The organism is Steroidobacter flavus (assembly GCF_042651805.1).
GTDB classification, from domain to species: domain Bacteria; phylum Pseudomonadota; class Gammaproteobacteria; order Steroidobacterales; family Steroidobacteraceae; genus Steroidobacter; species Steroidobacter flavus.
This window is the reverse complement of sequence record NZ_JBHSDU010000015.1, coordinates 1646683-1704353: the sequence shown is the minus strand read 5'-3', so window position 1 is coordinate 1704353 and position 57671 is coordinate 1646683. Positions and strand designations below refer to the sequence as shown.

Sequence of the window (57671 nt, the reverse complement as noted above, 5' to 3'; positions counted from 1 at the left end):
TCGACCCAGACATTCGTGACCGTGGACTCCATGCCGATCGCGTCGCCACCGTTGGAAACGGGAGATCCGCTCTTCTTGACGTTCATGATGTGCAGGTTCTGGATGATGATGTTCGAGGTGTTGCGCAGATGAACGCCGATCTGATCCAGCACGCCGCGATTGGCGACGCCGATCAGGCTGACATTGCTGACGCCCTTGAACTGAATTTCCGTGGCAGTGGTATCGCAGCTGCCAGTGGCTTTGGTGGTATTGGCATGAGTAATCGTTCCGTCGACGCGGATGATCAACGGCGTGCTAACGCTGGCTCGGGCACACAGCGCTGCGTTGATTTCAGCGCCGGTGTGTGCGGTCACGACCGCGCCGCCAGTGCCGCCCGTCGTGGCTCTACCAAATCCGACTGGCGTTCCACTGCTGCCGCCGCCACCGCCCGATCCACTCACCGTGATGGAAAAGAGCTGAGTCGAGGTCGCTCCACAACTGTTGGTGTAGGTCGCGGTCGCTGAACAGGAAGCCGTCGGAGTAACTGTCTGCTGACGCGCTGTCCCGGACGTGCCGCAGCCGCTCCATGACCAGCTACCGCCCGACGACGGTGTCGGCGCGAATACCACCTGTGCGCCGGAGCTGATGGTTGCGCTCGCGGTTTGAGCTCCGTTGATAAAGGGCGTGATCGCCGTAGGATTGCAGGTGCCGCCGCCGCCAGTCGGGCCGTACGAGCAATATCGCGGAGTGCCGACGTTGATCGTTGGAAACAATGACGCGGAGCAGGTGAGCGGCCCGGTCAGCGTCGCGTACACGAATGTGCCTGCCTTGCCGTACGCCACCGAGCGCGTGCCGCTGAACGTGCACGTCTCTCCCTCCTTGGCGCATTTCGTATAACCCGTGGGATAGTCGGTGGCCGCGTGCGTGCTGATTGCAAATACAAACAACGCCGTGGCGAATAGCGCCCTGACAATCATGAGCATCCCCCTGCTGGTCTGTTGTGTTCCGTCACATCGTCCGGCGGCAAAACTAGGGGCGAGGTGACACCGGTGTCAAGCGGGGAATCAGCCCAGCAGGCGGAGAAATGCGTACGCGCCCGCGCTACTCAAATGATGCGGGGCAGGTGAAGGGGCGTTTGTTTGTTCGCGTCCTCTGGCACGCGATTCTTTGGTTATTTGGGATGCTCCTCATACGAACTATCTTCGTGAGCCCGGTCGGGCTCATAGTGATTGCGCAAGTCTTTCCGCAAGGAAGCGATGCAGGCCCGGAATTGCCGTCATCGAAACCCGCACATTCCTTGTCTGATGGAGAGAGCCATGGCCACGTACATCTCACTGCTTCGATACACCCAGCAGGGCATGGAGAAGATCAAGGAAAGCCCGGCCCGACTCGACGCCGCTCGCAAGGCCTTCGAGCAACTCGGCGCCAACCTCAAAGCCTTCTACCTGGTCACCGGCCGATACGATGCGGTCGTGATCGCGGAAGCTGCCGACGCTACGGCGATTGCGAAAGCCTCCCTGGCCTTGGGAGCTCGCGGCAACGTCAGGACCGAGATGCTGCTCGCCTTTACGGAGGAGGAGTTTCGAAAGATTGTGGGCGGGCTGCCGTAGGCGGGCCGCGCTCTATCGCAACTTCCGGATGCGCAGTCAGGATTTGAATAGCCGCGTGTACTGATATTCGTGGCGAGCGCTCGCCAGGCCCTGCGTGATGACGCAGGCGCCGATGTCTTCATCTTCGATGGCGAGCGCTTGCGTCCCGATGTTCTCCAGCACCGGCACCAGAGCATGTAACAAGCGCTGTCCGGCGCTTTGCCCGAGCGGTACGAGCTTGACGGCGGCGAGAACCTGATTCTCCGCCCAAGCCCATGAGTACGCCTGCATCGCTTCGCTTTCCGTGATATTCCAACCGGCGCAGGCGACAGCGAACATGCGAGCGTAGCCGGGCGGCTCATTCAGGCTCGAATCCATGACGCCGAGTTCTCGAAGGATGCGCGCAAGTGCGGATCCCATGTGCCGGTCCTCCGCGCGCAGCTCTTCTGTTTCTCGCGCGGCTAGGAGAAAGCGATCCCAGCGTTGCAGGGAGTCGTCATCGCCAGCGCTGGCGGCACGGTGCAAACGAAGGAGGATGGGCAAGTCGAGCGTGCCGATGCCATGCCGTGCAACGCCTGCGATCCACGTGAGCGAGCCGGCTTCGTCCTGTACCCAGCCCGCGTCGACGGCATATTCCAAGCCTTGCGAGAAATGAAAGGCCCCGATGGGCAATGCCGGGCTGGCCAGATGCAGAATGCGCAGCAGGTTTGTCCTAGCCGTGAGCATGCGGAGCGATGGCGGAGTGCGAATGGCCACCGTAGGCGCCAGCCTCCGGTTCGAACGGCGCCTCTTCGATCGTGACGATCAGGCCGAGACCGCGCGCCATCTCATCGAGCACGTGATCGTGCTGATAGCGAACCCAGCCGTCGCCAATTTGCAAGGCGACGTGCCGATTGCCCAGATGGTAGCTCGCTCGACACAAGGCCAAGGGATCGGGCGCCGCCACCGTGGACACGGGCTCGGGCTCCGCGACGACTTCGACGACTCGCCCATCGTCCGCAAGTAACAAATCGCCACCGCGAAGGATCGAGCCGCGCTCCAGGATCAATCCCACTTCTTCGCCGTTCGCCAGCACTGTTCGCAAGCGGCTCTTATTCCGCAGTTGGAAGGGCAGCACCAGCTTTACGTCGGCGACAGCATCGGAGTGGGGCAGCTTGCGGGTGATATTCAGCACAGGTGTCGTCGACTCAGAAAAGAAAATATCGCTGCGCCAGTGGCAGCACCGTGGCGGGCTCGCAGGTCAGCAACTGACCGTCGGCGCGAACCTCATACGTTTGCGAATCCACGTCGATCTGCGGCTGGTAGTCGTTGAGTATCAGGTCGCGCTTGCGGACGGTGCGGGTGCCGTGGACGGCGACCAGTCGTTTGTCGAGTTTCAGGCGCTCGGCCATGCCATTGTCCAGCGCGGCTTCCGATACAAAGCTCACAGAGGTGGCCGTGCGCGCCCGACCGAGCGCTCCAAACATCGCGCGGTAGTGCACCGGCTGCGGTGTGGGAATCGATGCATTCGGATCGCCCATGGGCGCCGCGACGATCATGCCGCCCTTGATGATCATCGCGGGCTTCGCGCCGAAGAACGCAGGCCGCCACAGGACGATGTCAGCAAGCTTGCCCGCTTCGATGGAGCCGACCTCGTGCGCGACACCATGAGTCAGCGCCGGATTGATGGTGTATTTCGCCAGGTAGCGACGCACACGGAAGTTGTCGTTGCGCGCCGTGTCCGGTGAGAGCGCGCCACGCTGTACTTTCATCTTGTGCGCAGTCTGCCAGGTGCGAGTAATCACCTCACCCACGCGGCCCATCGCTTGCGAGTCGGAGGAGATCATCGAGAAGGCGCCGAGATCGTGAAGGATGTCTTCAGCCGCAATGGTCTCGCGGCGAATTCGCGATTCGGCGAACGCGATATCCTCGGCGATGCCGGGATCCAGGTGATGACACACCATCAGCATATCCAGATGCTCGTCGATGGTGTTCACCGTGTACGGGCGCGTCGGATTGGTGGAGGAGGGCAGCACGTTGGCTTCGCCGCACGCCTTGATGATGTCGGGCGCATGTCCGCCGCCGGCGCCCTCGGTGTGATACGTGTGGATCGCGCGCCCTTTGAATGCGGCGAGCGTGTCCTCGACGAAACCGGATTCGTTCAGCGTGTCGGTGTGAATCGCGACCTGAACGTCATGGCGATCCGCCACCTCGAGACAATTGTCGATGGCGGCCGGCGTCGTTCCCCAGTCTTCGTGCAGCTTCAGTCCCATCACGCCCGCTTCGATTTGTTCCTCGAGCGGTCGGGGCAGGCTCGCATTGCCCTTGCCGAGCAAGCCGAAGTTGATCGGCAAGGATTCGACCGCCTGATACATGCGCTCGATGTACCAGCGGCCGGACGTGCAGGTGGTCGCGTTGGTGCCGGTCGCGGGCCCGGTGCCACCGCCGATCATCGTGGTGACGCCGGACATCATGGCATCCTCGACCTGCTGCGGACAGATGAAGTGGATGTGCGAATCGATGGCACCGGGCGTGGCGATGAGCCCTTCGCCGGCGATCACTTCCGTGCCGGCGCCGATCACGATGTCGACGCCCGGTTGCACGTCCGGATTGCCGCCCTTGCCGATGCGGACGATGCGGCCCTCCTTGATGCCGATGTCGGCTTTGACGATGCCCCAGTGATCGATGATCAAGGCATTGGTGATGATGGTGTCGACCACTTCGGCGGCGTTGCGCTGGCTTTGTCCCATGCCATCGCGAATGACCTTGCCGCCGCCGAATTTCACTTCCTCGCCATAGACCGTGTGATCGCGCTCGACTTCAACGATCAATTCGGTATCGCCCAGACGCACGCGGTCCCCGGTCGTGGGGCCATACATCTCGGCATAAGCGGTGCGACCGATGGAGGTCATAGCTTCCCCATCACTTTCTGATTGAACCCATACACCACGCGCTCACCGTCGTACGCCACCAGCTCGACTTCGCGTTCCTGGCCGGGCTCGAAGCGGACCGCGGTCCCGGAGGCGATGTTCAGGCGATAGCCCCGCGTCGCCGCGCGATCGAAGCGCAAGGCTGCGTTGGTCTCGAAGAAGTGATAGTGCGAGCCGACCTGGATCGGCCGGTCGCCGGTGTTGGCCACTTTGATGCTGACCGTGGCACGACCGCGATTGAGCTCGAGCTCGCCCGCTGCTGGAAACAATTCGCCGGGGATCATGCGTCCTCGCATCGAGTCAGGGGATGGGCTGATGAACGGTCACGAGCTTGGTGCCGTCCGGAAACGTCGCCTCGACCTGCACGTCGGGAATCATTTCGGGAATGCCGGGCATTACATCGTCACGGGTCAGGAGGGTCGCGCCGTGGCTCATGAGCTCCGCGACGGTCTTACCGTCACGCGCGCCTTCCATGATCGCCGCCGAAATCAGCGCGATAGCCTCCGGATAATTCAGCTTCACACCACGGGCCTTGCGGCGCTCGGCAAGCAGCGCGGCGGTGAAGATCAGCAGTTTGTCTTTCTCTCTCGGCGTCAGTTCCATTCCATCTCTCCGCGGAGCATTCAAGTCGCCCAGATTCGCGGCGATACGGCCGCACGATTCAGCAACAGCGGGCGCAATGTCTGCCAATACTCGATGAATGCATGCTTGATCGGCTCTGCCTGCGCGGCGAGTGCTCGGCACACGAGAACATCATCTACGAGCGTCACGCCGAGCTCGACGCCCGGTGGTTGTAAGGTCCGCACCGCCTCGATCATCGCGCGAGTGGCGGGATAGGCGAGCAGCGTTCCAACGGCCTGTTGGCCGTTCAATCCCGACGGGTTGTTGTCGTTGCCTGCGAGGCGCAGCCTGTCGATCAGCAACGGTTTGCCGTTCACCCACAACTCCAGATGCAGATGCAGCTCGCCTCGATCGAAAGGTTGATTGCGTGCCGGGAGCCCCAGGCAGGCGATGTCCCAACCGATGAGCTTCGCGTGCGATTCGAGCTCGATGCGAGTGCTACTGCGCACTCTGGATTGGGGATAGTAAATGCTCTCCTGCGGCAGCCACTCCAGCGTCGATTGCTTCGCCCGCAATGTTTGCTTCTGCCGAGCCGTGCGGCCGTCGCTGCGATAGAACTTTGCCGCCGCGGGCGTCGTCAGCACAACGTGCGTCGAATCGCGTGCGTCGACTTCCAGCTCCAGCTCATCTCCGCCAACGACTCCGCCGGGAGGATGGACGATGTAGGCGTGACAAACGTCTCCTTCCGGATAGAAAGGTCTTTGCACCAGCAGAGGACCACGATGCTGTCGTTCGACCAGGCAGGTTCGCTCCGCCGGCCGAGCGAATGTCAGCCGTAACTGCGCGTGCCATCCCGGCGTGGCCAGCGTGTCCTGCTCGGCGCTCATACGGTCAAGTGCTGCCGCACGAGAGCGTCAGTCAGCTGCGGAATGCTTCCGCCTGCGACGATCCGACCTTTGTCGAGAATGCGAAACTCACTGGCCACGCGGCGAGCGAACGGCAGTTTCTGCTCCACCAGCAGTACGGTGAGGTTGATCTCGCGGTTGAGACGCAGAATGATGTCGCCGATCTCGTGAACGATGTTCGGCTGAATGCCTTCAGTCGGCTCGTCCAGAATCAGCAGGCGCGGCTCGAGCACCAAGGCACGGCCAATCGCGAGTTGCTGCTGCTGGCCGCCGGACAAATCGCCGCCGCGTCTGCGTAACATTTTCTTCAACACAGGAAACAGCTCGAAGATCTGCTCGGGAATATCGCGGCGTTTGTTACGACGCGCCGACAGGCCGATGCGCAAGTTCTCCTCGACGGTGAGTTGGGAGAAGATCTCGCGCCCTTGCGGGACGTAGCCGATACCGAGCCCGGCGCGACGGTCGGCTGCGAGCGGGCTGAGATTCTGGCCGTCGTACATCAGCTCACCACTGGCCGGCAGCAGTCCCATGATGCAGCGAAGGAGGGTGGTCTTGCCCATGCCGTTCCGGCCCATCAGGCACGTGCACGAGCCTGTGGGGATGCCCATGTCCACGTCCCAAAGAATGTGGCTGCCGCCGTAGAACTGATTGAGACGACGGATTTCCAATAACGTTTGCATCTCGAGTCATTCGCCCAGATAGACTTCCACGACGCGCGGCTCGTTCTGGACTTCATCGATCGTGCCCTCTGCCAGAACGTGACCTTCGTGGAGCACGGTGACTTTGCGGGCGATGGAGCGCACGAAATCCATATCGTGCTCGACCACCATCACTGAATGTTTGCCCGCCAGCGACAGCAGCAGCTCAGCGGTGCGCTCCACTTCCTGCGGTGTCATGCCGGCGACGGGCTCATCGATGAGCAGCAACTGCGGCTCTTGGGCCAGTAGCATGCCGATTTCGAGCCACTGCTTCTGGCCGTGAGAGAGCATGCCGGCGCGCATGTCGCGACGATCCTGCAAGCGGATCGCTTCGAGCGCCGCTTCGATACGCTCGTGCTGCCGGGGACTGAGCGGGGAGGTCAGCGTCGCCCAGATCCTCTTGTTGCCGGCCACGGCCAACGCCAGGTTCTCCATGACGGTGTGGTGCTCGAACACAGTGGGCTTCTGAAACTTGCGCCCGATGCCGGCTTCGGCGATCTGCGGCTCCGTCAATGTCAGCAGATCGGTGTTCTGACCGAACCACACCGAGCCGGCATCGGGGCGCGTCTTGCCGGTGATGACATCCATCATGGTGGTCTTGCCGGCGCCATTGGGCCCGATGATGCAACGAAGCTCGCCCGCATCGATGTAGAGGGTCAGTGCGTTGAGCGCTTTGAAGCCATCGAAACTGACGCTGATGTCTTCCAGGTACAGGATCGTGCCGTGTGAACTGTCGCCCGGTGCGGGACGAGCGCTGCGGGCGCCGGCACCAAATACTTTCTGCCAACCGTTGCGGATTGCGGTGCTGGCGTTCATGCGGTCACCGTCCGCCGATCGGCGAGCCCCACCACGCCACGCGGCAGGAACAATGTGACGATCACGAACATCGCGCCCAGTGCATACAGCCAGAGCTCCGGGATGGCGGCGGTGAAATAAGTCTTCGCATAGTTGACGATCAGGGCACCGGCCACCGCGCCATACAACGTCCCGCGGCCGCCGACGGCCACCCAGATCACGATCTCGATCGAATTGATGGGCTGGAATTCGCTCGGATTGATGATGCCGACTTGCGGCACATAGAGCGCACCGGCGACGCCGGCGAGGACCGCGGAGAAGGCGAACACCCACAATTTGTACGACTCGACTCGATAGCCGATGAATCGCGTTCGACTCTCGGCGTCGCGAATCGCCTGCACGACTCGCCCGGCACGTGACGATGCGATGAAGCGGCACGATAGATAGCCGAGCCCGAGCGCAAGTGCCGAGGCTACAAACAAGCCGACTCGGGTTCCGGACGCGTTGATATCGGCGCCTAGAATCTCCTTGAAATCCGTCAGGCCGTTGTTGCCGCCGAAGCCCATGTCGTTGCGGAAGAAGGCGAGCATCAGTGCATACGTCAGTGCCTGCGTGATGATGGACAGATACACGCCAGTGACCCGCGATCGAAACGCCAGCCAGCCGAACGCGAGCGCGAGCAGCCCCGGCACGACGATGACCATGGCGGCGGCGAACCAGAACATATCGAAGCCATGCCAGAACCAGGGCAGCTCCTTCCAGTTCAGAAACACCATGAAGTCCGGTAGCACCGGATCGCCGTAGACACCGCGCGTGCCGATCTGCCGCATGAGGTACATGCCCATGGCATAGCCCCCCAGAGCGAAGAACGCGGCGTGACCGAGGCTCAATATGCCGCAGTAGCCCCACACCAGGTCGACTGCAATGGCGAGCAGGGCATAGGTCATGTACTTGCCGAGCAGCGTCATCGTGTAGCTGGACAAGTGCAGCGCCGAGCCTTCTGGAAAGGCCAGATGGAGGATGGGCACGGCCACGCCGACGGTGAGCAGCAGCGCTAAAAATATTTGTGTGCCTCGATCGCCGACGACGCGCATGTTCATCCTTCAGCCGCCCGGCCTTTTTGTGGGAACAGGCCACGCGGACGGCGCTGAATGAACAGGATCAGCGCGATGAGGACCAGGATCTTTGCCAGCACCGCGCCCGCGTAAGGCTCGAGCATCTGATTCAGCACGCCGAGCGACATGCCGCCGATGAGCGTTCCCCACAGATTGCTGACGCCGCCGAACACGACGACCATGAAGGAATCGATGATGTAGCTCTGGCCGAGATTGGGGCCGACATTGGTGAGCTGGCTCAATGCCACGCCCGCGATACCGGCGATGCCCGAGCCGAGCCCGAAGGTGAGTGCGTCCACCCATTCGGTGCGCACGCCCATGGATTTCGCCATCGCCCGGTTCTGCGCCACCGCGCGGACCTTCAGGCCCAGCGAGGTCTTGTTGAGCACCAGTTGCAGAATCGCGAACACGATCAGCATGAACAGCACGACATAGAGCCGGTTGTATGTAATCGACAGGGCTTCATTGATCTGCAGCGAGCCCGCCATCCACTCCGGTGTTTCCACTGGGCGATTATTCGCAGTGAAGATGTCGCGCACGAGCTGCTGTAACACCAGGCTCACGCCGAAGGTTGCCAGCAATGTTTCCAGCGGGCGACCATAGAGAAAGCGAACGATGCCGCGCTCGATCAGCACACCGACGCCGCCGGCCACGATGAACGCTAGCGGAATCGCGACCAGCACCGATGCGCCGATGTGCTGTGGCATCAGTAGCTGCACGACGTAGGTCGTGTACGCGCCGAGCATCATCAGTTCGCCATGGGCCATGTTGATGACGCCCATGACACCGAAGGTGATGGCGAGCCCGATGGCCGACAGCACCAGCACCGATCCCAGGCTCATGCCGAAGAACAAAGTTTCGAGTGTGCCGTACCAGCTGCGCCAGCGCTCGACGCTGGCGAGTGCGACTCGAGCGGCGTTGCGCACTTTCTCATCCGGTTCCGCATAACTGCCGTCGTCGCCGGGCGTGACGATTGCGGTGAGCCGGTTGAACACTTCAGGGTTCAGGCTGCCTTTGAGCTGTTCGAGGGCGGTCAGCCGGATCGCTGCGTTCTCGTTGTCTAGATCCGCGATCGCAAGGCCCGTGCGGATCGCTTGTCGAACGGTATCGTCAGGCTCCTTGCTTTCGCGCGCACGCAGGATGGAGACGCTATCCGCATCCAGGGACCGCAACATCTCGCTCACCGCGGCCAGCCGTATCCTCGCGTCGGGATCGGCGAGGTCGAAACTGGCCAGTGCGCTCTTCAATGTCTTGCGCAACTGATTGTTGGTCGTGATCTTGGAATATTCCGACGCGTCCGCTGCTCCAGCAGGGGATAGCGTGACTGGATCCTGCAGCTGGAGCGTCGAATCCTGAGCCGTGCCGATAAAAACGCGCTGGTCGGACTTGCGGTAATACAGATTCCCTTCAAGAAGCGCGTTCAGCGCGGCTCGCGTGTTGGGATGACGGACTGCGATCAGCTCGCCTATCGCACGTTCCTTGTCCTTGAAGCTGGCTGTCGCGAGCGCGCCGAGCGCTTGCTCGAACGTCGGCGCCTCCGCAGCGCTGGCAGGTTGCCAGAGCATTCCTATCAATATGAGGAATGCGAGCCACGATCCCGGGCTTGCGCCCGGGATCGTGAGTATCGTGCGACTCGAGATTGCCACTGCCGACTCGTTACTCGTAGTTCTGTCCTGCGCACTTCTTGGTCTTGGTGTTGTAGTTGCCGCACTTGAGCGTGACCCAGTCGGCCTGGATGTCCTTGCTGCCCGGCAAGTAGTCCGACCAGGCATCGCCTGGCACCAGCCCTTCGGTGCGCCACACGGTGTCGAACTGGCCGTCGGCACGCACTTCGCCGATCAGCACCGGCTTGGTGAGGTGATGATTGGGCAACATCTTGGCGACGCCGCCGGTCAGGTTCGGCACTTCGATGCCGACCATCGTGTCGATGACCTTGTTCACGTCGGTGCTCTTGGCTTTCTCGACCGCCTTGACCCACATGTTGAAGCCGATCACGTGCGCTTCCATCGGATCGTTGGTGACGCGCTTGTTGTTCTTGATGAAGGCGCGCCACTTCTTGATGAACTCGGCGTTGGCCGGCGTATCGACGCTCATGAAGTAGTTCCAGGCCGCGAGGTGCCCGACCAGCGGCTTGGTGTCGATGCCCGAGAGCTCCTCCTCGCCAACCGAGAAGGCCACCACCGGAATGTCCTCGGCGGAGATTTTCTGATTGCCGAGCTCCTTATAGAAAGGCACGTTGGCATCGCCGTTGATGGTGGAGACCACGCCGGTCTTTTTCCCCGCTGAGCCGAATTTTTTGATGTCCGCGACGATGCGTTGCCAGTCGGAATGACCGAAGGGCGTGTAGTTGATCATGATGTCCTCGGACTTCACGCCCTTGGCCTTCAGGTACGCTTCGAGGATCTTGTTGGTGGTGCGCGGATAAACGTAGTCGGTGCCGGCCAGCACCCAGCGCTTCACGCCGACGTCGTTCATCAAATAGTCGACCGCGGGAATGGCTTGTTGATTCGGAGCGGCGCCGGTGTAGAACACATTCTTCGAGGATTCCTCGCCCTCGTACTGCACCGGATAGAACAGCAGGCCGTTGTTCTTTTCGAACACCGGCAGCACGGATTTGCGAGAGACGGACGTCCAGCAGCCGAACACGACCGAGACCTTGTCCTTCACCAGCAACTGCTCGGCCTTCTCGGCGAACAGCGGCCAGTTGGAAGCGGGGTCCACCACGACGGCTTCGAGCTTCTTGCCCAGCACGCCGCCTTTCTTGTTCTGCTCCTCGATGAGCATGAGCACGGTGTCTTTGAGCGTGGTTTCGGAAATCGCCATCGTGCCCGAGAGCGAATGAAGCACGCCGACCTTGATGGTATCGGCGGCGTGCGCGACGCTGGCCGCCATGAGAGCCACGGCAGCGGCGATCCTCACCAATCCGCCTTGTTTGGGTTTATTCATGAATGTTTCTCCGAAGGGGTTAGATCTGGACCTGCAAGCCGACGCCGATCTGGGTGTTGTCACGGCCCAGGTTGGGATCGAGGCTGGAGTCGATGTAGAAGAGGGTGACGCGCGCGTTGAAGTCCTTGATGAGATAAGTGAGGTTCAACTCCGTGGTGGTCTGATCCACGTCGCCCGTAACGCCGTAGTCGTAGGTCGACTCGCCGTACTTGGCCAGCACCTGGAACTTGCCGATGCCCACGGTCTGCGGGAACAAATAGGCGCCGAGCAGGTAGTAGCCGTCGCTCGAGTCATAGGGAACGGGGCCGGCGAAATTGATGAGCGGGCTGGGATAGCCACCCAAGCCGTCGTACTTCGCGTATTCCGCCTCGACCGTGACGACGCCGCTGTTGCCGAGCTTCTTTTCCAGCAGGAAGTCCACTGAATATGCGTTGTCGCCCGCGGCGGTTTGCGCGGCGACGCCGATCGCGAGCAGATCCTTCTCGCCGTAGTACGTGCCGTTCAGGTAATAGCCGCTTTCCGGATCCCAGAAATCCAGTTGCACGCGGCCGGCATACAGCACATCCGAGCTGCCCTTGCTGAGACCTTGCACGTCGAAGGCGCCCGCCGAGACCTTGGCGATGCCGAATTGACCCCAGTACATCACGCCGTCGTCGCGGCCTTCGGTCTCGAACGGATAACCGTCCTGCACGCCGTCGCGATACACGCCCCAGTGATTGGCGTAGTAGGGGCCATAGAGATTGGCGCGATCGCTCGGTGGCAGGAAGCGGCCCGCCCAGATGTTGAATTGATCGGAGAACGAGAACTGCGCGACGGCATCGATGACGCGCATCGATTCCGGCGTCGCGCCGCCGGTGTTGTAGTCGGTGTTGAACATCAAGCTGATGTTCTCGGTCACCTTGCCGCTGATGTAGATGCGAGCGCTGTTCAGCTCGAAATCGCTGACTTCCTCGCCGACATCCGGATCGGTGTAAGTAAAGCTCGATCGCACACCGGCGCCGACGGAGACAGGCGGAAGATTCACTTCGGCCGCGAGCACGTTGCACACGGGCGCCGCCAGCAGCGCGGCGCCGATGGCGGGAAGATGGATCGATGTTGGTCGCATGGACGGTTCCCTGATTCGTTGATTGATTGTCTGGCCAGATCGTGGGTCGTCGACTTCCCTGGCGACCAACGCTATGCGCGCTGGCCCGGCACGGGTACGCGTCATTTGACGTAGAGACAGCCGGCGAGGGCCAGGCATGATCCATCCCTGTGCATACCGGCCCGCGCGTTGCACTTCGATGTGGCATCACGCCGGCCAGGGCGCGTCCGAGTCGCGCCCCGTTTCGGAACGTGGCTGGCATATCGTTTGCTTCTACTCGCGGGGGAATCGATTTCAGAACAGCAAACAATGGCTGCACGACAACGGATCGTTCGCGAGCGCCGTCAGTACAACCAGTGGGTGGCGAGTCAGACGCTCGAAGACTATGCGCTGCGCTATACGGCGGATCGCGCGCGTAAGTCCTCGTTCCGCGTCGGCAATACCGCGTTCGGCCCGATTGCGTTTCTCGCGTGCGAGGCAATCGGCGGCGCGCTCACCATCGCCTACGGCTTTCCCAACACGGCCTGGGCGGTCGTGGCGTTCTGCGTGCTGATGTTTCTCATCGGCTTGCCGATCTGTTCGTACGCGGCCCGCTACGGCGTGGACATCGATCTGCTGACGCGCGGCGCAGGCTTCGGTTACATGGGATCGACGATCACGTCGGTGATCTACGCGTCGTTCACGTTCCTGCTGTTCGCCATCGAAGCGAGCATCATGTCGCTGGCGTTGCAGATGCTGTTCGGTATTCCGCTCGCAATCGGGCATCTGATCAGTGCGCTGATCGTGATTCCCATCGCCACCTACGGCTTCAGCCTCATCAGCAAGATGCAGCTCGTGACGCAGCCGGTGTGGCTGGTCCTGCAATTCCTGCCCATCGCTTACATCGCGTGGCAAAGCCCTGACGAGGTTGCCGCCTGGACAGGTTATTCGGGGACGCACGGCGCCGCCGACGGCTCGGTCGATCTGCTGTTGTTCGGTATGGCGCTTTCGATGCTGTTGTCCCTGCTGCCGCAGATCGGAGAGCAGGTGGACTATCTGCGATTTCTTCCGAACCGGGATCGTCGCAATCGGGTTGCCTGGTGGACCGCATTGATCGCATCCGGGCCGGGCTGGGTTTTCATGGGGGGCTTCAAGTTGCTCGCGGGCTCATTGCTTGCGTTCCTGGCTATCCGCCACGGCGTAGCGACGGCTCAGGCCGATGAGCCCACGGGCATGTACTTCCTGGCATTTCGCGAAACGTTCCAGTCGCCGACGGTCGCACTGGTGCTGACGGGCGTGTTCGTCATCGTCTGTCAGCTGAAGATCAACGTCACCAACGCCTACGCGGGCTCGATTGCCTGGTCGAATTTCTTCTCGCGCCTGACTCACAGTCATCCGGGTCGCGTCGTCTGGCTGGTGTTCAATGTGCTGTTGGCCTTGCTCCTGATGGAAACAGGCATCTTCAATGCCATCGAGAGCATCCTGGTCATCTACGCCAATTTCGCGGCCGGCTGGATCGGCGCGTTGACCGCGGATCTGGTCATCAACAAGCCGCTGGGTTACAGCCCGCCGTACATCGAGTTCAAGCGAGCACATCTTTACGACATCAATCCCGTTGGCGTCGGGGCACTGCTGTTGTCGATCGTCATCTCGAGCTGCGCGTTTTTCGGCATGTTCGGCCAGCTTCCGCAGATTCTCTCGCCGCTGGTCGCCCTGGTGGTCGCCTTCGTCGCCGCGCCGCTGATCGCGTGGGCCACCCAGGGGCGTTACTACCTCGCTCGCCAGCCCGAAGGGTTGCCGGACGAGGAGGAGATCCGCTGCACGATCTGCGAGAACGTGTTCGGACGCAATGACATCGCGATGTGTCCCGCATACTCCGGGCCGATCTGCTCGCTGTGTTGTACGTTGGAGGCGCGTTGTCACGACCTGTGCAAGACCAACAGTCGCTTCACCGAACAACTGTACGGCTTCTTCGCGAGCACTCTGCCCAAGCGCGTCGTGCTGGCGCTGAACACTCGTGCCGGGCATTTCTTCGGATTGTTGCTGATCTTCAATCTGGCCATCGGGCTGCTGCTCTCGCTCATCTATCATCAGTACAGCGGCGCAACCCTGGCGGACCGCGAAGCGATCGGCACGACGCTGTGGCTGGTGTTTGTCAGTTTGTTCGTGCTGACCGGAGTGGCTGCATCGCTCATCGTGCTGGCGCATGAAAGCCGGCGCAGCGCCGAGGCCGAGTCCGAGCGGCAGACCGCGATGCTGATGGATGAAATCGAGGCGCATAAGCGCACCGACGCCGCGCTTCAGAAGGCGAAGGAAGTCGCCGAAGCGGCCAACGTCGCCAAGACTCGATACATCGTCGGGATCAGTCACGAGATCCGCTCGCCGCTGAACGCGATCTTCGGCTATGCGCAGCTGCTGGAGCGCGGTACGGCGGGACCCACCGACAACGCCGCCCGTGTGATCCGTCGCAGCGCCGAACATCTCACCAACTTGATCGACGGCTTGCTCGATATCTCTCGAATCGAGAACGGCATGTTGCGGTTGAATCGCGACAAGGTGCAGCTGGTGGAGTTTCTGGACCAGATCGTCGATATGTTCCGGCTGCAGGCGGCCAATCGCGGCATCGAGTTTCGTTACCAACGGCCGCCGCATTTGCCGGCGCACGTCTACACCGATCAGAAGCGACTGCGACAGATCCTGATCAACCTGCTGTCCAATGCCATCAAATTCACCGAGCGGGGACACGCGAGCCTGGTAGTCCGCTATCGAAACCAGGTTGCGGAGTTCGAGATCTCCGATACCGGCGTGGGCATCGCGGAGGCGGATCTCGAGCGGGTATTTCGACCTTTCGAGCGGGGCGAGACGCCGGCGGTGCGCGCCATTCCCGGCGTCGGCTTGGGACTCACGATCACCAAGCTGCTGGCACAGATCATGGGCGGTGAGTTGCTGGCTCGCAGCTCGTTAGGAGAGGGAACGACGTTCACCGTGCGATTGCTGTTGTCCGAGGCAATGCATGCGGTTCACCAGTCCACGGTGCCCGGACACATCACCGGTCATACCGGAGCGCCTTTGAAGCTGCTGCTCGTTGATGACGATCCAGCGCATGTCGACATGGTTCAGCGACTGCTGCAGCCGTTGCAGTTCGATATCGTTACCGCATCCAATGGCAGAGCGGGTCTGGCGCTGGCCACCGAACAGCGGCCCGCATTGGCCATGATCGATATTTCCATGCCGGACCTGTCTGGTTGGGAGCTCGCCAGGCAGCTTCGCGAAGAGCCCGCGTTGCGATCGATGAAGATCGTCATGGTGTCGGCCAACGCGCACGAGTTCAGCCCGGGCGGCGTCGACTACGCGCACGATGGCTTTGTGATGAAGCCCGTCGACATGCGCCTGCTGCTCGACTGCATCGGTGGACTGCTCGGCGTGCAATGGACTTATGAGCCCGATGCTGACGTGGACGAGGAGAGCGGCGCGGCCTGCGAGCTGTCGCTCCAATCGCGACATCACATCAACGATCTTTATCAACTCGGCCGGATCGGACACGTTCGCGGTATCCAGGCCAAGCTGCGCCAGATCGAGGCGGACGATCCCGCGAGCAAACCGTTTACCGCGCGCTTGCAGGCGCTGGTGGCCAATTTCGACCTCAAGCGCTACATGAGCGTGCTGGAAACCATGCGCAATGATGACCTCTGATTCGAGCATGCGACGCGATACCGTGCTGGTGGTGGACGATACCCCGGAGACGCTGGGCTTTCTCACCGACACGCTCGATCAAGCGGGGTTTACCGTGCTGATTGCAATCGACGGCGACAGTGCGTTGGAGCTGGTGGACCAGGTCACGCCGGATCTGGTGCTGATGGACGCCGTGATGCCAGGGATGGGAGGGTTCGAAGCCTGTCGACGGCTCAAGCGCGAGAAGTTACTTTCGCATCTGCCGGTCATCTTCATGACGGGCCTGAGCGATACGGAGCACGTCGTCGAAGGTCTCGCGGCGGGCGGCGTCGACTACGTGACCAAACCTATCGTTGTGGATGAGTTGTTGGCGCGGATCCGAGTGCATCTTGCCAATGCGAGGATTGCGCAAGGTACGCATGCGGCGTTGGATGCAACGGGCCGGTTCTTGCTGGCGACCGATCTTGGCGGGCGTCTCTTGTGGTCGACGCCCAAAGCCAGGGAACTGCTCGCTGAATTGTTTCCTGCTCAGAACGAACAGGCCGCCAGTCTGCCCGCGGAGCTGGTCGAACAGCTCATGCGGTTGCGGCGGGAAGGGCCGAACGCGTCCGGCAGCGCCACCATGGCGATCGGACCGCGTCGTCTGGAAATTTCGGTGCTGAGTCGTATCGGTCCCGATGAATTGTTGTTCCGGTTGGCGGAAGCAGGCACGCGGGGCGATGAACAGCTGCTGCAACGGGCGCTGTCGCTCACGACACGCGAGGCGGAAGTCTTGTTATGGATCAGCCGGGGCAAGTCGAATCGCGAGATCGGAGAAATCCTGGGCATCAGCCCACGAACGGTGAACAAACACCTGGAGCAGGTGTTCGTCAAACTGGGCGTGGAGAATCGTGCCGCCGCGGCCGCGCGGGCGGTTCGCACTTTGGGGCGATGAATCTTATCCGGCCAACATGCCTTCGCGCTCGATGAATGCAATCACCTGATCCAGGCCGTCGCCCGTTTTCAGATTCGTGAATACGAAGGGGCGCTCGCCACGCATCTTGCGTGCGTCCCGATCCATGACTTCGAGCGATGCGCCGACGTGAGGCGCCAGATCGGTCTTGTTGATGATCAGCAAGTCCGACCGCATGATGCCCGGTCCGCCCTTGCGCGGAATCTTGTCCCCGGCGGCCACGTCGATGACATATAACGTGAGATCCGACAGTTCCGGGCTGAAGGTGGCGGCGAGATTGTCGCCGCCGCTCTCCACGATGATCATGTCCAGCCCCTCGAACTGCCGCATGAGGCTATCGATAGCGGCAAGGTTCATCGATGCGTCTTCGCGGATGGCCGTGTGGGGGCAACCTCCGGTTTCCACGCCGCGGATACGCTCGGCCGACAGCGCCTGACTGCGAATCAGAAACTCTGCGTCCTCGCGCGTGTAGATATCGTTGGTGACGACGGCAATGTTGAAGCGCTCGCGCATGCGCTTGCAAAGGCTGTCGACGAGCGCCGTCTTACCCGAACCGACCGGACCGCCGATTCCCAGCCTCAGTACTTCAGCATTGGCCATGTTTCCACCTCAGGCTCCGTTCACCCTTGATCATACGGCGCCGTGAAACGGGCCGCCTACGTCGTTTACCCCAGGGCGGAGCAACTGAATCGGGCGCATGCTGGCACCCATGTCCTCTCACATCTCTCGTTTGTCACTACTTTCTCTGTGTGTATGGGTGCCCACCTCGGCAATGGCGCATGCCGGCGGAGAGGCGCACAGCTTCGTGGCCGGCGTGTTGCATCCACTCGGTGGCTTGGATCACCTCGTGGCGATGCTCGCAGTGGGGCTGCTGGCAGGTCACTACGGTGGGGCCATGCGCTGGTGGCTGCCGACGTCCTTCGTGGCGGCGATGGCGGTGGGGACGACATTCGGCGCAGGCGAGGGCGCTCAAACGTTCACTGAGATCGGCATTGCTTGCTCACTGCTCGCTTTCGGGCTTGCGCTGCTCTCGAAACCGTCGTTGCGAGCGACAGCACTCATTGTGTCGACCGCGGGGTTTGCCCTGGTTCACGGGCACGCGCATGGGGCGGAGATGAACGGCGATGTTTCAACGCTGCCCTTTATCTTCGGGCTCATGCTGACGACAGCGATATTGCACGTCGTTGGCGTCGTGCTCACGACAGCCCGGGTTCTTGCCGCTGCCCGACCCGCGTTACTCAAGTGGAGCGGTAGCGCGATCACCTTCGGTGGCGTGGTGTTGCTCGGCATGCTGCTGCAAGGGTGATTGGCGATTTACCGCGAGTCGCCATCCTCCCGCCACAGCCAGCGCAGGATCTCAGGCAATAGAGCACCGCCATGTGCATCCGAATGAGCCCCGTCGCCCCAGACATGAGTCACTTCGTAACGCGGCCCGGATGATTTCTTGCGATCCGCCTCGGCGTTGGCCCAGTTGAATGACGCCAGCATCTGTTGATTGGCGAGAAACCAGTTGCCGTGCTCGTTATCGAGATCGTTCGAGCCATCCTGCAGGAAGATTCGCAGCGGCCGGATCGGGCTCTTGCGGATCAGTCCCGGATACAGATCGCCTCCCAGCACCGCCGGTTGTCCGTCCTGCGCCGGGCGATAGCCGATGGAGACGTAGCTGCCGATGATACTGATCACCTTGCGAAAAACATCCGGCCGGTGCCACGCAACGGTGAAAGCACAAATGGCGCCACTGCTCGTCCCGCCGATCGCGCGTTGCCGTGGATCGTTCGTTAAGTTGTAGCGGCTCGCGACACTCGGCAACATTTCTTCGACGATGAATCTCGCGTAGCGATCATCCACCGCGTCGTACTCCGCTGCGCGATGATCTGGATTGCTCATGCCCAGCGTATCCGGATACGTTTCGGCCACGTGGCCCGGGGTGATGAAGATGCCGATGGTGACTGGAACGTCACCTCGGTGAATCAAATTGTCGAGCACCGCCGGCACTCGCAGCGAGCCCTGCGGATTGGTGGCCCGTTGACCGTCCTGAAACACGAGCACGCTCGCCGGTTTGGCTCGATCGTATTGTGCCGGCACGTAGATCCAATAGCGACGCACGGTGCCAGCAAATATTTTACTGTGAAACTCCAATGGGCCCAGCAAGCTGCCCTGAGGCACGCCGGGTTGGACCAGCGAGTCGGGCGTCAGAGGATAGTCTCCCGGCTTTCGTTCCACTTCTGCAGCTACGGCCAAAGTCGTCGTCAGCAAACATCCACACAGCGCGGCGATTGTATGTCTCATCATGCCTGGCGGGCTCCGTGAAATCGCGTGTCGCGTATATTGCTTGTACGCTTGGTTTGGCTCGTTCAATAATCGCGATCGAACACTTGTTATTAACGCCAAAAGGAGTTGGCAATAATGAAAGGTCTCATCGCGTGTCTCATTTTACTTTCGGCGGGGGTGTCCACGCAGGCCCTGGCCATCGTCCTCCCCGTCTACCTTGACACAGGCGTCGTCACCGACAGTCCGGGCTCGGGAACGTACTGCGGGGTGACGAACGCCCAGCTACCCGGAGGTCTCACTCAAACCTCCACAGTGTTCGCCACCGGTGGGAATGTATCTTTCGGCACCAACGCCTACAGCTATGCATTGACCTCCGACTATACCGCTGTATGTACCACGGTATTCTGGAACGTCGCCTCCTACGGCACCTTTTCCGGCTGGGAGCGCGTCATGATCGGAGGGTATCTGGTCACGATCGATGTGACCGGAAACTATCAGTACGGTAACTGGTCGGGCGCGATATTTCCGAAGTATCAGGTGCTGGGCGTCGACTACGCGCCGCCCGGCGCCAGCAGCTCGGTCAGTTACAGTGCCAACTTCGTCCGAGGCACCAGCCAGACCATCGGCTCGAGCTTCAAGGACCAGACGCAAGTGAGCCTGTCGACGCACGGGGAATTCGAGATCGGTAAAGTGGGTGTGGGGTTGAATACCAATATTACCAGTCTCTATTCCCAGCAAACCGACTACAACTCGACCGATTCCTGGAGCGTTACCACCACCGGCGGTGACATCATTCGAGGACCCGCGTCCTCGGCCGCCGGCGTCGATCATGACTACGACATCGTGTGGATCTGGTTGAATCCGGCAATCAATCTGATCCTCACGGGCCCGGCGAGCATCACGTGGAATGGGTACTCGTACAACACCGCGGATCCCGTCAACGAGATGGACGTGCTCTTTTTATATGTGTACGAGCTGAAAGATCCTTCGCGGATTCCCGCGAACGTCGCGTCGCGCCTGGCGCGGAGTTGGGACCAATCCGGTGTCGGTGGGCTCAATGCTACGGACTACGCGACCATCCTTGCGTCGACGCCCTTTGGTGCCAATCCCGCGTACGATCCCAACACGGACACATCGGGCCGCTACACACTCCAGATCGGCCAGACCTTCAACTATATCCCGGCCCCTCCGGGCGGGCAGCCTGTCACCCAGACCTTTTCGACCACGACTCAATCGACCAGCACCTCCGGCAGCGGCTCGGAAATTACCCGCAGCGTCTCCACCTCCATAGAAAACAAGCTTGGCTTCAAGTCAAAGGCAGAGATCGCCTTGAAGCTGACTGACACTGTCACCACGGTGTCGAAGCAGAGCTCGTCCCAGACCACCACGGCCGGGCAGACCGCCAGCTTCTCCATTACCGGACCGCAGGCCTCCGACAACTACACGGGACCCACGGCGATTCAGATCTGGAGAGATAACATTTACGGCTCGTATATGTTTTACGCGGCGCATTGATCGAGCTTGAGAGCTGTCCCCGCTTTGGCGCGGTTGTGGCGCCAAAGACGGGGACAGTCCGAGGGCTACTGCTCAGGCGAGACGAACGGCGCCGCTGCGCAGCTCGTTCGCGACCGCCACCTGGTCGATGTGCGCGAGTACTCCTGGGCGGAAGAAGAGTCGCTGCGAATGCAGTTGGATAGTAGTAAGGGCTCTAACTCGTTGTGAGGCGATCGATGCCCGATAGGGCCCGCGATAAAAACTCTCGTGTCAGCGAGGCAACTTCAGCCAGATTCGTTTCCAGCAGCCAATGGCCGCCATCGAGGAGGTGCAGCTCGGCGTTTGGTAGATCGCGTAGATAGGCGCGTGCCGACGCTTCAGGCATGTAGCCATCTTGCGGTCCCCAGACGATCAGGGTCGGTGGCTGGTGCTGACGCAGATTAAGCTTGGTACTTCGGGAACCATTCGAGGTTGTCGCGCAACTTCACGATCACCTCGGTTGCAATCTCCTTTCGCCGGGGCGTAGTCAACGACCAATGCAGTTTCCAGAGATCGGGACTGATGCGCTGGGCCAGCTCGGGCCGGACATCGTTTAGAAACTCATCCCGATACCCGTCTTCGCTCACCGCCGCGTCGAGCTTGGCCCGGCGCTCGGGTGTGGGATCGCGAAAATATTCCTGGAGCGGAGCGTATTTCGGCCCCAGCACGTCTTCGTAGATGTCGCCGTTTTGAACGATCAACGCGACGATACGATCCGGGGCGCGGATCGCGAGGCGCAGACCGATCTGCGATCCGAAATCGTGCAGATAGAGAACGAAGCGGCGAATGTCGAGGTGGTCGATGAACTTCTCCAGGAACACGGCATAACCATCGAAGTCATAGGCGAAGCCGTTGGGGGTGTCGCTGTAGCCACATCCTGGGAAATCGGGCGCGACGAGCCGCCACCGATCCGCCAGCAACGGTATGAAGTTGCGGAATTCATAGGAGGAGCACGGATAGCCGTGCGGCAGCAGGACCGCCGGCGCATCGACCCTCCCGCTTCCCGATAGAAGATACGTGCGCCGTCTATTTCTACAAACCGGTGCTGCACTGGAGCTGGGCTGGTCATATCGCACTACCTCGCGCTGACGTGTTGAACGAACGTGTCGTGTGCGCGGAGGTTCCGAGCGGAGCGGGCAGGCGCGACATTCATGGTATTATTTTTATTCGGCGTCGATCCCGATCACCTCATGGGTACTCATCGAATGAGCTTCACGGAAGAAGTCCTGAGAAAAATAGAGCAGCTGCGGAGCAAGGACGCGGCGCTCGCGCTGTTCGGTGCAAGCGCGCATCGTTACGAGTTCAACCCTCCGCTCTCATCTGAAGAGGTGGCCGCCTTCGAGGCGAGTCAGGCACTGCGTCTGCCCGAGGACTACAGGGACTTCATCCTGAATGTCGGCAACGGCGGCGCCGGCCCCTGCTATGGGATTTATCCGTTGCGGCCGGAGGGCAGCATTCATCACGGCATGGTCCATCGCAATCGGATCGACCTGTCGGTTCCTTTCCAGCACGATGGGCCGTGGAATGCGGATTGGCTCGATCAGATCGATTGGGACGCCGGGGAACGGCCCGACGATTGCCGCATGGAGGAGTATCTGGATACCCGGCACATCGCTGGCACCTTGTGTATCTGCCACTACGGCAGCGGCGATTTCTGGCTGCTGGTCGTGAAAGGAACTGAGCGTGGCAACCTATGGATGGATGGCCGCGGCAATTTCAGCGGGGTCTTTCCGGAGAGCGGCGCTCACGGCGAACGGCTGACTTTTTCGCAGTGGTATCTCAATTGGCTGGACGGCTGTTTGCAGGAAGCCGATCGAGCCCGCAAGCCGGATTTGCAAGGTGGTGGGGCTCGAGATGGCTGCGTGCGGCAATGAGTCTGCGTGCAGCGATCGCGTCCTTGGAATTGCCGACACTTTCCACGGCCAGCAGTTCGTTGCCCCGGAGATAGCATACGCTGAAGCAGCGACTTGTCGGGTCGCCGCGCACGACGACCGTATCGTGTCCGGAGGCGAGCCCGGTGATCGTGAGCTTCAGATCGAATTGTTCTGACCAGAACCACGGCACGCTGTCGTGCTCGGCCGGCTCGCCTAGCATGTTGAGGGCGGCAGTCGTCGCCTGTTCGAACGCGTTGTCGACGGATTCGAGGCGGACATACCCGCCATAGCGCGCACTGGGATGACTGGTGCAATCGCCGGCGGCGTAGATGGACGCATCGGACGTACGGCCGTGAAGATCGACGACGATTCCGTTGTCACATTCGAGACCGGCGTCGCAGGCGAGCTCCTGGGCGGCTGCGGCGCCGACACCGATCAGCACGATGTCAGCTTCGTGCTCGCAACCATCGCAGACGACAGCCCGCACCTGTTGCGTGCCGGCATGCGAAGCGATCTCCAGGCTACCCGCGCCGCAGATGATGTTGACACCGTTACGTAGGTGCTCGGCAGTGAACGCGGCAGACGTTTCCTCGCTGACCACTCGTTTCATGACCCGGTCCTGCGTCTCGAGGACGGTGACGGCGAGTCCCCGCTGACGACAGGTGGCTGCGACTTCGAGGCCGATGTAGCCGCCGCCGATGATGACTATTCGACGAGCGGATTCCATCCCTGTCCGAAGAGAGTCGACATCGGCCATCGTGCGCAGGTATCGCACGCCATCTAGGTCCGCGCCAGGCACAGTCAATGCCCGAGCACGGCTGCCAGTTGCGATCAGCAAGGCGTCATAGGCGAGGTCGGAACCGTCGTCGAGGCGCGCTCGTTGCGTACGCCTGTCGATTTGCAGCGCTCGCCGGCCGAGCCGGGTTTCGATGGCGCGTTCTGAATAATATCGGGCCTGGCGTATCAAGAGGCGCGAGCGCTCGTGGGTTCCCGCAAGATATTTCTTGGAAAGCGGCGGGCGCTGATAGGGAAGATGCGGCTCGTCGCCCACGAGTACGATCGAGCCTCGATGTCCTCGGCGTCGCAAAGTGTCGATTGCCTGCGCGGCCGCGTGGCCGGCGCCCAGAATGACGATGCGCTCTGGCATGCCAGTTGCGGCCTGTCGCACTACGCGAGTGCTCGCAGCACTTCGACTGCTAGCGGCGCTGCGGATGCAGGATTTTGCCCCGTGAGTAGATTGCCGTCGCGGACCACATGCGACTGAAAGGGCTCGGCCGCGCACGAATACTGTGCGCCTAGCTGATTCATCCGCTCTTCTGGAAGTAGCGGCACGATTTTGTCGTAACCGATGGCGCGCTCTTCGGCGTTGCTGACACCAGTGACGGCCCGTCCCGCGACCAAAGGCTTGTCGTGATTACAGCGCGCGGTCGTCAGTCCCAGCACACCGTGGCACACAGCGGCGACCACGCGGCCCGAGCGATCGAGCGCTTCGATCAATCGTGTCAACGGCGTGCTCGCGGGGAAATCCCAAGCGGTTCCAGCGCCACCGACGAGGTAAATCGCATCAAATGTTGACGCCTTGAGACCTTCGATCGGCAGCGTGTCACGTAGAGCAGCGGTCGCGCGTGCGTCGTGCTGGAATCGGCGGCCGGTCTCAGTGAGCCAGGGTTCCTGCAGACTGCCGGGATCGAGCGGGGCGCTACCGCCGCGGGTGGAGGCAATGCTGACCGTGTGTCCCGCGTCAATGAACGTGTAGTACGCGCCGGCGAGTTCCTCGAGCCACGTACCAGTCGCGCCGCCGTGGTCGCCGAGGCGGTCGTTCGAGGTCACGACCATCAGAATGTGCTTGGACATGAATTCTCCTGATCGCACCCTGCCGATACGCAGGGCGCTGTGAATGCCGGCCGGCATAGTCGCAGCCGTGGGTCGCCGCACCCATCGTCCATAGAGGGGGGAAAGCTGACAGGATGACCACGGCCTCATCCTTTTTGGGGGATGGCGCAAGCGCGAGTTGCGGGTGAAACATCGGCTATGAAGTGGATTGACGGTACGACATGGCGTACCGTTGACGCATACAGTCGATCATCGGCCGATGACCTCTGAAAACTCATCCAAGCGCCCAGCCGGTCGCGAGCCGTCGCCAAACCGTTTGTTGCGGCCAGTAGTGGCCCAGCTGCCGGTGACCAAGGCTGCCGACGCCGCACTGTCCGAGTTGCCGGCGCTCCCGGTGCCGCTCGTCATGCGTCAGGAACTTCTCACTCGCATGTTGCGCGATCAACCTCGTGTGCGTGTATGGGAGATCGTCGCGCCGGCCGGCTATGGCAAGACAGCGCTGCTGACACAAGCTGCACGGCACGAATGGCGAGGGCCGCGCCGATTGAGGTGGCTCACGCTCGGTCCGGCATACGACACGCCCGATCAGCTTGTCGAGGCGCTCGGTACCGTTCAGGGGACAGATCTATTCCTGGATGACGTGGACGCCTTGCGCAATCCCGAGTGCTGGCGCGTGCTGACCGACTTCGTCGGCAGCGTGAGCGAAGATTCGCGACTGTTTCTCGCGGCGCGCAGTGAATGCGATCTCAAACTTGGTCGACTCGAGCTCGCGGGCATCGCTGCTCGCTGGTCCGAGCGCGAGCTACGCATGTCGCAGGAGGAGTTGCTCGCTTTGTGCGCCGATTGCCCGGCGGCGGATGTTTCCGGAGTGTTGGAAGCCGCCGAAGGGTGGGCCGCTGGGGCACGAGCCCTGGCGATGGCCGGTACCGGTTGGAGTTGGCAAGCACCGGAGGTCGCAGGGATCGCCCGCATTCCAGACCCGCTCGCGCGCTATTTCGAAGAACAGGTTCTGCATTCTCTGAGCGAGAGTCAGCTGCGTTTGATGATGGAGCTGGCGGTGCTCGAGCGATTCTCGGCCAGTATCGTTCGCGATCTGCCGGGCAGCGCGTGGAATTGGCACGACTTGCTGGAGTTGAAGCGCAAGGGACTGTTCCTGCGGCCACTCGATGACAACGAAGAGTGGCATCGGCTGCATGGGCTGCTTGCCACATTTCTGCGCCGACAGTTGCGTCGCATGGCGAGTGAGCGGGAGCGCAGCTTGCATCGTTTTGCGGCGGAATGGTTCCAGACCAGCGGCTATCCAACGGAAGCTGTTCGACACGCACATGCCTGCGGCGACCGGGAATTCGCTGCTGCGGTCGTGGAGCGGGCTGGCGCGTTTCGACTGAGCATGCATCAAGGGGTCTCGGTATTGCGCCAGGATGCGGAGCCCCCGGGACGCGCGCACGAATATCCACTGCTCACGCTCGGTCAGATTTATCTCAAGGCTCAGGACGGACGGTTCGAGGAAGCGCGTGCGCAGTTCAATCATCTGCGCGCGGCGACTCACGAGTTCCAGGCCCTGCGCTCGAGCGGCCGGGAGGCCGACGTTGACAGTCTGGTCGATGTGCTCGACATGGTGCTGCGGGTCTACGAGGACCAGTCGATCGATGCTCCCGAGATCGACATCCTCGAACGGCATCTCGAGCATGCGATGGACAACGATCCGGTGATGCTGGCGAGCCTCGCGTCGATACTGTGTGTCGCATATTCCAGCTGCGGGCGCGTGCGGGATGCATATGCGATCTGCGAGCTGGGGCTCGGGTCGCTGCGTCACCATCGCGCCGATCATGTGTTGTTCTATCTACACATGCAGCAGGCCCGAGTGACGCTCATGTTGGGGCGTCCGAAAGAAAGCATGTTGCACATTGAGCACGCTCAGAGCCTGTCGCGTCGCGCATTCGGCGAGCGTGGGCATGGCGAGGCGATCGTGGACGTGATGCGAGGAGTGTTGTACTACGAGAACAACGATCTCGATGCCGCTGCGCGGGTGCTGGCAAGCTCACTACGACATGAGGTCCTGCTCAATGGCTGGTTCGAGCTCTATGCGAACGGTTTCAGCGCCGCGGTCGATCTGGCCGCCTTGCGACAGGGCGAGGCGGCCGTCGCAACTGTACTGAACGAGGCGGAGATCATCGCGCGGCAGAAGCAACTGCAACGCCTGGCCGATTACATTCAGATCCTTCGACTGCGAGAAGCCACTCGCGTTGGCAATCTGCCATACGCTGTCAGCTTGCTCGAGAGTGAGACGATCAGTCAGCTGACGGCGCCGGGCACCACCGGTCCGGCCTGGGGGCTACGTCTGCGGAATGCGGCTTTGATCGAAGGTGCGCGACTGCTCTTGCGCATGAATCGCCTCCGTGAAGCTGCGGACTATTTGCGTCGCATGGAGCGGCGCCACGTGCAGGATGGCGACACGCGATTGCGTTTCTCGTTCGAAGTGCTTGCGATGACGACGGCGTTCAAGCTTCGTCGCCACCAGGAAGCGTTCGATACTTTCGTTCGGGCCGCGGAGCTGGCACTCGAGGCAGGATTCACTCGCCAGCTATTGAACCATCGCGACAGCCTGCTGGAAGTGTTCGAGTGGGCGATGAATACCGGTCGACCGATGTCCTCGCGAATCACCGCCTTTTGCGGCTCGGCGCTTCGGCATGCCGACGCGACTGAATCGGGTCAAACTTTGCAGCGTCGCCTGATCCCCAAGCGTCGCGCGCAAAGTACCTCCGAAGTCGACTTGAGCGCACGGGAAGCGGAGATCCTGTCGCTGGTCGCTGAAGGCCTGTCGACCAAAGAAATCGCTTACCGCCTCGGCGTATCGGTGAGCACGGTCAAGACCCATCGTAAGAAAATCTATCAGAAGCTCGGCGTGAACCGACGCTCGCAGGCGATCGCCCTCGCACGCGCGAAGCTGATCGTCTGATTCATCCATCCCCCTTTTGGTCGAATTGCTCCGAAGCCTCGTTCGGCGGACCTTTAGCGCCCGAGGCGATCACACGAGATCAGGAGCAGGGGTATGGCGAATCAAGCAGTGAGCACGCACACCGTCGCGATCGATCGCATAAGGCGGCGGCACACGAATCCGGTGCCGCACGAGGGCGATAACGGCCTGTTCAGCCAGTCCTGGTTCCCGATCTGCCTATCGAGCGAAGTAGCGCGGGGGCAGGTGATCGGGCGGGATTTCCTCGATGGTCGCGTGGTCGTGTATCGCGGCGAAGATGGTGTGGCGCGAGTAATGAGTGCGTACTGCCCGCACGTCGGGGCGGATCTGTCGGTTGGTGCAGTCGTGGGCAATCGTCTGCAGTGTGCCTTTCATCGCTGGGAGTACGACGCCGAAGGCTGGTGCGCAAAGACGGGCGTCGGTGATCCGCCGCCGCCGACCGCATGCCTGTTCAAATTCCCGGTGATCGAGCGCTTCGGCATCGTTTGGGTCTTCAATGGCGAGCAGCCGCTGTGGGACTTGTTCAATTTCGATGCGCCGGACGAGGAGATCGCATACACCGCTTTCTATGCCGATTTATATACGTGCGACGGCTGGATCTTCGCGGCGAACACACCGGACATTCAGCACATCAAGGCGGTGCACGGCATTCGTTTTCTGACCGAGGACCCGCACGCGATAGTGCAGTGGGAACCGTACGGTTTCCGCATGAAGATCAGCGCGCGTCATCTGAACGATGAGGCCATCGAATGGAACGTCGGCATTCGCGGTTCGAGCACATACATTCAAGAGGGCACAGTGGATGGCTGGTGGCTGGGCGTCTTCGCCGGCTTCTCGCTGCCGCGCCCCGGCACGCATCGCCCGTTCATGGCCATCTGCGTCCGTAAGGGCGATGGCTCGCCGGACAGCGAGAAGCTGATCCAGGAGCGGCTCGAATTCGGCAAACAGCTGCTCAGCCGCACCGCGTTCGAGGACAAGCCGATCCTCGACAACATTCATTACACGGCGGGCACATTGACCCGCGGCGATCTCACATTGGGGCGATACATCGAGATGCTCCGAAAGTATCCGCGTGCGCATCCATCCGCGGATTTCATCAAGTGATAGTTCTGAAAGAGGAGCAATGGCATGACTCAAGCCCCGGACGATGTTCGTCAGGCGATCCGCGTTCGCAGCGATTTGTTCGAGAAGCACTTCGCGGCATCGAACGCAGCGGCGCTGGTTGCGGATTATTACGTCGCCGAACCGATGATGTCGGCCCCGGATTCGTCGCTGCTTCGCGGTCGAGCAGCGATCGCGGCGCTGTTCACTGAGGTAATGAAGGGATTTGTGAGATGTCGCCTCGTGCAGGTTGAGGTGCGTGCCGGCGGCGATCTGGCCTACGAGGTGAGTCGCGCGCTCCTGGAACCACGCGAGCCAGGTGTCGAGCCGACGGAATGCAGATACATGATTGCCTGGCGGCGAACGCCGGATGGCTGGCGGGTTGAGATGGATTTCTTCTCCTGGGGCAAGTTGCTCTGAGTCACGGATCGGCAGCCATGGGGTAGCGAAGATCGAATAAATAGAGGCAGGGGAGAGTTCCATGATACTGCGACAACGATTCCTGACTTATCTGGCGGCGCTGGCAGCGATGACTTCTGCGAATGCACAGCAAGCGATGGACGCGACCGCGAACCTGGAGGAAATTACCGTGACGGCGCGCCGCCGCAGCGAAACGCTACAAGATGTGCCGATCGCGGTAACCGTCATGACGAGCCAGGACATCGCCAGAGCCGGCATTGTCAGCGTGCAGGACTTTGCCAACCTGACACCGAATGTCACGTTCGACAATGCGCTCAATCTCGGCACGAACTATCTGTCGATCCGCGGACAGAGTCAGGCGCAGTATTCGCCGCCGCCCGCTGCAATCGTCGTGGACGGTGTGCTCAACATCTCGCCGATGCAGTTCAACGTCGATGAGTTCGACTTGCAACAGGTCGAGGTACTGAAGGGCCCCCAGGGCGCAATCTACGGACGGAACGCGATCGCAGGGGCGATCAATCTCACGACCGCGAAGCCAGGACCGGAGTTCGGCGCTCATGCGCTCGCAAGCTTCGGCTCGGCGGATGAATGGATCGGCAAGGGTTCGATGAGCGGTCCGGTGATCCCCGATCTGCTGTACGTGCTCGGCGGTGTTTCGTACACGGACCGGCGTGGTCAGGTACGCAATGCCACGACCGGCGGGTATTCCGATAAGTATGAGGATGTGACTTCCCGGCTGCGAGTCGTCCTGACGCCGGCCGACAACGTCGAGGCCGATATCAAATACACGTACTCGGACGCAGAAGGACACGATCCGGCCTACGTCTGGAGCCGCTCCGGCGATCCTGCGATCAGCTCCGATCCGTTCGATGCCAATCGGATCGGCAACAATCCCCGCAAGCTGCACGATCTGTCCGGCAGGTTGACTTGGGATACCAGGCTTGCCACGACGACGTTGACCCTCGCGTACGTCGATGTGACCGAAGGTCTCGCCGAAGACCTGGACATGACCTCGGACGATATTCTGGCGGCGACCCAGCACGAGGAACAAAAGGGCTTCTCTCAGGAGTTGCGCTTTGCCTCGGCGACGGGCAGCAATCTGAGCTGGCTGATCGGCGGCTATCACGTTCGCTCGAATCAGCGCCGGGTCACGAACATCTACGTCGATCCGTTCTTCTTCGGCCTGGCGCCCGTTGCCACGCAGGCCGACGCGCTGTTCTCCGCCAACAGCGATTTGAATCGTTACGAAACCTGGGCGGGTTTCGGGCAGGTGCAGTACGACTTCACCGCCAGGTTGGGTGTCGAGCTCGCGCTGCGCTATGACGACGATGAGCTTCACCAGATGCCGGGCGCAGGCGCCGAGCGCGCAGCGAGCTTCTCCAAGTGGCAGCCCAAGGCCACGGCAATCTACAAGCCATCCACCGATCTGAGCTTCTATGTATCGGTGGGACAAGGCTTTCGCAGCGGTGACTTCAACGCCAGCGGCTCGAGTTTCGGCAACCCGGTGATCCTCGCGGAGACCGCGACCAACTACGAAATCGGAGCGAAAACACGGCTGCTGGACCGCGCGATGACGATCAATGCGGCCATCTTTCAAACCGATCTCGACAACGGTCAATTCAAGCTGTTCGATACGGTGGGCGCCACCAATGTGGGTGTCAACATCGACGAGACCCGGATTCGTGGCTTCGAAATCGAAGGCGCGCTGCGAGCGATGCAGGTGTTGGATATCCGCGCCAGCTTCGGCTACACCGATCCGGAGATTCGGGCTTTCACGCCACCTCCCGGCTTCACGGGCGAGGCGCGCACTTATATCGGCAACCGGCCGCCGCGCATCGCGAAGGTCACTGCCAATCTCGGGTTCGACCTGCATCTGCCGATCTCAAACGGACTGACGCTGTTCTTCCGTCCCGGTTATCGATACGAGAGCGGTCCCTACTGGGATCCGGAGAACGTGTATCGCAGGCCCGATCGCGATCTCATCAATCTTCGCGCCGGCGTGCGCGACAGCGACGAGCGTTGGAGCGTGACGGGGTGGGGTAGAAATGTCTTGAATGAGAAGGTCACGGCCGACTATCAGCCCTACACCAACAGCGGACACCCGTTAGGAAACGATTTGTACTACCCGCCCGTCGGGTCGAGCTACGGCATCGAGTTGACGGTTCGCTACTGATGACAAATGAAGAGCAGTCAGGCGTCGCAGTCCTGGTGGTCGACGATGCGGGAGAGCGGCGGGTACGCCTCGCTCTGGGCGACACAGTGCTGACCACGCTGCAGGATGCGAACGTCGCGGTCGGATCGGTCTGCGGCGGGAACATGAGCTGCGGTACTTGTCACGTTTACATCGAGTTGCCTGGCGTCGATTGTGAGCGCGTACGCAGCCCGGAAGAGACCGCTTTGCTGGAAGACAGTCGTCACTTTCGCCGAGATCGATCTCGACTTGCCTGTCAGGTCGAGGTTACCGCCGCGCTTGCGGCTGCCCGCATCGTCGTGGCGCCCGACGAGTAGGCTGGAGACGTTTGCTTTTTCTTGTGTGGAGGATTCTATGCTGATCGATTTGTCACTGCCGCTCAACATCGCCCAGTTCAGCGGCGGCGAGGACTATGTGAGAAAGATCGTCGAAGCCGGGCACGCCGGAACGCACTTCGATGTCATGGACAAAGTCTTTCCGCTGGAGAGCTTTCGCACCAACGGCAAGGTTGTCGACGTTTCTCACATTCGCGATCGGGAGGTCGAGATCACGGACATTGCTCACGTTCCGGTACAAAGCGGCGACATGCTGATTTTTTATACCGGCTGGGTCGACGAACTGGGCTATGACACGGCACATGACTACGTGAAGAAGAGCGCCGAGCTGGCCGACGCGACCGTGGCGTATCTTGTGGATCAGGGGGTGCGCCTCATCGGCGTGGATGCCGCCGGAGTGCAGAAGCCCAAGAAGCACGCCGCGGTGGATCAGTATTGCGCCGACCGTGGAGTGTTCATCATCGAGAACTTGAACAACGTCAGACAGCTCCTCTCGCTGTCAGCGCCATTCACTGTGTACACGGCTCCGCTGAATCGCACCGACCTCACCGGTTTGCCCTGTCGAGTGATCGCGGAGACGAGAGCGTGACAAGTAGTCGCCCGGCACCCGTCAGGTTTCTTGTTGGGTGAGAATCTTCGTGTAATAAGGGATCAGCTCGAGGCGCTGCTTGCGGGACTCGCGCACGCCCAATGCGTAGTAGCCGACCTGATGATAATAAGTAACACGCGCCCGTACGTGCGCTTCCTTGCCTTTGTAGCCCAGATCTCGAAACACCTGCTCGATGAAACCGACGCGCTGCTCATCGACCGCGTGCACGGTATCGAGCACTTTCGGTGAGGTGCGGGCCCAGTCCCGCACCGCGCCGTCCCACTTCGGGTCGTATTCCTTCTCGCTGATCCACAGGTCCACGAGCGCTTTGAACTTCTGCAGACCGCTCAGCTCCGTCGCGGTGGCGATTTTCTCGAACAGCACGGTACTGGACTGCGCCCAGAAGCCGAGCAGGGCGTCGAGCAGTTGCTCGCGACTTTCAAAAAACCAGTAGAACCCGCCGCGCGTCACTTCCAGCCGCTTGGCCAGCTTGTTGACCTCGACACCGGCGGTTCCTTCTTCGATCAGCGCATCGCGCGCGGCTGCGAGCCAGGCGTCGCGCCCCAAGGGTTGGCGGGTCTGACGCGAGCGATTCGGCGTCGTTCTGGATTTGGTTGCCATGCCGGTATTCTACACAGCTATTGCCATACACATGTGTCTGGAATAACAATAGGCCCATGCAACGGTATTCGCTCCTCAATCTGGCTCGCAATGCGCTCCGGGGAAACAAGGACTGGCGGCCGGCCTGGCGTACGCCGACGCCGAAGCCCGGCTACGAGGTGGTGGTCATCGGCGGCGGCGGGCATGGGCTCGCGACCGCTTACTATCTCGCCAGGGAGCACGGCATTCGCAATGTCGCCGTGCTAGAGAAGGGCTGGATCGGCGGCGGCAACTCGGGTCGCAATACTCAGGTGTGTCGCTCGAATTATTTCTATCCCGCGAGTGCGGCCTTCTACGATCATTCGCTCAAGCTCTACGAGGGTTTGAGCCGCGAGCTCAATTTCAACATCATGCTGAGCCAGCGAGGCGTTCTGTCGCTCGCTCACAGCGAGCATGAGCTCGAGATCAATCGCCGATGGGCCAATGCCACGCTGATGAGTGGCGTGGATTCCGAGATCCTGACGGCGGCCGACATCAAAAAGCTCGTGCCACGCATCAACCTGGAATCAAGGTATCCCGTGCTGGGAGGCTTCATTCAAAGGCGCGGCGGTATCTCCAGGCACGATGCTGTCGTATGGGGTTATGCGCGGGCCGCGAATGCGCTCGGCGTCGACATCATCCAGAACTGCGAAGTGACCGGATTTCAGACACGCGGCGGTCGAGTCAGCGGCGTCAGTACCAGTCAGGGCATCATTGCCGCGGATCGTATCGTCATGTCGGTCGCCGGGCATTCGTCAGTGCTCGCCCAACGGGCCGGACTGCGTGTGCCCATCACGACGATGGCGCTGCAGGCGATGGTGACTGAGCCCATCAAGCCGGCGCTCGATACCATATTGGTGTCGGGAGCGATCCATGCCTACGTGAGTCAGAGCGATCGCGGTGAGATCGTCATCGGCGGTGCCGCCGATGCCTACAACTCTTATGCACAACGCGGCGGTCTGCCAGTGCTGCAGGGGACGATTGCAGCCGTCCTGGAGCTGTTTCCAAGCTTCAGTCGCTTGCGCCTGATGCGACAGTGGGCGGGCATGGTGGATATCACGCCGGATACGACACCCATCATGGGCCTGACGCCTGTCGAGGGTTTGTATATCAACTGTGGCTGGGGCACCGGTGGCTTCAAGGCAATCCCGGGCGGCGGACACACCATGGCGGACACCGTCGCCCACAACCGCCCCCATCCGTTGATTACCCACTTCGGACTGAATCGGTTCGAACGCGGCGCGCTCATCGACGAAGGCGCCGCTGCCGGCGTCGCTCATTAAATTGATAGGTCCTCTCGATGTTGCGACTCGCTTGTCCTTATTGTGGTGTGCGCGATCAGCCGGAGTTCAAGTTCGGCGGACAATCTCACATCGCCCGACCGGCCTTCGAGGTCACCGATGCCGTTTGGGCCGATTATTTGTTCGTTCGAGACAATCCCAAGGGCATGCTCTACGAGCGCTGGCTTCACGAGTATGGATGCGGCCGCTGGTTCAACGTCGCCCGTGACACGGTCACGCACGAGGTCCGCGCCGTGTATCGGATGGGGGACGCCAAGCCAACGCTGGATCGGGGAACGACATGAGCGCTGGACCGTTTCGTCTTCCCGCCGAGCGCGCTGCGGGCAGTGCGCTGAATCGTCAGCAGCGTGTTCGCTTCAGCTTCGACGATAGAACTTACGAAGGATATGGGGGTGATTCGCTTGCATCCGCGCTCCTGGCCAATGGCGTGCGCACAGTCTCGCGCAGTTTCAAGTTTCGTCGCCCCCGGGGTGTTTACTCGAGTGGCATCGAAGAAACGAATGCGTTCGTGCAGCTCGGGACGGGGGCATCGAGCGTCCCATCTGCGCGTGCCACGCTCGTTGAACTGACGGAAGGATTGCGGGCGAGCTCGCTCACACGACGCGGTTTCGATGTGGGGCGCGTGCTCGATTTCACAGCGCCGCTTTGGGCTGCGGGCTTCTACAACAGAACGTTCATCTGGCCGAGCTGGCATTGCTACGAAGGCATCATCCGCCGGATGGCGGGATTCGGACGCGCACCGAATGAACGGGATCCCGATCGCTATGAATCTCGCAACCTGCATTGTGACGTCCTCATCGTCGGCAGCGGCGAACGCGGACTGGCCGCTGCGAGCGAGGCTGCGAGCAGTGGAGCACGGGTGGTGCTGGTCGAGCAGGCGAATCATCTGGGTGGGCGCGACGCGTGGAACGGCGGTGCGCCGCAAGGCCGGTCGCAGGATCACTGGAGTCAGCTGCCGAATGTTCAGATTCTGACCCGAACGACTGCGGTCGGATACTACGACCGCGACATAGTCACGCTGTTGGAAAGCGTCCCAAACACAAAGGCAAACTCCGGGCTACCGCGCGAGCGCTACTGGATCGTGCGCGCCAGGCGGGTGATCTTCGCGACCGGCGCCATCGAGCAGCCGCTCGTGTTCTGCAACAACGATCGTCCTGGCATTCTGCTGGCGGGGGCCGCGCACGAGTATCTGCGTCGATATGCCGTCGCGTGCGGTCGCCGTGTAGTCGTCGCGACCAACAATGATTCTGCTTATGTCGTCGCCCGCGATCTCAAGGCGGCGGGCGTCGATGTCGTTGCCGTGGCCGACAGTCGGGCGGACGTGCCGGCTGCGAAGCGACACGAGCTGCAGGCGTTGTCCATTCCGCTCCTGGACGGCACGATGCCTGTCGATACTCGAGGCTTCAGTGCCTTGCGTGGCGTGACACTTGGCAAGCTGTCGAAGGATGGGCAGCGGATTGAATCGACGCAAGACGTCGCATGTGACGCGCTCGCCGTCTCCGGCGGTTGGAATCCCACGCTGCACTTGTATTCGCAGGCGACCGGCAGACTTTCCTACGATCCTCGGAGCAACGCGCTCGCGCCTGGCAGTCGACATCCCGTCGCCGCGCTTGCGCCTGCGAATGCCGAGGAGCGTCACGGCTCTGAGCTCGGTCCGCGTTTGAGTCCCGTTGGCAACAGGGCGCGGCAATGGATCGATCTGCGTCACGATGTGACGGTTGCTGATCTCGAGCTGGGCCTGCGAGAGAACTACGTTTCGATCGAGCATCAGAAGCGTTACACGACGACGGGAATGGCGCCGGATCAGGGCAAGACATCCAACCTGGTAGCGTTGGAAACGGTGGCGCGCCTGCGAGGTGTGAGTCCTGGCGAGACGGGGCATACCACGTTTCGCCCGCCGTTCGTGCCCGTGACGCTTGGGGCGATCGCGGGTCGCGCCATCGGCAGCCGTTTTGCGCCGGAGCGAACATTGCCGCTGAATGACTGGCACGTCGCTCACGGTGCGCTCATGCAGGACTTTGGCGAGTGGAAACGTCCTTCTGCATATCTTCGTAACGGTGAGTCCCGTCATGACGCTGTCATGCGCGAGGCCCGAACCGTGCGCACCGCGTGCGGCCTGCTGGACTATTCGCCCCTCGGCAAGATCGAGGTGCAGGGTCCGGATGCGCTCGACTTCCTCAATCGGTTCTACATCAACGACCTCACGACCCTGAAGCCCGGTCGGGCCCGCTATTGCCTGATGCTTCGCGAGTCCGGTGTGATCTTCGATGACGGTACTGTCGTGAAGCTCGCGTCGGATCGCTATCTGATTACTACGACATCGGGCAACGCGCAGCGGGTTGCAGCCTGGTTCGAGGAGTGGCATCAGTGCGAATGGCCGCATCTGCGCGTCAGTATCGTGCCTGTGACAGAAAGCTGGGCGTGCTTCTCGCTGGCGGGGCCGAAGTCGCGTGATGTGCTCGCGAGCCTCGATCCAAGCATGGATATTTCGACGCCGAACTTTCCTCATTTGGCCATGGCAGAAGGACGGCTGCACGGGCTCGATGTTCGGCTGTATCGCGTGAGTTTCACCGGTGAGTTGGCTTACGAGATCAACGTTCGTACCGGCGCGGCGCAGGAACTCTGGGATGCGCTGATGGATCGAGGCCAGGCTCACGGCATTCAACCGTTCGGTCTGGATGCCCTGCTACTCATGCGGCTGGAAAAGGGCTTCCTGCACGTCGGTACTGATACCGACGGTACCACCGTGCCGGATGATGTCGGCTGGGGAAAGGTCGCTACCAACAAACGTTCGGACTACATCGGTAAACGCTCGCTGTGGTTGCCCGAGCATCGTCGCGCGGATCGCCTGCAGCTGGTTGGCCTCAAGGGCGAAACGAATTTGGTCATTGGCAGCCATCTGCGCATCGTCGACTCCTCGGAAGTCACCGATGGTTGGGTGACTTCGGCGGGCCGAACCGTCATGGGCGATGAGCCGATCGCGCTTGCGATGCTGCGTGGAGGAAGAGAGCGCATCGGCGCGACGGTGAACGTCTACGACAGCGGCGCGATCACGCAGGCCAAGGTCGTCGCTCCGCCGTTCTACGATTCAGCCGGGGAGCGCATGAATGCTTGATATCCATCGACCCAGGGCAGTGCTGGAGATCAACTCCTGGTTGCCCGAGCTCAAGAACGGCGAGCAGCGTCTGTCTCTGAACGGCTGTGAGCTGCCGAGCGAGGTCGGCGCAACGCTGCCTGGCTCTGTTCGCGCTCTATGTCTGGCCCCTGGCCGATGGCTGCTCGTTTCAGAGGAACAGTCGCCAGCCAACATTGCCGAGCGCTTCGCGGCTGAGGTGACGGCGCAGGGCGCTGTATTGATCGACACGACCGACGGCATCGGAGTGTTGAACGTTCGAGGCGCGCAGGCACGTGACGTGCTGTCGAAAGGTTGCGGTCTGGACTTTCATCCGACTGCGTTTGCCGCCGGTCATTGCGCTCGAACGCGTTTTGCGCAGATGGCCGTGATCGTCGAGCACATCGACGACGCCACGGGTTTTCGATTGTATGTCGCCCGCAGCTACCTGCGATTCCTCACCGATTGGATTGCGGATGCCGCAGTCGAGTTCCAGAGCAGCCCATGATGACGCCCCAACAGCCGAGTTACATTCTCACTCTTTCTTGCCCGGACGGCGTCGGCATCGTCGCCGCTGTCACCAATGACCTGGCACAGCACGGTGCGCTTCTGACGGAGGCACAGCATTTCCGAGAACCTGTGTCGAACAGCTCGATTCTGCGCATCGTGTTCGAGTCGGGGAGCGCGGCACCGTTGGACATCGAGCGGCTGAAGCAAGACTTCGAGGCAGTCGCCGGGCGCTTCCGCATGAGCTGGAGTATTCGTGCCGCCTCGCTCCGGCAGCGGGTACTCGTTGCCGTTTCGAAGCAAGGTCATTGTTTGAAGAGCATGCTGCATCGATGGGAAGTGGGGACGCTGCCGGTGGACATCGTCGGCGTCGTGTCGAATCACGAGACGCAGCGTCGCCTGGTCGAATGGCACGGCTTGCCCTTCCACTATTTGCCCATGGAGCCGGAGGGCAAGGCTGCGCAGGAGCGACGGATGTTGCAACTGTTTCGGGACTCGAGCGCGGACTTGCTCGTGCTTGCCCGCTATATGCAGATCTTGAGTAGCGATCTATGTCGTGAGCTCGCCGGCAAGGCGATCAACATACATCACTCGTTTCTGCCGGGATTCAAAGGTGCACAGCCTTATCACCAGGCGTACGCGCGCGGCGTCAAGCTGATCGGAGCGACCTCGCACTACGTGACCGACGATCTGGACGAAGGTCCGATCATCGAACAGGCGGTCGAGCGCGTCGACCACACCATGACGCCGGAGCAATTGACCACGCTCGGCAACGAGATCGAGAGTGTGGTGTTGAATCGAGCTGTGCAGTGGCATGCCGAGCATCGTATCTTCGAGTTTGGCAATCGCACCGTGATCTTGCGGTGAAGCCAATCTATAAAAGACGAGCGACTCCAGAATCCGTTGCACCTTTGGCAAATAAAGTCGGGCGACTCTAGGCGGTACCCTGCCGAGCGCGTAATGTTCTCGGCTGATGACCCGGATAGATGGCACTGACAGTTCTCTGGACGACTGGTTCGAAGCCGAAATCTTACGGCACGAAGCGTCGTTGACGCTCTATTTGAGACGCGCCTGGCCCAATCAGGATGATGTGGCCGACCTTCGGCAGGAAGTCTACATTCGTGTCTACGAGAGCGCGGCACGTCAGCTGCCGGATTCGCCTCGGGCATTCTTGCTGACCACCGCTCGCAACCTGATCTTCGACCGCTTGCGCCGGGAGCGCATCGTGTCCATCGACCTGACGCAAGATTTCGACTCGCCGAGCGTCTTAGTAGATGGAGTCTCGCCGGAGCAGCGGGTCAATGCGCGTCAGGAATTGCGACGCCTTGCCGATGCAATCGATCAGCTTCCGGCGAATTGTCGAGCGGTCATCTGGTTGCGACGTGTGGACGGGCTGTCTCAGCGAGAAGTGGCTGAGAAGCTCGGTATGCAAGAGGGCACCGTCGCGAGTCACCTGGCGCGCGGATTGAAAGTTCTTACCAAGGTGGTTCTCGGAGGCAACGGCGAACACGATGCGCAGGACGATGCGAAGGGAGGGAGCAGTGAATCTGAGCACGGATAGCAGCTCCAACACTGCCGAAGCTGTGGAAGACATGGCAGCGGCGTGGTTCTGGAAGAAGGATAGCGGTCACTGGACCGAGCAGGACCAGGCCGAGTTCGAGGTGTGGCTGAATGGTTCTACGGCACACCGGATTGCCTATCTGCGCCTGCGGGCCGGTTGGAAAGGTGCTGCCCGCTTGCAAGCGCTCGGTGCCGGGATCCCCCGGGGAGCCGTCCCTCCGCCGGGACGCTGGGGTAACGATCTCTTTCCAGGAGGTAAGAACGCCGCGAAGCAGAATCCTGCGTCGGCGCTCCCGCAAGACTCTGAAGGCCGCGACGCTTCCAAGTTCAAGCCATTACGTTGGGCCGTGGCCATCATGGCGATTCTTGCAGTGGCCGTGACGTTCTACGCTCACAATACGCACCTGCTGTGGGCCAACCAATACTCAACTGCCGTCGGCGAATTGGATACGATCTCTCTGGCCGACGGCTCTCGCGTCACGCTCAACACCGACACTCGAATCGACGTCGACCTTAGTAACAAGGAACGGCGCATCGACCTGCGTAGGGGCGAGGCATTCTTCGTGGTCGCCAAGGATGCCACGCGGCCGTTCGTCGTATATGTGGACGACAAGCGTGTCACTGCCGTAGGAACGCAGTTCTCCGTGCGGCGCGACGCCGACGACATCCAGGTCGTGGTCACCGAAGGACACGTGCAGCTCGAACAAGCGTCTGCGGTTATCACGCTGAGTAAGCTGGCAGGAAGACCAGGCCGACCTGCCACGGCGCTCGCAGCCGGAGCCATAGCGCGTACCGCAAAGTCAGACGTGCTCGTGCAGGGAGGCTCTGCGCCCGAGGCTGAGCAGCTCTTGAGCTGGCGGAACGGATACTTGGTATTCGAAGCCACGCCGCTTGCCGACGCAGTCGCGGAGTTCAACCGTTACAGCGCGCGAAAGATCGTGATCGATGATCCGTCGCTGTCGGCTCTGCGCATCAGTGGAAATTTCCGCTCCAGCAACGCCGACGGTTTTCTGTGGCTGCTGAAGTCCGGTTTTCACGTGAAGATCGAGGAGGGCGACGATCGCGTTCACTTGAACACACGCTGAGCTCGTCGCACTTTTCTTCATCTCTCTGCAACGAATCCCATCCCCGCTCGTCTTTCGTAGACAAACGCACCACCTTTAGAGTGCCTGGGGGATTCCGAATGTCGCATTCGAGAAAGATCAGCGCCGCCGTTCTAATCGCTCTTGGCGTCCTGTCGATGTCGACGCAAGCGGCCGCGGACGAATCGATCAAGAAAGTCGCCGTGCCTGCGGGATCGTTGACGGTCGCACTGAAGATGCTGGCCGAACAATCGGGCGTTGAGTTCTTCTACTCCACCGATCAGCTCAAAGGACTGCGCACCGAAGGCGTGAACGGCGAATTCACCGCGGAGAAAGCGGTCCAGAAGCTCCTCGAGGGAACCAACCTCAAACTGACTCGCCACGAGAGCGGCGCGCTCGTCATCACCGTCGCGGACAAGGCTGCAGCGGCAGATGCAGTACCCGACGCGCTGGAGGAGGTCGTTGTCACCGCACTGAAGTCTGGCGCCGTGGCGCTCGAGAAGGCACCCATCTCCGTGACCGCCCTTGGCGGCGATATGCTGAGGGATGGCGGCTTTCTCGATGTTGCCGACGCCATACGATTCGCGCCGAGCGTCAATGAAGGGGTGAGCAGCGGCAATAGAGCGCAAAAAGTCATCAATATTCGCGGCGTCGGCCAGAACACCAATGTTTCCGGAGGTACGACCGGATATTACGTGGGTGAGGCTGCATTCTTCGAATCCGTCCAGGCCCCAACCTCCCGGCTATACGACATAGAGCGTGTCGAAATACTTCGCGGCCCGCAATCGACGCTTTATGGCAATGGCGCCATGGGCGGCGTGGTTCGTTTCATTCCAAATGCGCCCGATTTGAACGAATTCGAAGGCAATGCGTTTGGCGGCTGGTCGGCGACCCAGGGCGGCTCCGATTCTTATTATGGCTATGGGGCCATGAATTTCCCGCTGCTCCGGGACAAGCTGGCGCTACGCGTTGCGGGCGGTTACGAAAAGCTCGGCGGCTTCGGCGATACGGGTCCGACTGGCTTTCCAGCCACCGGCAAAGATCAAGACGGCGGAACGATTACCAGTCTTCGCAGCAGCCTCAAGTATGCAGCGACGGATCGTCTGTCGATCGACGTCTTGTTCCAGATGAGCGACACGGATTTCGGGGCGTCACAAATGTTCAATCCATTTGACCGCACGCGCCTGACCGGCGGCCCCGATGATAACGATGACACTCGATACAGGATGCTTGCAGGGACGGTGAATTACGACTTTGGCTTCGCCAACCTGACGAGTGTCACGACCGCCATTGACCAGGACATTGACAACATTTCCAACGTCTCTTTTGCCGGGTTGGCCGATTCGAGTTCCATAACGGGTGCCGAGCGATCCTATATCGGCAACGAAACGCGTTTGGCCTCCTCGAGCCAAGGCCCACTGAACTGGATCGTCGGGCTGTTCCTTACCGACGATGACGACGATTCGACATCGGCTGCAACTGCCGAATTCTTTCTTCCCGATGCGACTGGGTCGACGTACATCATGGACTTGACCGGCGCCAGCTCTACCGAGAGAAGCACGCGTGCGGTCTTTGCAGAGCTTTCCTACAAGCTGTTCGATGGCAAGCTGGTTCCTCTGGTCGGGCTTCGGTACTTCGAAGAAGACTTCGAGACGGAATCGCAGAGCTTGACCGAGATGCATCTGACAAGCTCGACGGTCGGCGGGGCAACGACTGTGTTCGATCCGCCCTTGTCTCTGGGCGCGTTCCCGACGGCAGAGAGCTCGGGCAAGCTCAAATTCGACAGCGTCAATCCACGCTTCAACCTGGCTTACTATCCAAACGACACGGCCAGCTACTTCATCAACATTTCCAATGGATTCCGCGGCGGCACGGCCAACACCAACGCTTTATGCGCGGTCACGCCCGGATGCCCGAGATCGGTGCCTTCCGATAAGTTGTGGAACTATGAAATAGGCACCAAACAAAACCTCAACGATCGCCAGATTTTCGTCGATCTCGCACTCTATTACATGGACTGGAAGGGCGTTCGAGAATTCGTCAATCTCGTGGTGCTCAACGCGCAGCTCGCGGCGGGCGATGCTGAGATCTACGGCGTCGATGCCGCAATCACGGCGACGCCGAAGGCAATTCCCGGTCTGACGCTGAGCCTGGTCGGCAATTGGAACAGCTCGGAATTTTCGACCGTCACGCCGGCCGGCACCGTCGCCGGCGCAGCGGTGGGTGACCGGATTTCCTATGTTCCTGATTGGACCGCGACGGTGGGGGTTGATTACAAAAGGCCGATCGGTCGCAACTGGATCGCGCATCTGAACACCTCCTATAACCACATTGAAGAAATGCGCGGCGGTTTTGGCTCTCTTGCCAACCTTTCGGTGCCGCCGAATCCGGGCGGCTTCGGTGGGAAGCGCGACCTGGTCAGTGCCCGGATCGGCGTCCAGAGCGACAAGCTCGGAGTCTATTTCGTCGGCACGAATCTTCTGAACGAACATGATCCGGTCACGATCGGATCGGGCATACAAACGCTGGATTACCCGCGTGCTTTGGGTTTCGAGATCACGTCAGATTTTTGATCCGGCCGATTTTTGATCCGGTAGTACAGGAGAATGCACGATGTCCGGGCGACGAGAATTCCTCATGTCAGGCGTTGGGTTGACGGCTGCGTTGAGTGCGCCTGAGTTGAGCGGAGGGCTGGCACGCGCCGCGGATCTCAGCGGATTTGAAAGTACCGGACAGCCCTGGCCGCTGCGCGATACTGAATCTTTTGAATACCATTCCAAAGCGGTCGGCGACAACATGGCGATCGGCGTCTGGTCGCCGCCCAAAGGGCTGCCCGGCGGTGCCGCGGCGGACGAAAAGCCGCTCGATGTCGTCTATGTCCTGGACGGGTCATGGGCGCTCGGTGTCACCGCGACGATCTGCATGCTGCAATATGTGGATCTCATCCATCCCGGCTTTGCGCCGGTTCTGCTCGTGGGCGTCGATTATCCAGTCGGACGTCCGAATGCGCGGACGCGCGACTATACGATGGCAGATCAGGTGCCGTCCGCAATGAAAGAAAAGTTTTCCACTACGCCCGAAACGACGCCCGGCGGGGCGGACAAGTTTCTGGCGTTCCTCGAAGAGGAGCTCGATCCTTTCATCCGCTCCAGATACAACACGACCGGCAAGCGCGCGGGCATTCTGGGAGATTCGTTTGGCGGCACGTTCACCTTTTACGCATTCTTGAAACAATCGAAATTATTCGATCGCTACTGGCTGGGCAGCCCCGGGATTTTTACCAACACTATCGACTATGTCGCGCAATTTGAAACGCTGCTGAAAGGCAAGCTTGCGCATCCGACCAAGATGTTCGTGACGTGTGGATCGCGGGAGATCAATGGCGGCGTCGCCCTCTATGAAGAGGTGGGACGAAACTACAATCGCCTGGTGAGCGCTCTGAATAGAGTGCCCAACGATCAACTCGCTTGGGCCTCAAAAATTTACGATGGCCACACTCATACATCCGTGGTCGCGCCGGCCTTGAGCGACGCCTTGTTATATCTGTTTCGACCATGACACCTATCATTCTGGAGAATGCGCGCATATTCGACGGCGTGTCCGCCGATTGCGCCGAGGGCATGTCGGTGCTGATCGAAGGTGGCACGATCCGTGAGGTTGCCGATCGCCCGATCAAAGCCGATGACGTTCTCCGGATCGATGTCGCCGGCAAGACGTTGATGCCCGGCCTGATCGATCTGCACATTCATTCCTATTTCTCGGATCTCAACGCAAAGGTAGTCGACAGCCGTGATGCGCCTTACCGGACAGCGCACGCGGTCAAGAAGCTTGGCCATGCGCTGGATTGCGGTTTCACTACGGTGCGCGATATCGGCGGCGGCGACTTTTCTTTGGCCTCAGCAATCGCCGATGGGTTGATCCGCGGTCCTCGCTTTTTTTATGCAGGCAAGGTTCTGTCGATGACCGGCGGGCACGTCGACTGAGGGCTGAGCTTCATTTTGATTATATTGCAGAGAATCGCATGCACGATGCGCCTTCGCTTTCCCGAGTTCCGTTGTCGCCAGAGCTGTCGGCGGCGCTCGCGGAACGCTTCGGTCCCCGCTATTCCACCTCACGAGGGATCCTGCTTCAGCACGGACAAAGTGAGACCTTGTTGCCAGGATCCCGGGTGGATAGGCTCCCGATTTGCCACCAAGATACCCTGGGTGGCAAATCGCTTCAGGTCGTGAAGACCGCCCTCTTACCAAGCAATGCGGAAGCTCAGGTTGCCGTCCTGCTGCTCGTAGTCATCCGCGAATTCGCCGCCGTAGGCGAGCGCCACGGACGCATTCCTGCCCAACGAAACATTGAGCGAGACGCGAGCGATGTAGGCAGTGCGATCAAGGGCAGGTCCCACCGTGTCGAATGCAGGCATATCGCTGAATGGCCGCAGCTCGATTCTCGAACGGTCGTCTTCGAACTGATGCGTCACACCGAGGTCGAGTGCCGGCCGGAGCACCTGTCCATATCCTTCGAAGGCGTGGGCCAGCTGCACACCGAGCGTGCCGCGCAGACCGTCGCGCTCGTGCACGCGGCCGGCGAGATTGCCACTGCCAGCGTTTCGCTCGCTGAAGTCCGTGGCCTCGATGTGATCGTAGAAGGCTTCGATGAACGGGCGAACCAACGGACCGGTTTCGTGGGTCAGTCGATAGCTCGCACGAATGCCCGCACCGTAACTGTCGTTGTCGAAATCGGCACGCGCCTGTTGGCGAGAGGAACCGACCGTCACATTCCGCCGGGTCGAGCTTTCGTTGCCGCTGTAGAACGCCGTCATGCCCACATTCAAACGTCCGGGCGCAAAGCTGGCGTACAGGCCGCCCAGCTTTGTTCGCAACTCGTTGCGGCCTCCCGCCAGATCGCGAATGCCCGTGTCTGCATAGCCGAAGGTGGCGCCGACGGTCCACTGGGAGGATACGTTTCGATCGACGCCGATCTGTCCGCCATCGCTCGTCCAGTCATGGCGTGAGCCACCGCCTGCCTGGCCCCACTGACGTTTCCCCTGGCCCCAGAAGCAATTGAGTGCGTCACTCAATCCAGGCGAAACCTGGCCACACTGCACGGAGTCGCCCAGCGTGAAGCGATCGAATACGGTGCGCACAAAGCCGGCACCAAGGATCGAAACGCTGTTCTGACTCATGCTCGCCACCGGTTCGCCGCGCTCACCGAGCAGCGCCCGAGCGTCCTCGATCGTCGGCTGTTGTAGCAGCGTATCGACATAGTCGGTCATCGTCGGCGACAGAGTGCCTGCATCGATTTCGTTTTCCAGCCACTCGGCAAACCGTCCTTGGCCACTATTCGGGTCGGCGATGCCGGTGATCGGCACTCGCGCAAAGCTGACGGTCAGTGCGTTCGCGCTCAGTTCGCGTGCTGCAGTGATGAGCGCCGATTGATTCATTTCCACCGATGCAAAATTGCCGGTGATGCCGCCATCCGCCTGGATCAGCGTGTGGGTCGTACCGTCGAGATAAAGACCGTACTGCACGTTGATCCGATGCGTACCGGCGAGAGCGGCAGTGCCTGCGACGTCCAGCCGATCCGTGCCGCTCGGCAGGATCTCAGATATCAGCGTGCCACTCGAAGCCTGCACATAGTTGCCGCCAACACGGACGACACCAGGGCTGTGACCGGGCGACAGTACGCCCGCGTTGTGGAAGTTGCCGCCGAACGAGCCCACACCCGTGAGCGTGGTGCCGGACTCGATGCGGAACTCATTTGTTTGCACGGTCGCGGCGTGCAGATTCACGCTGCCTTCGGCAATCGTGATGTTTTCGGCGAAGCCATTCACCGCACTTTCGAGCGTCAGAGCGCCGCTGCCGTGCTTGATCAGGCTCTCAAAGTCGTTGAATGCGTCGGCCGGCAGAGTCAGCGCGCCGGCGTTCGTGAGTTCGACGGCATCGCTGCCCGCGCCGCCGTCGAACGTGCCTTGCGAGAAGTCCGCTCCCGAGTCGATCCGTACTTGATCGTTGCCATCGAGCAAATTCACCGAGCCGATCAACGTGCCCGCGAGCATGAGCGTGTCATCTGTTGCCGTCCCCTCGAACGTGCCCGCATTGCGAAGCATTGCGCCAGCCGCGATCGTGGTCGCATTCACTGACAAGCTCGCGCCATTCGCCAACTCAAGCGAGCCGCTCTGAACATCCAGCGTGCTGACCGTCGAGCCCGCGCCGGTGAGGAGCGTTGAGCCGCTACCCAGCTGGCGCATGACACCGGAACCGGAGATGACGCCATCGTACGAACTCGCATCGGAGCGATCGAAGGCGAGCGTGCCATTGTTTGTGATGTCGCCAATGATGCTGCCGCTCGTGCCACCATCGCCAATTTGCAGCGTGCCTTGCAGGATCTGCCAGGGCGTGGGTGTCGTGCCATTGCCCGTCAGCGTCCAGGTGCTGCCGCCGGTCTTCTCGAAGATGTCGAAGTTCCGATACTGCGATATATCGAAGCTACCGTTCGCCGTTCCGCTCAGTCGCAGCGTGTCGTTCAACGTGCTGCCGGCGATGACGTTGCCTTCGATGTTCGAGCCGGCCAGCAGCTCGAGCGTCAGAACGCCGCTGCCCGTTGTCGTGATGGCGTCGGCCCGATCGCCGTTGGCACTGGCGTTGAGGAGGCCGCCACGAATGTGGCCACTGTTCACGATCGTCTGATTGGGGCTGCCCACGGTGATGCCCACCGAATTGCTGCCGCCCTCGATCGTACCGGCGTTGGTGAGAAGACTGCCGCCAGGCATTTGCATGTGCACGCCGACACCCTGACTTATCGACGTGCTGGAGGTCTGGCCGCCCCGTATCGTGCCGTAATTGGTCAAGGTAGCGCTGCCCGCCGGCGAGGACATCGTGATGCCGCTGCCGCTGCCGCCGGTCCCGCTGTCTCCGCCCTCGATGAGGCCGTGGTTCGTGATATTCGTGCCGATCCAGGCCCTGACGCCAATGCCGCCATTTGAGGCGGCGCCGCCGTCGCCACCCTTCACCGTGCCGCGGTTTTCGAAGTCCGTCGCGAACACGTAAACACCAATGATGCCGTTGCCGGGACCGCCTGTGATCGATCCGTTGTTGACGATGGACGAGCGAATCGAGGTGCTCGAGGTAGCCAGGCCGCGCGCGTTCGCGGCACCGACGATGGTTCCCGACAAGGTCAATGTATGGTCATAGTTGGTCGTGAAGCTGATGCCGCCCAGCGTGAATCCTTGCGTATCGATCTGCATGGACACTGTGGGGCTCGCCAAAGCAGTTGCGACGGTGATGTCAGCCGTCAGCTTGATCACCGCATCGGTATCGTTATTGGTGTTCGCCGTGATGATGGCGTTCTGCAGATCCGTCGTGTTGGCTACAAAGTATTCGGCGGCCCTCGCTTGCGGTATCAAGGCAGCGGCTGAAAGCGCAAGGAGCGCAACGGAGCTAACCCCACCCTTCGGTGATACGCGCTGCGCGGTTCGCAGAACTGTCTTGATAGCGGCGCCAAGCGGCTGCGCCTGAGTGAGGATGGTTTCGCTACGCTTCATAAATACTCCGTGGTCATCGGCGATCAACGCCAGCCAAATGAACGCGGAGGAAGCAGAAAGCCGCTGCGCGCATGCTTTGCGGGCACGCGCGTATCCATAGAGACGCTCTTGGGAGGTGCGATCGCAATTCCGTGAGCGATCATTGGGAGCAGCAGCCTGTCGAACCTCGCAACGCGTCGTCTTGAACGCGCGCAGTCTGCAATACGACACTCCCCGAGGTTGTGAGGTGGGTCACATGGGTTGAAACTACAGTGGGCAGGCCCTTGACGTCGGCGTTGCTCTTTCAACAAGCCGATGCACGGCCTGAAGCATCGTGGCATCACGGACACCGACTGATTAAGACTCAGCCCTCGCCATCGATCTCATCCTCGACGCAACGGCTGACAAGCTCTTCTGTTGCTATACCGACCGATGCAGTGACGCCGGACTTCCAACCGTCCGGCCTGTTCATGATCGCTGAAATCAGCTTCGAGGATCTCGGCAATGGCAAGACGCGGTATCGAGCTTTCTGAAGGATGGTACCGATGAGAGGCGCGCAGAGAGCGAGTGTCGTCTTCATGACGACTGGATTACCACTGGCCGCCTGAGGGATTCCCTGAGCACTGAGGCCGCGGTAACTAGCACAATGTGCGTTTCCAGTTGACATAGCACCCTCGTCTCCGCTTACATCACGCCTGGGTTCGCTTGACACCAAGAACACGACGTTCGGGGCGAGCTCGCTTATCTATTTCACTCAGGGATGACGATGGCTGCGCCAGCAACGGAGCGTGCACACACTCCAGGACACTCGATTGCCATTCGGCAGCAGCACTTCCTGTGGCTCGTCGGCAGCCTGTGTCAGCTGCATAAGGTTCCGTTCAGCGCGGAGTTGTTGAGCGCGCAAATTCCGGGGCCGCATAACGCGTTGAGTCTGGTCGACGCGGCCACCGCCCTCGGTATGAAATGCGACCTGCGCGTCGAGCGCGCTGAGTCCGTCGAGACTTGGGCAATCCCTTGCATCGCTTTCGTGCGCGCCGATTCGAGCGAGGAGCGCTCGAATCCGCAAGCTGTGATGGTCGTGCGTGCGGATGCCGAGCGCGTGCTGTTCTTCCGCCCCGGCGAATCGACGGCAGTAATGGTCACGAGAGCGCAGTTCGCAACCGAATTCGCTGGTCACGTTTTCTTCGCGGCGCCGACGGCAAAAGCCGCGGCAGATGAGGACGCTGCGCCTCCACCGGCATTCGGGTTCCGCTGGTTCGTGCCCGAGTTGCTCAAGCATCGCACGATATGGCGCGATGTGCTGCTCGCGTCGCTGGCGATCCAGCTGATGGCTCTGGCGACGCCGCTGTTCACGCAAGTGGTCGTCGACAAAGTCGTGGTGCACCGGACGTTCAGTACCCTGATCGTCATCGGGGTCGCGATGGCGGTGTTCATGGTCTTCACCGCCCTAATGTCCTGGGTCCGGCAATACCTGGTGCTGCACACGGGCAATCGCATCGACGCCGTACTGGGCTCGCGCGTGTTCGAACATTTGATCAAGTTGCCGTTGCGCTACTACGAGAATCGACCGACCGGTGTGGTGGTGGCGCGCGTCCAGGGCGTGGAGCAGATTCGAGAGTTCCTCGCCAGCGCCGCAGTCACGCTGATTCTCGATTGTCCTTTTCTGCATCGTGGGCCTGTGGCAGCAATTCCAGCAAGCAAACATTGCGGTGAAGCGGCTGGGCGATCTGATGAATGCGCCCGCCGAGCCGTACACGGTGATTCCGCAGCGTGAGTCGACCGGTAACGGCGCGATCGAGATCAAGAACCTGGCGTTCCGCTACGCCGAATCTCTGCCGCTGCTCTATCGCGATTTCAATCTCACGGTGCGTGGCGGCCAATGCGTGGCCTTGATGGGGCCGAGCGGCAGCGGCAAGAGCACGCTCGCGAAGTTGCTGCAGGGATTCTATTGGCCTGCCGACGGACACATTCACATCGACGGCCGCGACACGCGTTATCTGTCCGCGAACGAGTTGCGCCTGCACTTCGGCGTCGTGCCGCAAGAGACCGTGCTGTTCTCCGGCACCGTCTACGAGAACCTGACGCTGGCAAATCCGCAGGCCACCTTCGAGCAGGTCGTGCAGGCCTGTCGCATGGCCGAGATTCACGACGCCATCGAAAAATTGCCCAAAGGCTATCAAACCGCTGTCGGCGAGCGCGGCGTTGGATTGTCCGGCGGTCAACGTCAACGCATCGCCATCGCGCGTGCGTTGCTCAAGCGGCCGAAGATCCTGATCTTCGATGAGGCGATCAGCAGCCTCGATCAGCAAACGGCGGAGCATTTCGCTCGCACCATCAGCGCGCTGAAAGGGCGCGTGACAATTCTTTTCATTACTCACCAGCTCCCGCGTGGCCTGAAGTTCGACGCCGTGTTCGAAATCCGCGGCGCCGGCACGGAAGAGAAGCACTTTGAAGTCATTCAAGGCGGCATCGGAGATGCGCCGGCCGCCGGCTCGAAGAGTGAGGACTCGCGCGCATGAAACTGGACTTCCTCGAGCCGCAAACCGCGGCGCTCGACTTCGCACCGGCGATCCTGGCGATTCAACAACGTCCTCCTTCGCCGATGCCTCGGATGGTGTTGTGGACCTTGCTGATACTGCTGGGAATACTTTTGTTGTGGTCGCTGCTCGGCAAGCTGGACATCGTCGCAAGCGCCGAGGGCAAGCTGGTTCCGCAGACCTACGTGAAGATCGTGCAGCCGGCGGATGCGGGCATCGTGCGTGAGATCCTCGTGACTGAAGGCGATCGCGTGCGTGCCGGCCAAGTGCTGCTGCGGCTCGACACGACGCTATCGGAAGCGGACACCGCGATCGTCGCGAAAGAAGTGGAGCTGCGCAGCTTGCAACTACGACGTATTGAAGCGGAGATGTCCGATCAGAAGATGAGTCGGCGTCCGGAAGATTCCGCTGAGCTGTTCCGCCAGGTCGATGCGCAGGCGCGAGCGCGTCGGCAAGCATATGAAGACATGCTTCAGACCGAAGAGGCCGTTCTCGAGCAAGCCAAGGAAGATTTGCACGGCGCGCAGGCGCAGGTTGTGAAGCTGGAGAAGCTGCTGCCGATCTATCGTGAGGAAGAGGAATCGCTCGCGAGGCTCGCGCAACAGGGCTTGGTACCGAAATTTCAGCTCGCCGAGAAGCAGCGGCAGCGAATCGAGACGGAACAGAACCTGCTGTCACAGCAGCGCACCGTCGCCAGCCTGCAATCTCACATTGCGGAGTCGCAAGGCCGGATCGCGCGTGTCACATCCGAGTATCGGCAGCAACTGTTCAGCGAGCGGGTCGAGTCGCAGACTCAGTTGCAAAAGGCACAACACGAGCTGCTGAAGCAGGAGCATCGCGGTCGCTTGAGCGAGCTGCGCGCTCCCCAGGACGGCATCATCAAGGACGTTGCAACGTACACCGTGGGCGCTGTCGTCAATGCCGGCACCGTGCTGATGAGCCTGGTTCCCATCGACGAAGAGCTGGTCGCCGAAGTGATGATACGGAACGACGACGTCGGCTTTGTGCGCGAAGGCCAGCGCGTGAAGGTCAAGCTCGCCGCTTATCCGTTCCAGGATTACGGAATGATCGAAGGCACGGTGAAGAAAATTTCCGCCGATGCTTCGGAAACCAACAATCCGCAGGATCCCCGACGCGATTCGGAAGATCGCGACGCGCCCGTCTCTCCATACAAGGCGCTGGTCACCCTCGATGAGCAGGCACTCGGCGCGGGTGTCTCGAAGTTACCGCTCGCCCCGGGCATGCAAGTGGTAGCGGACATTCGCAAGGGCGAGCGCACAGTCATGCAGTACCTGCTATCGCCGGTGCAGAAGACGCTTGCGGAGGCTGCGCGTGAGCGGTAAGCCCGGTGTCGGTGACCAAGCCGTACTGTACCCGCTGCTCAGCCGAGGGGCATTTACTGCCATCGTTGTTTTGTCGCTCGCAACGATCGCTGCCGCGGTGTTGTTGTTGCCGACATCGTTAGAGGCTTGTCAACGGTCCTGCGGGCTATGGGAGGGGCTGTCCGCGGCGGCGCGGATATTTCGAGGGGTCGAGGGCATGGCCGACGCTTCTCGATTTCCTCTTGCCGCGGCCATCGGTCATTTCAGCGTGCTGGTACTCGGAGTCGCCGGCGGCGTTTGCCTCGCCATCACCCGATTTGAAAAAGTGAATGTTGCCGCGGGTGTGAATGCAGGTGGATGGGGCGGCAGGATTCTGCGAGTACTCGCCGTTGCATTGGTGGCCGCGCAGTTCTTCGTCGCGCCGCCCGAGATGAACGAGCATCAATTCTCATATGGATTCTTCGAGGCGGTGTCCCATGAGCGGGACACGTTTCTTTTATGGATGGCAGGCATCTATCTCGGAACGCTGGCGGTGGTGCTGTGCCTGGCGGTGGAGCTTTCGGAACTTATCAGCAGGAGGCGGAAATGGCTGCGGTGACAATCACTGTCGGAGAGATGCGGGATATCCAGGAAGCACAGACGGATCTCGCGACTCAGTTGTGGACTGGGCTGACCGAGGCCATAGAAAGGTCGTCGGACATTTTGCAACAAGGGGCCAATATCAACGCCCAGACCGCCTTCAACCTGCTCGATGAGGCGTACGCCAGGATCGATACCTATCAGCGATTGGTTACCGAGCTGCTCGAGCAGCGTGGCTTCGACCCCTCTTTCATTCAGGATCAGCGGGATGCCTGGACGAACAAGATGGCGGAGTACCAGAACGCGGCGGACGACGCAAAAGTGCGAATGGGGCGCGAGCTGGCGGAAGCTGCGAGACAGTCGAGTCTGGGCACGTATGCAAAATGGGGCGGCGGCATCGTTGACGCGGCACAAGTGGCCGCTGCCGTTTATGACTCCGCGCATAGCGGCGATTGGAGCGGGGTGGGCGAGGCGTTTGGCAGTTTGTTGGGTGGAGCGGGAGGCGCCATCCTCGGCGCGGCTGTAGCCGGCCTGTTCGCGGCGGTGTTCGGGCCTTCGGCGCTCCTGGCGTTTGCGTTGATCGGATTGTTCGGCTTCCTCGGCGACAGATACCTCGGACCGATCCTGGGCGAGGGCATCAACGGCATTGCCCAGTGGGTTTCGGATCGTTTCAATCTCGGCATGGCGTGGCAGGCGCGCCGCGATCCTTTGACGCTGGACCTCGATGGCGACGGCATCGAGAGTGTGGGTATCAATCCCAACCATCCCATCCTGTTCGATCACGATGGCGATGGCACCAAGAACGCCACGGGGTGGATCTCCTCGGACGACGGACTGCTCGTGCTCGACCGCAACTCGAACGGCACCATCGATAGTGGCCGTGAGCTGTTCGGCGATTCGACGCTGCTGGCAAATGGCACCGAGGCCGAAGACGGTTTTGCGGCTTTGGCTGCTGAAGACACCAACGGCGACGGTGCTGTAACCAGCGCGGATGCGCGATTCAACGATTTGCGCGTGTGGCGCGATTTGAATCAGGACGGTATCTCACAAAGCGGCGAGCTGTTCACGCTGCAACAACTGGGCATCACATCGATCAATGTCGGGGGCGTGGCTCGCGACCAGGTATTGCCCAATGGCAATCGAATCGCGGACGTGGGCACCTACACTCGCGCCGACGGTAGTGCAGGTACGCTCGGAGAGACTCACGACACCGCTGACGTGGATCTCATCGAGGACACGTTCCATCGCGAGTTCCCCGACCAGATTCCGCTCGCGCCGGGCGTGGAAGACCTACCGAATATGTTCGGTTCCGGTGCGGTGCGCGATCTTCGGGAGGCTGCGAGTCTTTCGACCTCGCTGCGCAGCCAGCTCCAAGCCTTTGCCGATGCGACGACTCGCGGTCAGCAGCGCATGCTGGTGCAGAACCTGCTGTTGGAGTGGGCCGAGACCGGCGGGATGCAGACGATGGAAGCCCGCGCATCCGCAGAAGATATCGGATTGCAGTGGTATCGGCTGGGCGACCTGCAGAGTCCCGGCTCGGGCTTCATCTCGGCCGGCGATCCTTCCGGTGGTGGGCCAAGCGGCGGCAGCGGAGCCACTGCCGTCACGGAAGGAGAGATCGCGCATTACGACGCGTGGGTCGCGAAACTCCAGCGCGTGCGTTTCCTGTTCACCGTTCTCGAAGCCTTCAACGGGCGTTATTTCTTTACGATGCCCAGTGACGAAGGGGAGGGCGCTCGCTCGGGTTCGTCCATGGTGACGTTATCCAGCAGCAACGGCAGCGGCGGTGGTGGCGGTGGCGGCACGCTCAGCCTGCCCGTGATCCGAATCGTTCTATCCGAAGCTCAGATCGACGCGCTCGAAGCCAGCTACGACATGCTGTTCGAGTCTGTATATGACGCACTCGTGATCGAAACGCGCCTGCGGCCGATGCTCGATGACGTACTGATGACGATCGATCCCGAGCAGGGCAATGTCACTTACGACTTTGCGCCGCTGAACGCCGAGCTGCAGAACCGTATCGCAGCCGACGTCATCAACGGCGTCACCGATATGGTGGAGCTGACGCAGCTCATGCACGGCTCGCTGCTGAACAACGGCTGGGACGGCCTGGCAATGGTGGAGCAGACGCTGCGTACCTTGCCCGTCACTGCGCAACTGCAAGCACTGTACGACGAGCTGGGAGTCAAGTTCGACGCCGGTACCGGCGCCACGCTCAACGGAGCCGCGGGCCACGAAATCCTGATCGGCAGCACGACTGGCAGCACGTTGTCTGGTAACGACGGCAGCGACGTGTTGATCGGTGGCGCCGGGACGGACTCGCTGCACGGTGGCGGTGGACACGATGCGCTGGTGGGCAATGCCGGCAACGACGATCTCCGCGGGCATGCCGGAGACGATTACCTCATTGGCGGCGCTGGCAACGATTCGCTCTACGGCGACGAAACCTTTGGCGGCCTCGGCAACATTTCAGGCGACGACGTGCTGGATGGCGGTGCCGGCAACGATCATATGGTCGGCGGTTACGGCCGAGACACGTACTTGTTCGGCCGCGGTGACGGCCAGGACACGATCAACAACGACGGAAACTGGCTGGGCACACCCGATCCGGTGACGACCAAGCTGGATGTGCTCAGGTTCAAGGAAGGTGTCGTTGCCAACGATGTTTCCATCGCGCGCGAAGGCGCGAACCTGGTGCTCAGGATCAACGGCACGACCGACCAGATCACGATCCAGTATTACTTCACCGATGACGGATTGAGCCCGCGCGGCTACGCCGTGGACCAGATTCGTTTTACGGATGGCACGATCTGGACCGTCGAAGAGGTCAAGGCGATGCTGTTGTTGCCGACAGCGGGCAATGACAACCTGCTGGGCTATGCCAGCAACGATACGTTCGGTGGCGGTGCCGGCAACGACACCCTGAAAGGTTCGGGCGGCAACGACGTGCTGGACGGCGGCAACGGCGACGACACACTGGAAGGCAACCTCGGCGACGACCACCTGATCGGCGGCGCGGGCAACGACTACTTGTATGGTGAAGAAGCCGAAGGTGGCATTCACCCGAGCCGCATCGGCAACGACATCCTCGATGGCGGCGCCGGCAACGACGTGCTGGTCGGTGGCTTCGGCAGCGACACGTATCTGTTCGGTCGCGGCGATGGCCAGGACACGCTTTACAACGAGGGCGATCGCTACGGCAGCAACATCGATCCGACAGAAAACAAGTTGGATGTGTTGCAGTTCAAGGAAGGCATCGTCGCGAGCGATGTGAGCGTGACACGCACGGGCAACGATTTGATCGTGCGTATCAATGGCACGACGGATCAAGTGACGCTCGTGAGTTACTTCGTGGGCGACGGCACGCATGCGGAAGGCCAGGCGGTCAATCAGATTCGCTTTGCCGACGGCACGATCTGGGATGTGCCGACGATCAAGACCATGGTGCTGCAGCCAACGTCGGGTGACGACATCATCCTGGGCTACGCCAGCAATGACACGTTCAGCGGTGCCGCGGGTAACGATACGCTTCGAGGTGCGGCGGGTAACGACACGCTCGATGGCGAACTGGGCAACGATACGGTCAAGGGCGAAGACGGCAACGACACCCTCTACGGCAGTGACGGCAACGACACGCTGGAAGGAAACATCGGTGACGACCACCTGATCGGCGGCGCAGGCAACGACTACTTGTATGGCGAGGAGGCCGAAGGCGGCATTCACCCGAGCCGCATCGGTAACGACATCCTCGACGGCGGCGCCGGCAACGACGTGCTGGTCGGTGGCTTCGGCAGCGACACGTATTTGTTCGGTCGTGGCGATGGTCAGGACACGCTGTACAACGAAGGTGACCGTTATGGCAGCAACATCGACCCGACCGTGAACAAGCTGGACGTGTTGCAGTTCAAGGACGGTGTGCTGCCGAGCGAAGTGACCGTGCAGCGAGTGAACAGCGACCTGATCGTTCGCATCGCAGGGACGACGGATCAAGTCACGTTGATCGGCTACTTCGTGGGCGACGGTACACATGCCGAAGGCCAGGCAGTAAATCAGATCCGCTTTGCCGATGGCACGATCTGGGACGTGCCGACCATCAAGACGATGGTGCTGCAACCCACTTCCGGCGACGACATCATCCTGGGCTATGCCAGTAACGACATCTTGAACGGTGCCGCCGGCAACGACACCTTGAAGGGCGCGGCGGGTAACGACACGCTCGATGGCGACGTGGGCAACGACACGTTGCAAGGTGAAGATGGTAATGACGCGCTGAGCGGCGGCGACGGCATAGACACGCTGGAAGGAAACGTCGGCAACGACCACCTGATCGGCGGCGCGGGCAACGACTACTTGTATGGTGAAGAAGCCGAAGGCGGAATTCACCCGAGCCGCATCGGTAACGACATCCTCGACGGCGGCGCCGGCAACGACGTGCTGGTCGGTGGCTTCGGCAGCGACACGTATCTGTTCGGTCGCGGCGATGGTCAGGACACGCTGTACAACGAAGGTGACCGTTATGGCAGCAACATCGATCCGACGGCGAATCGTCTCGACGTGTTGCAATTCAAGGACGGTGTCGTCGCGAGCGATGTGAGCGTCGCGCGCAGCGGTAACGACTTGATCGTGCGCATCAACGGCACGACCGACCAGGTAACCCTCGTGGGTTACTTCATTGGCGATGGCCTGCATGCGGAAGGCTATGCGGTGAACCAGATCCGCTTCGCCGACGGCACGATCTGGGATGTCGCATACATCACGCAAAGAGTCCGGCAGGGCACGGAGGGCAACGATACGCTCACCGCGCCCGCCACTGGCGCGACCATCTACGGTCTCGGCGGCAACGACACGCTCAATGGCAACGTTGGCAATGACATTCTGGACGGCGGCACCGGCAACGACAACCTGTTCGGCAACAACGGCAACGACGTGCTGGATGGCGGTGAGGGCATCGACACGCTGGAAGGAAACATCGGCGACGATCACCTGATCGGCGGTACCGGCAATGACAACCTGTACGGCGAAGATATTTACGGTGGCATCAATCTCAGCCGCATCGGCAACGACATTCTCGACGGCGGCGCGGGCAACGACGTGCTCGTCGGTGGCTTCGGCAGCGACACGTATCTGTTCGGTCGCGGCGATGGCCAGGACACGCTGTACAACGAAGGTGACCGTTATGGCAGCAACATCGATCCGACGGTGAATCGTCTC

44 protein-coding genes and 2 pseudogenes (1 of these 46 running past the window's edge) are annotated in these 57671 nt (G+C 61.1%); 26 read left to right on the top strand and 20 right to left on the bottom strand.

The window, feature by feature from the left end; genetic code table 11:
• On the bottom strand, nt 1-956 hold the 5' portion of the coding sequence (locus ACFPN2_RS34655; RefSeq protein WP_380605296.1) for a pectate lyase family protein. Its footprint begins 592 nt before the window's first position; 956 of the gene's 1548 nt are visible here — the first part of the coding sequence; its start codon is at nt 954-956; its stop codon lies off the left edge, out of view.
• 339 nt (nt 957-1295) lie between these two features.
• Between ACFPN2_RS34655 and ACFPN2_RS34650 the strand changes: the two genes are divergently transcribed.
• Nucleotides 1296-1589 carry a GYD domain-containing protein gene (locus ACFPN2_RS34650; RefSeq protein ID WP_380605294.1) on the top strand — a complete coding sequence of 98 codons (294 nt, stop codon included), beginning with the start codon at nt 1296-1298 and terminating at the stop codon, nt 1587-1589.
• A gap of 36 nt (nt 1590-1625) precedes the next feature.
• On the opposite strand, the gene ACFPN2_RS34645 is transcribed toward ACFPN2_RS34650, so the two are convergent.
• From ACFPN2_RS34645 to ACFPN2_RS34590, 12 genes are all read right to left on the bottom strand, one after another.
• On the bottom strand, nt 1626-2294 hold the full coding sequence (locus tag ACFPN2_RS34645) for an urease accessory protein UreF (protein WP_380605292.1): 669 nt from the start codon (nt 2292-2294) through the stop codon (nt 1626-1628).
• Nucleotides 2281-2742, bottom strand: coding sequence for an urease accessory protein UreE (gene ureE / locus ACFPN2_RS34640; protein WP_380605290.1), 462 nt, complete (start codon nt 2740-2742; stop codon nt 2281-2283). Before ureE ends, ACFPN2_RS34645 begins: the two co-directional genes overlap by 14 nt.
• A gap of 13 nt (nt 2743-2755) precedes the next feature.
• Nucleotides 2756-4459, bottom strand: a complete 1704-nt coding sequence (gene ureC, locus ACFPN2_RS34635) for an urease subunit alpha (protein ID WP_380605288.1) — start codon at nt 4457-4459, stop codon at nt 2756-2758.
• Nucleotides 4456-4761, bottom strand: coding sequence for an urease subunit beta (locus tag ACFPN2_RS34630; RefSeq protein ID WP_380605286.1), 306 nt, complete (start codon nt 4759-4761; stop codon nt 4456-4458). Before ACFPN2_RS34630 ends, ureC begins: the two co-directional genes overlap by 4 nt.
• A gap of 16 nt (nt 4762-4777) precedes the next feature.
• Nucleotides 4778-5080, bottom strand: coding sequence for an urease subunit gamma (ureA, locus tag ACFPN2_RS34625; protein ID WP_380605284.1), 303 nt, complete (start codon nt 5078-5080; stop codon nt 4778-4780).
• Between the two features lie 20 nt (nt 5081-5100).
• Nucleotides 5101-5925, bottom strand: a complete 825-nt coding sequence (locus tag ACFPN2_RS34620) for an urease accessory protein UreD (protein ID WP_380605282.1) — start codon at nt 5923-5925, stop codon at nt 5101-5103.
• Nucleotides 5922-6623 (bottom strand): urea ABC transporter ATP-binding subunit UrtE, encoded by a 702-nt coding sequence (gene urtE / locus ACFPN2_RS34615; RefSeq protein ID WP_380605281.1) that lies wholly within the window; start codon nt 6621-6623, stop codon nt 5922-5924. Before urtE ends, ACFPN2_RS34620 begins: the two co-directional genes overlap by 4 nt.
• 6 nt (nt 6624-6629) lie before the next feature.
• Nucleotides 6630-7457, bottom strand: coding sequence for an urea ABC transporter ATP-binding protein UrtD (urtD, locus tag ACFPN2_RS34610; RefSeq protein ID WP_380605280.1), 828 nt, complete (start codon nt 7455-7457; stop codon nt 6630-6632).
• Nucleotides 7454-8530, bottom strand: coding sequence for an urea ABC transporter permease subunit UrtC (gene urtC / locus ACFPN2_RS34605; RefSeq protein WP_380605279.1), 1077 nt, complete (start codon nt 8528-8530; stop codon nt 7454-7456). Before urtC ends, urtD begins: the two co-directional genes overlap by 4 nt.
• Nucleotides 8531-8532: 2 nt before the next feature.
• The gene (gene urtB, locus ACFPN2_RS34600) at nt 8533-10116 is read right to left on the bottom strand and encodes an urea ABC transporter permease subunit UrtB (RefSeq protein ID WP_380605277.1); all 1584 of its coding nucleotides are present in this window, start codon (nt 10114-10116) and stop codon (nt 8533-8535) included.
• Nucleotides 10117-10207: 91 nt separating this feature from the next.
• On the bottom strand, nt 10208-11443 hold the full coding sequence (gene urtA / locus ACFPN2_RS34595; RefSeq protein WP_380606733.1) for an urea ABC transporter substrate-binding protein: 1236 nt from the start codon (nt 11441-11443) through the stop codon (nt 10208-10210).
• 73 nt (nt 11444-11516) lie between these two features.
• Nucleotides 11517-12602: a hypothetical protein gene (locus ACFPN2_RS34590; protein ID WP_380605275.1), complete on the bottom strand. Its 1086-nt coding sequence runs from the start codon at nt 12600-12602 to the stop codon at nt 11517-11519.
• 288 nt (nt 12603-12890) lie between these two features.
• On the opposite strand from ACFPN2_RS34590, the gene ACFPN2_RS34585 reads away from it, so the two are divergent.
• Complete coding sequence (locus tag ACFPN2_RS34585; protein WP_380605273.1) at nt 12891-16253, top strand: hybrid sensor histidine kinase/response regulator; 3363 nt, start codon at nt 12891-12893, stop codon at nt 16251-16253.
• Between the two features lie 7 nt (nt 16254-16260).
• Nucleotides 16261-17166, top strand: a complete 906-nt coding sequence (locus tag ACFPN2_RS34580; RefSeq protein WP_380605271.1) for a response regulator — start codon at nt 16261-16263, stop codon at nt 17164-17166.
• Nucleotides 17167-17169: 3 nt separating this feature from the next.
• Here the strand turns inward: ACFPN2_RS34580 and ureG are convergent, their stop codons facing one another.
• Nucleotides 17170-17784: an urease accessory protein UreG gene (gene ureG / locus ACFPN2_RS34575; protein ID WP_380605269.1), complete on the bottom strand. Its 615-nt coding sequence runs from the start codon at nt 17782-17784 to the stop codon at nt 17170-17172.
• Between the two features lie 97 nt (nt 17785-17881).
• On the opposite strand from ureG, the gene ACFPN2_RS34570 reads away from it, so the two are divergent.
• Nucleotides 17882-18490, top strand: a complete 609-nt coding sequence (locus ACFPN2_RS34570) for a HupE/UreJ family protein (protein ID WP_380605267.1) — start codon at nt 17882-17884, stop codon at nt 18488-18490.
• 8 nt (nt 18491-18498) lie between these two features.
• Here the strand turns inward: ACFPN2_RS34570 and ACFPN2_RS34565 are convergent, their stop codons facing one another.
• The gene (locus tag ACFPN2_RS34565) at nt 18499-19476 is read right to left on the bottom strand and encodes an alpha/beta hydrolase (protein WP_380605265.1); all 978 of its coding nucleotides are present in this window, start codon (nt 19474-19476) and stop codon (nt 18499-18501) included.
• A gap of 114 nt (nt 19477-19590) precedes the next feature.
• Here ACFPN2_RS34565 and ACFPN2_RS34560 point away from each other — a divergent pair, with 114 nt between their 5' ends.
• Nucleotides 19591-20970 carry a hypothetical protein gene (locus ACFPN2_RS34560; protein ID WP_380605264.1) on the top strand — a complete coding sequence of 460 codons (1380 nt, stop codon included), beginning with the start codon at nt 19591-19593 and terminating at the stop codon, nt 20968-20970.
• A gap of 193 nt (nt 20971-21163) precedes the next feature.
• On the opposite strand, the pseudogene ACFPN2_RS34555 reads toward ACFPN2_RS34560, so the two are convergent.
• Nucleotides 21164-22057 (bottom strand): annotated as a pseudogene (locus ACFPN2_RS34555) (alpha/beta fold hydrolase).
• Between the two features lie 82 nt (nt 22058-22139).
• On the opposite strand from ACFPN2_RS34555, the gene ACFPN2_RS34550 reads away from it, so the two are divergent.
• Nucleotides 22140-22862, top strand: a complete 723-nt coding sequence (locus ACFPN2_RS34550; RefSeq protein WP_380605262.1) for an SMI1/KNR4 family protein — start codon at nt 22140-22142, stop codon at nt 22860-22862.
• Here the strand turns inward: ACFPN2_RS34550 and ACFPN2_RS34545 are convergent.
• Together ACFPN2_RS34545 and ACFPN2_RS34540 are read right to left on the bottom strand one after the other, a co-directional pair.
• The gene (locus ACFPN2_RS34545) at nt 22768-24009 is read right to left on the bottom strand and encodes an NAD(P)/FAD-dependent oxidoreductase (protein ID WP_380605260.1); all 1242 of its coding nucleotides are present in this window, start codon (nt 24007-24009) and stop codon (nt 22768-22770) included. The genes ACFPN2_RS34550 and ACFPN2_RS34545 overlap by 95 nt on opposite strands.
• 20 nt (nt 24010-24029) lie before the next feature.
• Nucleotides 24030-24716: a type 1 glutamine amidotransferase domain-containing protein gene (locus tag ACFPN2_RS34540; protein ID WP_380605258.1), complete on the bottom strand. Its 687-nt coding sequence runs from the start codon at nt 24714-24716 to the stop codon at nt 24030-24032.
• A 238-nt stretch (nt 24717-24954) separates the two neighbouring features.
• On the opposite strand from ACFPN2_RS34540, the gene ACFPN2_RS34535 reads away from it, so the two are divergent.
• The 6 genes from ACFPN2_RS34535 to ACFPN2_RS34510 all read left to right on the top strand — a co-directional run bounded on the left by ACFPN2_RS34535 (nt 24955) and on the right by ACFPN2_RS34510 (nt 32308).
• Entirely contained in the window at nt 24955-27654 is a 2700-nt protein-coding gene (locus ACFPN2_RS34535) for a LuxR C-terminal-related transcriptional regulator (RefSeq protein ID WP_380605256.1), read from the top strand.
• Nucleotides 27655-27747: 93 nt separating this feature from the next.
• Nucleotides 27748-28776 carry an aromatic ring-hydroxylating oxygenase subunit alpha gene (locus ACFPN2_RS34530; RefSeq protein ID WP_380605255.1) on the top strand — a complete coding sequence of 343 codons (1029 nt, stop codon included), beginning with the start codon at nt 27748-27750 and terminating at the stop codon, nt 28774-28776.
• Between the two features lie 24 nt (nt 28777-28800).
• Nucleotides 28801-29193, top strand: a complete 393-nt coding sequence (locus tag ACFPN2_RS34525) for a YybH family protein (protein ID WP_380605253.1) — start codon at nt 28801-28803, stop codon at nt 29191-29193.
• Between the two features lie 61 nt (nt 29194-29254).
• Nucleotides 29255-31366, top strand: coding sequence for a TonB-dependent receptor (locus ACFPN2_RS34520; RefSeq protein WP_380605251.1), 2112 nt, complete (start codon nt 29255-29257; stop codon nt 31364-31366).
• Nucleotides 31366-31701: a 2Fe-2S iron-sulfur cluster-binding protein gene (locus ACFPN2_RS34515; protein WP_380605249.1), complete on the top strand. Its 336-nt coding sequence runs from the start codon at nt 31366-31368 to the stop codon at nt 31699-31701. The genes ACFPN2_RS34520 and ACFPN2_RS34515 overlap by 1 nt, the downstream gene beginning before the upstream one ends.
• A 37-nt stretch (nt 31702-31738) precedes the next feature.
• On the top strand, nt 31739-32308 hold the full coding sequence (locus tag ACFPN2_RS34510; protein ID WP_380605247.1) for a cyclase family protein: 570 nt from the start codon (nt 31739-31741) through the stop codon (nt 32306-32308).
• 21 nt (nt 32309-32329) lie between these two features.
• Here the strand turns inward: ACFPN2_RS34510 and ACFPN2_RS34505 are convergent, their stop codons facing one another.
• On the bottom strand, nt 32330-32929 hold the full coding sequence (locus ACFPN2_RS34505; protein WP_380605245.1) for a TetR/AcrR family transcriptional regulator: 600 nt from the start codon (nt 32927-32929) through the stop codon (nt 32330-32332).
• A 56-nt stretch (nt 32930-32985) separates the two neighbouring features.
• Between ACFPN2_RS34505 and ACFPN2_RS34500 the strand changes: the two genes are divergently transcribed.
• From ACFPN2_RS34500 to ACFPN2_RS34455, 10 genes are all read left to right on the top strand, one after another.
• Nucleotides 32986-34230 carry a sarcosine oxidase subunit beta family protein gene (locus ACFPN2_RS34500; RefSeq protein WP_380605244.1) on the top strand — a complete coding sequence of 415 codons (1245 nt, stop codon included), beginning with the start codon at nt 32986-32988 and terminating at the stop codon, nt 34228-34230.
• A gap of 17 nt (nt 34231-34247) precedes the next feature.
• A complete protein-coding gene (locus ACFPN2_RS34495) occupies nt 34248-34532 on the top strand; it encodes a sarcosine oxidase subunit delta (protein WP_380605242.1) in 285 nt (94 codons plus the stop codon).
• Nucleotides 34529-37363: a 2Fe-2S iron-sulfur cluster-binding protein gene (locus tag ACFPN2_RS34490; protein ID WP_380605240.1), complete on the top strand. Its 2835-nt coding sequence runs from the start codon at nt 34529-34531 to the stop codon at nt 37361-37363. The genes ACFPN2_RS34495 and ACFPN2_RS34490 overlap by 4 nt, the downstream gene beginning before the upstream one ends.
• Nucleotides 37356-37868, top strand: coding sequence for a sarcosine oxidase subunit gamma (locus ACFPN2_RS34485; RefSeq protein WP_380605238.1), 513 nt, complete (start codon nt 37356-37358; stop codon nt 37866-37868). The genes ACFPN2_RS34490 and ACFPN2_RS34485 overlap by 8 nt, the downstream gene beginning before the upstream one ends.
• Nucleotides 37865-38734: a formyltetrahydrofolate deformylase gene (gene purU / locus ACFPN2_RS34480; protein ID WP_380605236.1), complete on the top strand. Its 870-nt coding sequence runs from the start codon at nt 37865-37867 to the stop codon at nt 38732-38734. The genes ACFPN2_RS34485 and purU overlap by 4 nt, the downstream gene beginning before the upstream one ends.
• Nucleotides 38735-38840: 106 nt before the next feature.
• Nucleotides 38841-39428 (top strand): RNA polymerase sigma factor, encoded by a 588-nt coding sequence (locus tag ACFPN2_RS34475; protein WP_380605234.1) that lies wholly within the window; start codon nt 38841-38843, stop codon nt 39426-39428.
• Nucleotides 39409-40512, top strand: a complete 1104-nt coding sequence (locus ACFPN2_RS34470) for a FecR family protein (RefSeq protein ID WP_380605232.1) — start codon at nt 39409-39411, stop codon at nt 40510-40512. Before ACFPN2_RS34475 ends, ACFPN2_RS34470 begins: the two co-directional genes overlap by 20 nt.
• 155 nt (nt 40513-40667) lie before the next feature.
• A complete protein-coding gene (locus tag ACFPN2_RS34465) occupies nt 40668-43082 on the top strand; it encodes a TonB-dependent receptor (protein WP_380605230.1) in 2415 nt (804 codons plus the stop codon).
• A gap of 91 nt (nt 43083-43173) precedes the next feature.
• Nucleotides 43174-44067, top strand: coding sequence for an alpha/beta hydrolase (locus ACFPN2_RS34460; protein ID WP_380605228.1), 894 nt, complete (start codon nt 43174-43176; stop codon nt 44065-44067).
• 62 nt (nt 44068-44129) lie between these two features.
• Nucleotides 44130-44492 (top strand): amidohydrolase family protein, encoded by a 363-nt coding sequence (locus ACFPN2_RS34455; RefSeq protein WP_380605226.1) that lies wholly within the window; start codon nt 44130-44132, stop codon nt 44490-44492.
• A gap of 257 nt (nt 44493-44749) precedes the next feature.
• Here the strand turns inward: ACFPN2_RS34455 and ACFPN2_RS34450 are convergent, their stop codons facing one another.
• Entirely contained in the window at nt 44750-48043 is a 3294-nt protein-coding gene (locus tag ACFPN2_RS34450; protein WP_380605224.1) for an autotransporter family protein, read from the bottom strand.
• Between the two features lie 1051 nt (nt 48044-49094).
• Here ACFPN2_RS34450 and ACFPN2_RS34445 point away from each other — a divergent pair.
• The 4 genes and pseudogenes from ACFPN2_RS34445 to ACFPN2_RS34430 form a co-directional block, all read left to right on the top strand.
• Nucleotides 49095-50541 (top strand): annotated as a pseudogene (locus tag ACFPN2_RS34445) (peptidase domain-containing ABC transporter).
• Entirely contained in the window at nt 50538-51902 is a 1365-nt protein-coding gene (locus ACFPN2_RS34440) for an HlyD family type I secretion periplasmic adaptor subunit (RefSeq protein WP_380605222.1), read from the top strand. The pseudogene ACFPN2_RS34445 and the gene ACFPN2_RS34440 overlap by 4 nt, the downstream one beginning before the upstream one ends.
• A complete protein-coding gene (locus tag ACFPN2_RS34435; RefSeq protein ID WP_380605220.1) occupies nt 51892-52479 on the top strand; it encodes a hypothetical protein in 588 nt (195 codons plus the stop codon). Before ACFPN2_RS34440 ends, ACFPN2_RS34435 begins: the two co-directional genes overlap by 11 nt.
• Nucleotides 52467-57671 (top strand): calcium-binding protein (locus tag ACFPN2_RS34430; RefSeq protein ID WP_380605218.1); only part of this gene is annotated, 5205 nt, incomplete at its 3' end. The genes ACFPN2_RS34435 and ACFPN2_RS34430, both read left to right, overlap by 13 nt.

Coding starts and splice junctions, on each gene's coding strand:
- ACFPN2_RS34650 (WP_380605294.1), top strand. CDS start 1,296: ATGGCCACGTACATCTCACTGCTTCGATACACCCAGCAGGGCATGGAG.
- ACFPN2_RS34645 (WP_380605292.1), bottom strand. CDS start 2,294: ATGCTCACGGCTAGGACAAACCTGCTGCGCATTCTGCATCTGGCCAGC.
- ureC (WP_380605288.1), bottom strand. CDS start 4,459: ATGACCTCCATCGGTCGCACCGCTTATGCCGAGATGTATGGCCCCACG.
- ACFPN2_RS34630 (WP_380605286.1), bottom strand. CDS start 4,761: ATGATCCCCGGCGAATTGTTTCCAGCAGCGGGCGAGCTCGAGCTCAAT.
- ureA (WP_380605284.1), bottom strand. CDS start 5,080: ATGGAACTGACGCCGAGAGAGAAAGACAAACTGCTGATCTTCACCGCC.
- ACFPN2_RS34620 (WP_380605282.1), bottom strand. CDS start 5,925: ATGAGCGCCGAGCAGGACACGCTGGCCACGCCGGGATGGCACGCGCAG.
- urtE (WP_380605281.1), bottom strand. CDS start 6,623: ATGCAAACGTTATTGGAAATCCGTCGTCTCAATCAGTTCTACGGCGGC.
- urtD (WP_380605280.1), bottom strand. CDS start 7,457: ATGAACGCCAGCACCGCAATCCGCAACGGTTGGCAGAAAGTATTTGGT.
- urtC (WP_380605279.1), bottom strand. CDS start 8,530: ATGCGCGTCGTCGGCGATCGAGGCACACAAATATTTTTAGCGCTGCTG.
- urtB (WP_380605277.1), bottom strand. CDS start 10,116: ATGCTCTGGCAACCTGCCAGCGCTGCGGAGGCGCCGACGTTCGAGCAA.
- urtA (WP_380606733.1), bottom strand. CDS start 11,443: ATGGCGGCCAGCGTCGCGCACGCCGCCGATACCATCAAGGTCGGCGTG.
- ACFPN2_RS34590 (WP_380605275.1), bottom strand. CDS start 12,602: ATGCGACCAACATCGATCCATCTTCCCGCCATCGGCGCCGCGCTGCTG.
- ACFPN2_RS34585 (WP_380605273.1), top strand. CDS start 12,891: ATGGCTGCACGACAACGGATCGTTCGCGAGCGCCGTCAGTACAACCAG.
- ACFPN2_RS34580 (WP_380605271.1), top strand. CDS start 16,261: ATGCGACGCGATACCGTGCTGGTGGTGGACGATACCCCGGAGACGCTG.
- ureG (WP_380605269.1), bottom strand. CDS start 17,784: ATGGCCAATGCTGAAGTACTGAGGCTGGGAATCGGCGGTCCGGTCGGT.
- ACFPN2_RS34570 (WP_380605267.1), top strand. CDS start 17,882: ATGCTGGCACCCATGTCCTCTCACATCTCTCGTTTGTCACTACTTTCT.
- ACFPN2_RS34565 (WP_380605265.1), bottom strand. CDS start 19,476: ATGATGAGACATACAATCGCCGCGCTGTGTGGATGTTTGCTGACGACG.
- ACFPN2_RS34560 (WP_380605264.1), top strand. CDS start 19,591: ATGAAAGGTCTCATCGCGTGTCTCATTTTACTTTCGGCGGGGGTGTCC.
- ACFPN2_RS34550 (WP_380605262.1), top strand. CDS start 22,140: ATGGTATTATTTTTATTCGGCGTCGATCCCGATCACCTCATGGGTACT.
- ACFPN2_RS34545 (WP_380605260.1), bottom strand. CDS start 24,009: ATGCCAGAGCGCATCGTCATTCTGGGCGCCGGCCACGCGGCCGCGCAG.
- ACFPN2_RS34540 (WP_380605258.1), bottom strand. CDS start 24,716: ATGTCCAAGCACATTCTGATGGTCGTGACCTCGAACGACCGCCTCGGC.
- ACFPN2_RS34535 (WP_380605256.1), top strand. CDS start 24,955: ATGACCTCTGAAAACTCATCCAAGCGCCCAGCCGGTCGCGAGCCGTCG.
- ACFPN2_RS34530 (WP_380605255.1), top strand. CDS start 27,748: ATGGCGAATCAAGCAGTGAGCACGCACACCGTCGCGATCGATCGCATA.
- ACFPN2_RS34525 (WP_380605253.1), top strand. CDS start 28,801: ATGACTCAAGCCCCGGACGATGTTCGTCAGGCGATCCGCGTTCGCAGC.
- ACFPN2_RS34520 (WP_380605251.1), top strand. CDS start 29,255: ATGATACTGCGACAACGATTCCTGACTTATCTGGCGGCGCTGGCAGCG.
- ACFPN2_RS34515 (WP_380605249.1), top strand. CDS start 31,366: ATGACAAATGAAGAGCAGTCAGGCGTCGCAGTCCTGGTGGTCGACGAT.
- ACFPN2_RS34510 (WP_380605247.1), top strand. CDS start 31,739: ATGCTGATCGATTTGTCACTGCCGCTCAACATCGCCCAGTTCAGCGGC.
- ACFPN2_RS34505 (WP_380605245.1), bottom strand. CDS start 32,929: ATGGCAACCAAATCCAGAACGACGCCGAATCGCTCGCGTCAGACCCGC.
- ACFPN2_RS34500 (WP_380605244.1), top strand. CDS start 32,986: ATGCAACGGTATTCGCTCCTCAATCTGGCTCGCAATGCGCTCCGGGGA.
- ACFPN2_RS34495 (WP_380605242.1), top strand. CDS start 34,248: ATGTTGCGACTCGCTTGTCCTTATTGTGGTGTGCGCGATCAGCCGGAG.
- ACFPN2_RS34490 (WP_380605240.1), top strand. CDS start 34,529: ATGAGCGCTGGACCGTTTCGTCTTCCCGCCGAGCGCGCTGCGGGCAGT.
- ACFPN2_RS34485 (WP_380605238.1), top strand. CDS start 37,356: ATGCTTGATATCCATCGACCCAGGGCAGTGCTGGAGATCAACTCCTGG.
- purU (WP_380605236.1), top strand. CDS start 37,865: ATGATGACGCCCCAACAGCCGAGTTACATTCTCACTCTTTCTTGCCCG.
- ACFPN2_RS34475 (WP_380605234.1), top strand. CDS start 38,841: ATGACCCGGATAGATGGCACTGACAGTTCTCTGGACGACTGGTTCGAA.
- ACFPN2_RS34465 (WP_380605230.1), top strand. CDS start 40,668: ATGTCGACGCAAGCGGCCGCGGACGAATCGATCAAGAAAGTCGCCGTG.
- ACFPN2_RS34455 (WP_380605226.1), top strand. CDS start 44,130: ATGTCGGTGCTGATCGAAGGTGGCACGATCCGTGAGGTTGCCGATCGC.
- ACFPN2_RS34450 (WP_380605224.1), bottom strand. CDS start 48,043: ATGAAGCGTAGCGAAACCATCCTCACTCAGGCGCAGCCGCTTGGCGCC.
- ACFPN2_RS34440 (WP_380605222.1), top strand. CDS start 50,538: ATGAAACTGGACTTCCTCGAGCCGCAAACCGCGGCGCTCGACTTCGCA.